At 73.1% G+C, this 57,671-nt stretch carries 34 protein-coding genes and 1 pseudogene; 19 read left to right on the plus strand and 16 right to left on the minus strand.

The annotated features are described in order from the left end of the window. Nucleotides 1-27 precede the first annotated feature (27 nt). Nucleotides 28-4,281, minus strand: coding sequence for a carboxypeptidase regulatory-like domain-containing protein (locus ACFC09_RS21325; protein WP_376530569.1), 4,254 nt, complete (start codon nucleotides 4,279-4,281; stop codon nucleotides 28-30). A 475-nt stretch (nucleotides 4,282-4,756) separates the two neighbouring features. Here ACFC09_RS21325 and ACFC09_RS21330 point away from each other — a divergent pair, with 475 nt between their 5' ends. Beyond that, the gene (locus tag ACFC09_RS21330; RefSeq protein ID WP_376530571.1) at nucleotides 4,757-8,914 is read left to right on the plus strand and encodes a carboxypeptidase regulatory-like domain-containing protein; all 4,158 of its coding nucleotides are present in this window, start codon (nucleotides 4,757-4,759) and stop codon (nucleotides 8,912-8,914) included. Nucleotides 8,915-9,059: 145 nt separating this feature from the next. Beyond that, on the plus strand, nucleotides 9,060-9,755 hold the full coding sequence (locus ACFC09_RS21335; RefSeq protein WP_376530574.1) for a GntR family transcriptional regulator: 696 nt from the start codon (nucleotides 9,060-9,062) through the stop codon (nucleotides 9,753-9,755). A 32-nt stretch (nucleotides 9,756-9,787) separates the two neighbouring features. Here the strand turns inward: ACFC09_RS21335 and ACFC09_RS21340 are convergent. From ACFC09_RS21340 to ACFC09_RS21350, 3 genes and pseudogenes are all read right to left on the minus strand, one after another. Continuing rightward, nucleotides 9,788-10,925 (minus strand): annotated as a pseudogene (locus ACFC09_RS21340) (SDR family oxidoreductase). Between the two features lie 136 nt (nucleotides 10,926-11,061). Continuing rightward, nucleotides 11,062-12,150: a mandelate racemase/muconate lactonizing enzyme family protein gene (locus ACFC09_RS21345; protein WP_376530576.1), complete on the minus strand. Its 1,089-nt coding sequence runs from the start codon at nucleotides 12,148-12,150 to the stop codon at nucleotides 11,062-11,064. 88 nt (nucleotides 12,151-12,238) lie between these two features. Further along, the gene (locus ACFC09_RS21350; protein WP_376530579.1) at nucleotides 12,239-12,718 is read right to left on the minus strand and encodes a ketopantoate reductase C-terminal domain-containing protein; all 480 of its coding nucleotides are present in this window, start codon (nucleotides 12,716-12,718) and stop codon (nucleotides 12,239-12,241) included. A 795-nt stretch (nucleotides 12,719-13,513) separates the two neighbouring features. On the opposite strand from ACFC09_RS21350, the gene ACFC09_RS21355 reads away from it, so the two are divergent. The 5 genes from ACFC09_RS21355 (at nucleotide 13,514) to uppS (ending at nucleotide 19,204) form a co-directional block, all read left to right on the plus strand. Beyond that, entirely contained in the window at nucleotides 13,514-14,803 is a 1,290-nt protein-coding gene (locus tag ACFC09_RS21355) for an amidohydrolase family protein (protein WP_376530581.1), read from the plus strand. Continuing rightward, nucleotides 14,796-15,374, plus strand: a complete 579-nt coding sequence (locus tag ACFC09_RS21360; protein WP_376530584.1) for a DUF1097 domain-containing protein — start codon at nucleotides 14,796-14,798, stop codon at nucleotides 15,372-15,374. Before ACFC09_RS21355 ends, ACFC09_RS21360 begins: the two co-directional genes overlap by 8 nt. Before the next feature lie 457 nt (nucleotides 15,375-15,831). After that, a complete protein-coding gene (locus ACFC09_RS21365; RefSeq protein WP_376530587.1) occupies nucleotides 15,832-16,434 on the plus strand; it encodes an ABC transporter ATP-binding protein in 603 nt (200 codons plus the stop codon). Then, nucleotides 16,431-17,273, plus strand: coding sequence for an ABC transporter permease (locus ACFC09_RS21370; RefSeq protein WP_376530589.1), 843 nt, complete (start codon nucleotides 16,431-16,433; stop codon nucleotides 17,271-17,273). The genes ACFC09_RS21365 and ACFC09_RS21370 overlap by 4 nt, the downstream gene beginning before the upstream one ends. Before the next feature lie 62 nt (nucleotides 17,274-17,335). Then, nucleotides 17,336-19,204 (plus strand): polyprenyl diphosphate synthase, encoded by a 1,869-nt coding sequence (gene uppS / locus ACFC09_RS21375; protein WP_376530592.1) that lies wholly within the window; start codon nucleotides 17,336-17,338, stop codon nucleotides 19,202-19,204. Nucleotides 19,205-19,329: 125 nt separating this feature from the next. Here the strand turns inward: uppS and ACFC09_RS21380 are convergent, their stop codons facing one another. From ACFC09_RS21380 to ACFC09_RS21400, 5 genes are all read right to left on the minus strand, one after another. Then, nucleotides 19,330-20,550 carry an SGNH/GDSL hydrolase family protein gene (locus ACFC09_RS21380; RefSeq protein WP_376530595.1) on the minus strand — a complete coding sequence of 407 codons (1,221 nt, stop codon included), beginning with the start codon at nucleotides 20,548-20,550 and terminating at the stop codon, nucleotides 19,330-19,332. A 403-nt stretch (nucleotides 20,551-20,953) separates the two neighbouring features. Continuing rightward, on the minus strand, nucleotides 20,954-23,371 hold the full coding sequence (locus ACFC09_RS21385) for a glycoside hydrolase N-terminal domain-containing protein (protein ID WP_376530597.1): 2,418 nt from the start codon (nucleotides 23,369-23,371) through the stop codon (nucleotides 20,954-20,956). A 181-nt stretch (nucleotides 23,372-23,552) separates the two neighbouring features. Then, nucleotides 23,553-25,430 (minus strand): carbohydrate-binding protein, encoded by a 1,878-nt coding sequence (locus tag ACFC09_RS21390; RefSeq protein WP_376530599.1) that lies wholly within the window; start codon nucleotides 25,428-25,430, stop codon nucleotides 23,553-23,555. Nucleotides 25,431-25,582: 152 nt separating this feature from the next. Further along, nucleotides 25,583-25,786 (minus strand): hypothetical protein, encoded by a 204-nt coding sequence (locus ACFC09_RS21395; protein WP_376530602.1) that lies wholly within the window; start codon nucleotides 25,784-25,786, stop codon nucleotides 25,583-25,585. Continuing rightward, a complete protein-coding gene (locus ACFC09_RS21400) occupies nucleotides 25,783-26,970 on the minus strand; it encodes an ROK family protein (protein WP_376530604.1) in 1,188 nt (395 codons plus the stop codon). The genes ACFC09_RS21395 and ACFC09_RS21400 overlap by 4 nt, the downstream gene beginning before the upstream one ends. 182 nt (nucleotides 26,971-27,152) lie before the next feature. Between ACFC09_RS21400 and ACFC09_RS21405 the strand changes: the two genes are divergently transcribed. Both ACFC09_RS21405 and ACFC09_RS21410 read left to right on the plus strand, forming a co-directional pair. After that, entirely contained in the window at nucleotides 27,153-29,324 is a 2,172-nt protein-coding gene (locus ACFC09_RS21405) for an alpha-galactosidase (protein WP_376530606.1), read from the plus strand. A gap of 143 nt (nucleotides 29,325-29,467) precedes the next feature. Continuing rightward, a complete protein-coding gene (locus ACFC09_RS21410) occupies nucleotides 29,468-30,064 on the plus strand; it encodes an HD domain-containing protein (RefSeq protein ID WP_376530608.1) in 597 nt (198 codons plus the stop codon). Between the two features lie 16 nt (nucleotides 30,065-30,080). On the opposite strand, the gene ACFC09_RS21415 is transcribed toward ACFC09_RS21410, so the two are convergent. After that, the gene (locus ACFC09_RS21415; protein ID WP_376530610.1) at nucleotides 30,081-31,595 is read right to left on the minus strand and encodes a M81 family metallopeptidase; all 1,515 of its coding nucleotides are present in this window, start codon (nucleotides 31,593-31,595) and stop codon (nucleotides 30,081-30,083) included. A 211-nt stretch (nucleotides 31,596-31,806) separates the two neighbouring features. After that, on the minus strand, nucleotides 31,807-33,000 hold the full coding sequence (locus ACFC09_RS21420) for an ROK family protein (RefSeq protein ID WP_376530612.1): 1,194 nt from the start codon (nucleotides 32,998-33,000) through the stop codon (nucleotides 31,807-31,809). 181 nt (nucleotides 33,001-33,181) lie between these two features. Between ACFC09_RS21420 and ACFC09_RS21425 the strand changes: the two genes are divergently transcribed. The 7 genes from ACFC09_RS21425 (at nucleotide 33,182) to ACFC09_RS21455 (ending at nucleotide 41,738) form a co-directional block, all read left to right on the plus strand. Then, nucleotides 33,182-34,963 carry a peptide ABC transporter substrate-binding protein gene (locus tag ACFC09_RS21425; protein ID WP_376530615.1) on the plus strand — a complete coding sequence of 594 codons (1,782 nt, stop codon included), beginning with the start codon at nucleotides 33,182-33,184 and terminating at the stop codon, nucleotides 34,961-34,963. Then, the gene (locus tag ACFC09_RS21430; RefSeq protein WP_376530617.1) at nucleotides 34,964-35,923 is read left to right on the plus strand and encodes an ABC transporter permease; all 960 of its coding nucleotides are present in this window, start codon (nucleotides 34,964-34,966) and stop codon (nucleotides 35,921-35,923) included. Next, complete coding sequence (locus tag ACFC09_RS21435; RefSeq protein ID WP_376530619.1) at nucleotides 35,920-36,798, plus strand: ABC transporter permease; 879 nt, start codon at nucleotides 35,920-35,922, stop codon at nucleotides 36,796-36,798. The genes ACFC09_RS21430 and ACFC09_RS21435 overlap by 4 nt, the downstream gene beginning before the upstream one ends. Continuing rightward, the gene (locus ACFC09_RS21440) at nucleotides 36,795-38,516 is read left to right on the plus strand and encodes a dipeptide ABC transporter ATP-binding protein (RefSeq protein ID WP_376530621.1); all 1,722 of its coding nucleotides are present in this window, start codon (nucleotides 36,795-36,797) and stop codon (nucleotides 38,514-38,516) included. The genes ACFC09_RS21435 and ACFC09_RS21440 overlap by 4 nt, the downstream gene beginning before the upstream one ends. Further along, nucleotides 38,513-39,442, plus strand: a complete 930-nt coding sequence (locus ACFC09_RS21445) for an ROK family protein (RefSeq protein WP_376530624.1) — start codon at nucleotides 38,513-38,515, stop codon at nucleotides 39,440-39,442. The genes ACFC09_RS21440 and ACFC09_RS21445 overlap by 4 nt, the downstream gene beginning before the upstream one ends. A 548-nt stretch (nucleotides 39,443-39,990) precedes the next feature. Then, the gene (locus ACFC09_RS21450; RefSeq protein ID WP_376530626.1) at nucleotides 39,991-40,971 is read left to right on the plus strand and encodes a hypothetical protein; all 981 of its coding nucleotides are present in this window, start codon (nucleotides 39,991-39,993) and stop codon (nucleotides 40,969-40,971) included. A gap of 56 nt (nucleotides 40,972-41,027) precedes the next feature. Then, nucleotides 41,028-41,738: an alpha/beta hydrolase gene (locus ACFC09_RS21455; RefSeq protein WP_376530629.1), complete on the plus strand. Its 711-nt coding sequence runs from the start codon at nucleotides 41,028-41,030 to the stop codon at nucleotides 41,736-41,738. Nucleotides 41,739-41,744: 6 nt separating this feature from the next. Here ACFC09_RS21455 and ACFC09_RS21460 read toward each other — a convergent pair whose 3' ends face one another. After that, nucleotides 41,745-46,400, minus strand: coding sequence for a CHAT domain-containing protein (locus ACFC09_RS21460; RefSeq protein ID WP_376530631.1), 4,656 nt, complete (start codon nucleotides 46,398-46,400; stop codon nucleotides 41,745-41,747). Between the two features lie 63 nt (nucleotides 46,401-46,463). Between ACFC09_RS21460 and ACFC09_RS21465 the strand changes: the two genes are divergently transcribed. Next, a complete protein-coding gene (locus tag ACFC09_RS21465; RefSeq protein ID WP_376530634.1) occupies nucleotides 46,464-46,871 on the plus strand; it encodes a hypothetical protein in 408 nt (135 codons plus the stop codon). A gap of 686 nt (nucleotides 46,872-47,557) precedes the next feature. Continuing rightward, nucleotides 47,558-50,275, plus strand: coding sequence for an FUSC family protein (locus ACFC09_RS21470; protein ID WP_376530637.1), 2,718 nt, complete (start codon nucleotides 47,558-47,560; stop codon nucleotides 50,273-50,275). A 333-nt stretch (nucleotides 50,276-50,608) separates the two neighbouring features. Here ACFC09_RS21470 and ACFC09_RS21475 read toward each other — a convergent pair whose 3' ends face one another. The 3 genes from ACFC09_RS21475 to ACFC09_RS21485 form a co-directional block, all read right to left on the minus strand. Next, nucleotides 50,609-51,511: a hypothetical protein gene (locus ACFC09_RS21475; RefSeq protein ID WP_376530640.1), complete on the minus strand. Its 903-nt coding sequence runs from the start codon at nucleotides 51,509-51,511 to the stop codon at nucleotides 50,609-50,611. A gap of 315 nt (nucleotides 51,512-51,826) precedes the next feature. Next, on the minus strand, nucleotides 51,827-53,083 hold the full coding sequence (locus ACFC09_RS21480; protein ID WP_376530643.1) for an MFS transporter: 1,257 nt from the start codon (nucleotides 53,081-53,083) through the stop codon (nucleotides 51,827-51,829). 263 nt (nucleotides 53,084-53,346) lie between these two features. Beyond that, nucleotides 53,347-54,669: a glycoside hydrolase family 3 N-terminal domain-containing protein gene (locus ACFC09_RS21485; RefSeq protein ID WP_376530646.1), complete on the minus strand. Its 1,323-nt coding sequence runs from the start codon at nucleotides 54,667-54,669 to the stop codon at nucleotides 53,347-53,349. Nucleotides 54,670-55,366: 697 nt separating this feature from the next. On the opposite strand from ACFC09_RS21485, the gene ACFC09_RS21490 reads away from it, so the two are divergent. Then, nucleotides 55,367-56,167 (plus strand): DUF4157 domain-containing protein, encoded by an 801-nt coding sequence (locus ACFC09_RS21490; RefSeq protein WP_376530649.1) that lies wholly within the window; start codon nucleotides 55,367-55,369, stop codon nucleotides 56,165-56,167. Nucleotides 56,168-56,270: 103 nt separating this feature from the next. Here the strand turns inward: ACFC09_RS21490 and ACFC09_RS21495 are convergent, their stop codons facing one another. Then, on the minus strand, nucleotides 56,271-57,626 hold the full coding sequence (locus ACFC09_RS21495) for a hypothetical protein (protein WP_376530651.1): 1,356 nt from the start codon (nucleotides 57,624-57,626) through the stop codon (nucleotides 56,271-56,273). Nucleotides 57,627-57,671: the final 45 nt, after the last annotated feature.

A 57,671-nucleotide genomic window follows, 5' to 3' on the forward strand; every position in this document is an offset into this window, starting at 1 on the left:
GGTACGCCCCGGCCGGCCCCGCGCCCGTCACCGCGACCGCAGGCGGAAGTCCGCGGTGACCGCCCCCTCCTTCACCAGCCGCACCGATCTGGTCGCGGACCGGTGGCCGTCGGCCGACGCGGTCACCGTCACCGCGCCGCCCTTGGCCGGCAGCCACACGGCGTACGTGCCGTCCGGCCCCGTGCTCACGGTGGGGCCGCCGTTCGGGCCGTCGATGTCGACCAGCGCGTCGGCGAGCGGCGCCTGGGTGCCGTCGGCCGAAGTCCCGGTGACGGTTCCGGTCAGCCGGCCCCAGTCGGACGGCGGCACCACCGTCATGGTGACCGGCAGCGACACCGCGCCGTACGGGGTGTCGCTGTCGACGACGAGCGCGGCCCGGTGGGCGCCGGCGTCGGCGGCGGTCATCGTCCCGGCGTCCAGACTCAGCCGTACCCGGGCCGTCCCGTGCGCCTTGACCGTCAGTTTCCCGGCCGACTCCGCGAGCCACGGCACGTCGCCGTGCGCCTGGTCCCAGCCCGGCAGTTCACGCACGGACTGCTGGGGCACGCTGTAGGCGTCCAGGCCGCCGACCGCGAACCAGCCGGGCGCCGACTGGGCGCCGAGCACCGGCTCGGCCAGGTTGGGCAGCGCGGACCAGCTGTCCGTGGCCGGGTCGTAGGCGTGCGCCTCGTTGGTCAGCGCACCGACGCTCGTCCGGAAGCCCCCGGCGACCAGCAGTTCGCCGCCGGCCGCCGTTCCGGTGGCGCCCCAGACGTCGGCCGGGGCGTCGGCCACCCGGTGCCAGGCGCCGGTCGTCCGGTCCAGCTCGTAGGTGTGGTCGGTGTCCTGCTGGACCCGCCCGTTGGGCTCGTAGACGCCGCCCGTGCAGTAGGCCACGCCGTCCACGGCGCCGCACACCGGGTACGAGATCGGTTCCGGGTAGGGCGTGCCGGTCGACCAGGTGTCGGTCGCCGGGTCGTAGACCTCGACGTCGTCGAAGCCGCAGTTGCTCCGGTCGCAGCCGCCGATCACGTACAGCCGGTCGCCGACGACCACCGAGCCGGAGGCGCCGTACGCCTTGGGCGCGTCGGCGATCTGCGACCAGGTGTCGGTGGCCGGGTCGTAGACCTCGCCGCCCACGATGGGCGCGCCCGAGGCGTCACGGCCGCCGGTGACGTACAGCTTGCCGCGGATGAAGCCGTACGCCGGGCCGAGCCGTGCGGTGGCCGGGGCGGCGAGCGTACGCCAGCTCGCGGTGCCCGGGTCGTAGGCGTGGAAGGCGCGGCTCCACTGCCCGCCCGGTGCTTCCCCGAGCCCCGCGTACAGCGTGCCGCCGTCGACCGCGGCGACGCCTGCGAACGTCCCGGTCGGCAGGTCGGTCACCGCGGACCACTCCGGGGCGGCGGGGGCCGGGGCAGCGGGGTCGGCAGTCGCCGGGGCCGCGGTCCGCAGCAGGGTGTTCGGGGTGAGCGCGGCCCTGGTGTGCCGGGCGGGGGCGCCGGCGGACGTCGCCGGGGTGCCGCCGAGGCGCTGCTCGCCGAGCGAGACGGTGGCGGGCGAGCCACCGGTGTTGTGGACCGTCACCGTGACGTTCCGGCTGCCGCCCCACGGCACGTCGGCCGCCACGGCCGAGACGTCGTAGCGCAGTTGCGCGGGGTGCAGTGCGAAGTCGGCGGTGGTGACGGTGTCCGGCCGCACCCTGACCTTGCCGGTCACGGACGGGTAGCCGAAGCCGGGCAGTCCCGCGGTGAACTTCTGGGTGCCGGTGCGCGGGGAGAACAGCCAGTACAGGCCGTCACCGCGCGCCGGGTCGCCCGGCGCGGCCACCATGCGGCCGCTGTCGGCGGGCGATGCCAGGGGGGCGGCGCTCGCGCCGAGGACCCCGCGGCCGGTGTTGGCGTCGTGGATCTGTCCGACCACCAGTCCGCCGGGCCGGGTGACCAGTGCCGGGGTGCCGACGGCCACGTCGTCGATCTGCCAGATGCCGGTCAGGGAGCCCGTGAAGTGGAAGCGGACGCGCACGGACTTCCGGCCCGCGTAGTCGGTCAGGGGCACCGTCTCGTGCGTGGGCCCGGGGACGACGTCGGTGTGGTGCCACAGTGTGGTCCACGTCGCGCCGCCATCGGTGCTCGCGTCCACGTCGGCGGTGAGGTCGCCGAGCCGGTAGAGCGAGGGCAGCGCCGTGTCGAACCGCAGTTCCGGGGCGCGTTCGGCGCTGAAGTCGTAGGCGGGGCTGATGAGTTCGGTGTCGGCGGGGGCCCAGCCCAGGGCGTAGTCGTCCACCTCGGCGAACCGGCCGGTGCCACCGGTCTGGTTGCCCCGGTTGAGCGGGTCGTCGAACTGCCAGCCGCCGGCCGCGGTGTTGTTGCGGACCGTCCATCCCCCGGGCGTGGCCGTGGTCGCGAACGGCTGCGACTCGCCGCCGTGGTAGGTCATCTCGTAGCCGGGCGGGAGCGCGCCCGTGGCGTTCAGCGGCAGTCTCAGATCGGCGGTCTGTGCGGTGGAGCGCACCGTGACGGTGGTGTCGGCGGGCCGGTAGCCGGGGTAGAGCGCCGTGGCGTGCAGTGTGTACGTGCGGTCCTCGGGCACCTGGACCGTGTACCGGCCGGTCGCCGGGTCGGTGAAGAACGTGCCGGGCACGCCGTCGATGCTGAGCCGGGCGTAGACGCCCCAGCCGTGCTGCCCGCCGTCCCGGACGGTGCCGGACAGGGTCTGCGAGGGCACCGCGGTCAGTGCCGCGCTCCCGGTCAGCGTGGCGCCGTCGTCCACCCGTACCGTGCCGAGGTCGGCGTCCTGGTAGCCGAACGCGCTGATCGTCAGCCGGTACGAACCGGTCGCCACGTCGAGCCGGTACCCGCCCTGCGCGTCGGTGGTCGCCCGGTGGTCGCCGAGGGCGACCGTGGCGCCGGACACCGGGCGGTCGGTGCGGGCGTCGGTGACCGTGCCGGAGACGGTGCCGTGCGGCCCGGGGCGGAACGCGGTGGTGCCGTCGGGTGTGCCGAGCCCGCTCGGTCCGTCGTAGCCGGGCTGCGCGGCGCAGGTGAAGGCGGGGGTGCAGTCGGGTGTCGGGCCGTGGCCGCACACCGAGTTGTCGGCGCAACTGGCGTCGTCGCCGCGGGTCACGTCGTGGAGGGCGCCGGGCGCCTGGTACGGGTACGCGGCCGGGTAGGTACCGGAGACGGGGGTGCCGGCCAGCGCGTAGACGCCCGCGATGATCGGCGCGGAGGCGCTGGTGCCGCCGTAGACGTTCCAGCCGCCGTCCGAGAAGGAGTTGTAGACCGCCACGCCGGTGGCCGGGTCCGCGACGGCGCTGACGTCCGCGACCGACCGGCCCGCGCAGTCGACGGCCGACTGGAAGGCCGGCTTGGGCTCGGCCTGGGAGCAGCCGGAGCCGGGCGCGCCCCAGTGCGACCGGCCGTCGCCGTCGACGGTGGTGGCGTTCCACACCGACTCGTCCCAGCCGCGTGCGCTGGAGTCGCGGACCAGCGAGGTGCCGCCGACCGCGGTCACGTACGGCGAGGAGGCCGGGTAGCTGACGCCGTAGCCGTTGTCGCCGGAGCTGAAGACGACCGCGACCCCGGGGTGGTTGAAGTACGCCTCGTCGTAGGCGAGTTGACCGGCGTCGTCGCTGTAGGCGCCCCAGGAGTTGGAGACGTACCGCGCACCCAGGGACACCGCGGTGTTCTCGGCGGCGCCCAGGTCGTCGGAGGCCGCGGTGTCGGCCTCGACGAGCAGCAGGTGCGCCCGCGGGGCGATCGCCGAGACCATGTCGAGGTCGAGCGAGATCTCCCCGGCCCAGCCGTCGTCGGCGACCGGATGGGCGGTGCCGCCGCGCTGGTCCACCTTGCGGAAGCAGCCGTCGTCCGAGGTGCAGGCGGGCAGGCCGTACTGCTGCCGGTAGACGGCGAGGTCGGCCTCGGCGTTCGGGTTGTCGTAGGCGTCGACGATCGCGATCGTGGCCCCGGCGCCGCCGTCGGCCGGCAGCCCGTAGGCCGCGCGCAGTTCGGCCGGTGAGTAGCCGTCGGGCGCCGCCTGGCCGGCGGCGGCCCGGCGCAGGCCGAGCGCGGCGCGGATGTCGGTGCGGCGCAGGGCGAAACATGTGAAGGAGCCGGGTCCGGGCGTGCCGCAGGCGGGCTCGGCGGAGGCGGCGGTGGCCGCCGGGGCCGGTGCGGTCGCCGCGACGGCTTGGTGGGGCAGGAGCGTGATGAGGACGGCGAGGACGGCGACGGCCGCCGCGGCCACGGCACAGCGGGCGCGTGACGGTCTGCGCCGCCCGGGCCCGGCGAGCGAACTGTGGGACAAGGAGATCTCCTGAGTGTGCTGGGGCGGTCGGCCCGGCATCGTTCGGCACACGGACGTCCGGCGGCGTCCGCACGGTCACCGGATGCGGAGACGACTGGTGTTGACCAGCACAAAAGTCCAACCGGGCGCCCCGGCCGGTCAATGCGAGGACCTGGCGGTTTGGCGCCTTGTCGTGTTCACGCCTTCGACACATTTCGGCGGGCGGAGGGCCGGGGCGACGGCCATGTGTCCGCTCAGCGAACACATGGAGCTGTGCATTCCGGGTGAAACACCTATGAATGGCGCGCGGGAAGTGAAGGATCGGCGCCCCTGCGCTGACGGTGAGTCACAGCGACTGCGGAGGGCTACTGATTGACACACGTGGGACCGGTCTCGCTAATTGGCCACCGGTGAATACTCGGACATTCACCGTCGCCCGAGAGCCGCTTACGGGTCGACCCCTGCAACCACGCATGGGAGTCACACGTTGCGCACCATGGTGAGAACCGGAAACCCGATCCGACGAAGAATCTGCACCGGCCTGGCCGTCCTCGGCGCCGCCGCGACGGCGGTGCTCGGCCTCCAGGCACCGGTCTCGGCCGCGGGATCCGCGGCCGTCTCCAACTCCCCCGCCTCGTCCACCATCACCTCCACCTCCACCACCGACAGCCACCCCCGCTCCGAGTCCGCCTGCGACGTCCCCGAGCGCGATCACTTCACCTGCTTCGCCCAGCGCCGCACCGACGTCAAGTCGGTCAAGGGCCTGATACGTGCGGCCGACACACCGAACGGCTACGGCGCCGGCGACCTGCAGAGCGCCTACGACCTGCCCACCGACGGCGGCAGCGGACAGACCGTCGCCATCGTGGACGCCTTCGACGACCCCACCGCCGAGGCGGACCTCGCCGTCTACCGCGCGCAGTACGGGCTGCCGGCCTGCACCACGGCCAACGGCTGCTTCAGCAAGGTCGACCAGCGCGGCGGGACGAACTACCCCACCCCCGACCCGGGTTGGGCCGGGGAGATCTCGCTCGACCTCGACATGGTCTCCGCGATCGCGCCAGGCGCGCACATCCTGCTGGTCGAGGCCGACGACAACAGCTTCGAAAGCCTCTCCGCCGCGGTCGACGAGGCGGTCGCGCTCGGCGCGAAGTTCGTCTCCAACTCCTACGGCACCGACTACCGCGGCGGGGGTGGTGAGGATCCGTCCGAGACCACGACGCTGGACGCCCACTACAACCACCCGGGTGTCGCGATCACCGCGTCCACGGGCGACTACGGCTACGGCGTCGGTTACCCGGCGGCCTCGAAGTACGTGACCGCGGTCGGCGGCACCACGCTGACCCGGGACGCGTCCACGCCGCGCGGCTGGACCGAGTCCGCCTGGAGCCTCGCCGGCTCCGGCTGCTCGCTGTACGAGCCCAAGCCGGCCTTCCAGCACGACACCGGCTGTGCCAACCGGGCACTCGCCGACGTCTCCGCCCTCGCGGAGGACGTGGCGGTCTACCAGACCTACGGCAACGGCGGCTGGGCGGTGTACGGCGGCACCAGCGTCTCCGCGCCCATCATCGCGTCCGTGTACGCCGTCGCCGGCACCCCGGTCGCCGGCACCTACCCGAACTCCTACCCGTACGCGGCGAGCACCGGGATCAACGACATCACCACCGGCAGCAACGGCAGTTGCTCCCCGGCGTACCTGTGCAACGGCACCACCGGCTACGACGGTCCGACCGGCCTCGGCACGCCCACCGGCCTGTCCGCGTTCCGCAGCGGCCCGCACGGCGTGCTCTCCGGCAGCGTGACCGACGGCGCCACCGGCAAACCGGTCGGCGGGGCGACCATCACCGCGGGCACCAACGTGGCGCACACCGACGCCTCGGGCGCGTACTCCCTGACGCTGCCCACCGGGACCTACGACCTCTCCGTCGAGGCGTTCGGCTACGCCACCGGCTCGGCCGACGGCGTCGTGGTCGACGACGGCGCCACCCTGACCAAGAGCTTCTCCCTCACCGCCGTGCCCAGCCGGACCGTCGCCGGCAAGGTCACCGACGGCTCCGGCCACGGCTGGCCGCTCTACGCCAAGATCACCGCGGACGGCGTCCCCGGCTCGGTGTGGACCGACCCGGCCACCGGCTCCTACAGCCTCGACCTGCCCGAGGGGCACACCTACACCCTGCACGTCGCGACGGCCACCACCGGCTACCGGGCCGTCACCAAGAAGACCGACGTCGGTGACTCCGCGCAGACCGTGGGCTTCTCGGTTCCCGTCGACTCGTGGGCGAGCAGCACGCCCGGGTACCAGGTCGACGAGAGCGGCAGCACCGAACCCTTCGACGCCACCGACGCCGCGCCCGAGGGCTGGCAGGTGGTCAACGCCGACGGGACCACCGGCGGCTGGGAGTTCGACGATCCCGGCAACCGCGGCAACCACACCGGCGGTGACGGCGCGTTCGCCATCGCCGACAGCGACCACTTCGGCGGCGCCGCCACTCAGGACTCCTCGCTGGTGAGCCCGGTCTACGACTTCACCGGCAAGGACGACCCGGAGCTGGCGTTCAACACGCAGTACCAGCAATTCAGCAACCAGACCGCCGAGGTCGACGCGACCGCGGACGGCGGGGCGACCTGGACCAAGGTCTGGACCGCCGGGGCGTCCATCACCGGTCAGCGGATCACCGTCCCGCTCGCCGGTTTCGCCGACAGGTCCGCGGTGCAGCTGCGCTTCCGCTTCGCCTCGCACTTCGGCTGGTTCTGGGCCGTCGACGACGTCTTCGTCGGCGACCGCGCGGTCACACCCACCCCGGGTGCCCTGGTCGTCGGCACCGTGAGCGACGCCAACACCGACGCGGGCGTGGTCGGTGCCACCGTCACCAGCCAGGACAAGCCCGCCGAGCAGGTCACGACGGTGGCCACCCCGGACGACCCGAACCTCACCGACGGGTTCTACTCGCTGTTCTCCACCGCCTTCGGCCCGCACGCCTTCACCGCGGCCAAGGGCAAATACACCTCGCTGGACAAGACGGTGCAGGTCGGCGCCGACAGCACGGTCGAGGCCGACTTCACCCTCCAGGCCGGAAAGATCACCGTCACGCCCGCCTCCGTCGCCGCGACCGTCGCCTGGGGCGGCTCCAGGACGCAGAACCTGACCGTGAGGAACACCGGCGGCGCGCCCGCCACGGTCAAGCTCGGCGAGCAGGCCGGCGGCTTCACCCAGCAGGGCAAGGGCGCCGCGCCGCAGACCGTCAAGGGCGACTTCACCGCGCTGTCCAGCAAGGCCCACGCCACCGGCGGCACGGCCAAGCCGTCCGCCGCCCCGGGCGACGGCCCGTGGCAGGCGGCCCCGGACTTCCCGGCCGCCATCATGGACAACGCCGTCAGCGCCCAGGACGGCAAGATCTACTCGGCCTTCGGGTACACCGGATCGGCCGACAGCAAGGACATGTACGTCCTCGACCCGGTCGCCGGCAGCTGGACGAAGCTGGCGAGCGCGTCCGACACCCGCGAGGACCCCGCGCACGGCTTCATCGGCGGCAAGTTCTACGCCGCCGGCGGCTGGGGCCCGACCGGCAGCCCGGACCCGAAGCTGGAGATCTACGACCCCGACTCGGACAGCTGGACCACCGGCGCGTCCGCGCCCAAGCCGTACGCCGCCTCCGGCACCGCCGTCCTCGACGGCAAGCTCTACATGGTCGGCGGCTGCGCCGCCACGTCCTGCGGCACCACCGACGCCAGTGCCTACGACCCGGCGACCGACAGCTGGTCCGTGATCGCCGCCTATCCGGAGCCGATCTCCTGGCAGGCGTGCGGCGCCATCGACGGCCTGCTCTACTGCGCCGGCGGTCTGGGCTCGAACAACAACGACATCGCCCACACCTACGTCTACGACCCGGCCGCCGACAGCTGGTCCCAGCTCGCGGACCTGCCTGCCACGCAGTGGGGTTCGTCCTACACCGCGGCCAACGGACGGCTGCTGCTGGCCAGCGGTGTCAGCAACAACGCGCTGACCAACCGGAGCCAGGCGTTCGACCCCCAGTCCGGCACCTGGAGCGCGCTTCCCAACCCCACCGTCGCCACGTACCGCGGCGGCGGCGCCCCCGGCTTCTACAAGGTCGGCGGGGGCAGCGCTCCCGGCACCCCGACGCCCAGGGTCGAGCTGCTGCCCGGCTACGACCAGACCGGATCGGGCGACGTCACCTGGCTGGGCGAGAGCACCCAGCAGCTCACCCTGAAGCCCGGCGCGAGCGCGACCGTCACCGTCCTGCTGGACGCCTCGGTCCCCGAGGTGACCCAGCCCGGTGACCTGACCGCCTACCTGGGTGTGGGCACCGACACGCCCTACTCCGTGCCGCGCGTCCCGGTCAGCCTGCACGTCAACCCGCCCAAGACCTGGGGCAAGATCACCGGCAAGGTCCTGGGGGCCACGGCCACCGGCACCACCGCGCCGCTGGCCGGGGCGACGGTGCAGATCGACAGCTGGGCCTCGGCGTACACGCTGACCACGGCGTCCGACGGCACGTACGCCCTGTGGCTCGACGTCCGCAACAACCCCCTCACCGTCATCGTCGCCAAGGACGGCTACCAGCCGACCGTGACGACGGTGAAGCTCACGAAGGGAGCGACGGTCACCAGCAACTTCACCCTGAAGCGCAAGTAGCGCGGTAGCGAAGGGACGAAGGCGGGCCGGTCCGCGAGGACCGGCCCGCCCGCCGTTCACCGGCTCCCGCCGGGTGCCCTCGGGCGCCGCCCGCCGGGCAGCCTCCGGTCACTGTGTGAGCAGCAGATTCTCTATGATCCATGGCATGACGGACAGGAACCGACAGGATGTGCTGACCGACCGGGTGTACGAAGCCGTCAAGGCCATGGTCATGGACCACGAGATCGCACCCGGAGCCCGCGTGAGCATCGAGGGCCTGGCCCGTCAGCTCGACGTGTCGGCGACCCCGGTGCGCGAGGCGCTGGCCCGGCTGGAGCCGGACGGCCTGGTCGTCAAGCGCCCGAACGCCGGTTACCGCGCCACGGACCTGCTCGACCCCGAGGCGCTGACGGACCTGTTCGAGATGCGGCTGCTGCTCGAACCCCGCGCCGCGTCGCTCGCCGCGGAGAACGCGAGCGAGGACGACCTGCGGCTGCTGGCGTCCGTCGTCGAGCGGATGCGCCGCCATCCCGACACCGGGGAGAACTACTCGGTCTACCGTCGCTTCGCGCTGCTGGACCAGGAGTTCCACGACGCGCTGGCACGGGCGGCCGGCCGGCCCCTGCTCGCCGACGCGGTGAGCCGTCTCCACGCCCACCTGCACATGTTCCGGCTCAACAGCGCTCCCGGAGCGGCCGGCCCCACCATCGACGAGCACCAGCGGATCCTGGACGCGGTGGTGCGGCGCAGTCCGGAGCGGGCCGCGGAGGCGATGGCGGCACACCTGCGCTCCAGCCGGGTGCGACACCGCCCGCACACCTCGCCCCCGCGCCCGTCGGACCGACGGGGCGGTACTCGCTGAGGAGGGCCGCACTCGCGGTTCCCGCACACGTGTCACCGGGGGCGCAGTCGCAGCCCTTGCATGCCGCCGTCCACCGCGAGGTCGGTGCCGGTGGTGGCACCGGAGCGGGGGCCGGCCAAATAGCCGACGGCGTGGGCGACTTCGACGACACTGACCAGGCGCCCGCTCCTCGTCGGGGTGGTCGGCGGCGGCGAGCAGGCGCTGGATCCACGGGGTGTCCGCCGTGCCCGGGTTCACGCAGGTCACACGGATGCCCTCCCGCAGGTGGTCGGCGGCCATGGCCCTCGTGAGCGCCAGCACGGCTCCCTTGCTGGCCGAGTAGAGGGCACGCTGGGGCAGTCCCGCGGTCGCGGCGATGGAACACATGTTGACGATCGCCGCGTGCCCCGAGCCGCCCGCCGCGGCCCTGCGCAGCGCGGGCAGGGCCGCGGCGGAGACCCGCGCCATGCTGAGGACGTCGCGCACCGGGGAGGCCACTTCCTCCCGGGTGCGCTCCTGGGCCTCGACGAAGGCCGGGCTCTCGGCGAGCCGCATCCGGATGAACAGGGCCACACCGATCACCACCGCGCTGGCCGCGAAGGGGATGCGCCACCCCCAGGCCAGGAACTGGTCCTCCGGGAGCTGGGTGACGAGCGCGAAGGCACCGGACGCCATGAGGATGCCGATGTAGACGCCGACGCTCGGCGCAGACCCGTACAGACCGCGTCGCCGGGGTGCGGAGAACTCGCTGGCCAGGATCGCGGCGCCACCGTACTCGGCACCGGCGCCCAGGCCCTCGACGGCGCGCAGGACGACGAGGACGATCGGGGCCCACACACCCGCGGTGGCGTACGTCGGCACGAACGCCATGGCGAAGGTCGAGCCACCCATGATCAGCAGAGTGAGGACGAGCACCGTCTTGCGGCCGACCAGGTCGCCGAGGCGGCCGAAGACGAGGCCGCCGAGCGGACGGACGAGATAGCCGATGGCGAGGGTGCCGAACGAGGCCAGCAGCGAGGCCGTCGCGTCGAAGGAAGGGAAAATGACCTTGCCGAAGACCAGGGCCGCGGCTGTGCCGTACAGGTAGAAGTCGTACCACTCCAGGGCGGAGCCGACGAGTGAGGCCAGCAGAACTCTGCGGCGGTGCGTCGAGGCCGCTGCTGCGGATTCCTTGACGAGGCTGGTGGACATCGTCGTCCTCCTGACTGCGGGGGCAAGGGCTGGGAGCGGGGCCTGGGAACGGGGGCGGGCGGGGAGCCGCCGCGGGCGGGCGGCAGGTGGGACGTCGCGTCGGCGAGCGGGACGTCCCGTCGGCGGGCGGGGGGGCTCAGGCGACGCGCCGGTCGTCGATGGCGTCGCGGTCCCAGGCGATGCCGAGTCCGGGCTCGGCGGGGGCCTGGGCGAGCCCGTCGGTGATCCGCAGTTGGCGGGTGGTGACGGCGCGCAGCTGGGGGATGTACTCGACGAAGCGGCCGTTGGGCACGGCGGCGGCGAGGCTCACGTGGATCTCCATCAGGAAGTGCGGGCAGACCTCGGCGCCGAACGCCTCCGCGAGGTGGGCCACCTTCAGCCAGGGCGTGATGCCGCCGATGCGGGAGACGTCGGGCTGCACGATTCCCGCGGCCCCGCGTTGCAGGTATTCACGGAAGTGCGCGAGCGAGTAGACGGACTCGCCGACGGCCACCGGCACCGCGGTCGACGCGGCCAGGCGCTCGTGGCCCGCGACGTCGTCGGCGGGCAGCGGTTCCTCGAACCAGCTCACGTCGTACGGTTCGAGGCGGGCGGCCCGGCGCACGGCCTCGGCCGGGGTGAAGACCTGGTTCGCGTCCACCATGATCTCCAGGCCGGGCCCGACGGCTTCACGGACGGTACGGATACGGGCCGCGTCCTCCCCCGCGGTGGGCCTGCCGATCTTGATCTTCACGCCGGAGAACCCCTGTTCACGCGCTTCCAGCGCACCGGCCGCCAGTTCGGCCTCGTCGAGCTGGAGCCAGCCGCGCTCGGTGTCGTACACCGGGACCGCCGGGCGATGGCCGCCGGCGACCCGCCACAGCGGTTCGTCCGCCCGCAGGCAGCGCAGGTCCCACAGCGCGAGGTCGACCGCGGCGAGCCCCAGTGCGGTGATGGGACCGACCATGGTGGCGCGCGTGCTGTCGTACATCTTCCGCCACGCGGCTTCGACCTCGCGGGAGTCGTGTCCGACGAGTGTGGGCAGCAGGTGTTCCCGCAGCATCGACAGCACCGCCCTGCCACCCGTGCCGATCGTGTACGAGTAGCCGGTGCCGGTCAGTCCGTCGTCCGCCGTGAGTTCGACGAAGAGGGTCTCCTGCTTGAGGAACGCCTGAGCCGCGTCCGTACGCACGGTCTCCACCTCGATGTCCGCGAGGTACGCCTCCGCCTTGATCACTTTCGCCATGCGCTGTCCGCTTCTTCCTGCCTCGTCGCCGCGGTGTCCGCGGCTTGTTCCGGTATCCGTTCGGCCGGGGCCCTCCGGCCGGGGCGCTTCAGTCGCTGTCGGCCCTGCCCGTCGCCTCGTCGGCCGCCGACACGAGCGCCAGCACCGCCGTGCACACCGGCACCGCGAGCCCGTGCGTCTGCGCGCGGCGCACCACGGCACCGAGCAGCCCGTCGTACTCCATCGGGCGGCCGGCGAGCCGGTCGCTGAGCATTGACGAACCGGCGCCGGCCGGACGGGCGTCGATCCAGGCGAGGACGTCGTCGACGGCGTCGTCCGGGAGGCGGGCCCCCTCGGCCCGGCCCACCGCGCACACCTCGCCGAGCATGGTGCGCGCGAGTTCCCGGACGGAGGGCTCGCCGAACACCTCGACCCGTCGGCAGGTCAGGGCCGTGACCGGGTTGGCGACGGCGTTGACCATCAGCTTGTGCCAGGCCGCCGTGGTGAAGTCCGTGGCGGTCTCCACCCCGAGTCCCGTCGGTTCGAGCAGCAGGCGGGCCCGGCGTCCCGGCGGGTCGTCCCCCACCACCAGACCCAGGCCGTCCTGCTCGGACTGTCACCCACACCGCACCCATTTCCTATAGGAATCACACCTGAATCGGCATGATGCTATAGAGATAAGAGGAAGACAACCCTCCGTATGACATCGGGGAGCACCGGTCGGCCGCACGGCGCAGACCGGTTCCGGCGACCGACCCGCCCCGACCCGACCGACGCGGAGCGGCGAGAGGCGGCGGCCCGGACCAGCCCCGCCCCCCAACTCCACGCCGAGCGAAGCGACTTGTCGCCGTGGACCGGAGCCCGCGGCGGGCGGCACGGGGACCTTCGGCGGGCGGCTCACCCCGTCGCGGCCTCACTCACACGTGGTCACCGCCCGCGTTCACTGTTTCCGTCAAGTGAAACGCCCGTAACCATCGCCGTCGTCCGTTTACTCCCGTGACGACGCGCCCGTAGGGTGCTTGAGGTCGGGCCCTGGTCCGACCATCCGGCCTTTGCAGTGTCGCGCAGGCATCAGACACATCGACCTACTCGTTCAGCTGAACACCCCCTGGCCGCAGAGGCGTTGGGCCCGTCGTCGACGTCGGGTCGCTCCCATGCGGCACGCAGTGCCGCAGCACGTCGCCGGAGAGGGACGACGACCGGCTCCCCGCGAGGCGATCGGGGCACCGCCGTACCCGGCGCCACGCCGACCGCCGACCGCCGTACCCAACTCTCCACGCCGACCGCTGCGCACGGCACCACACCGCCCCCGCACGCGGCACCCCCGCGGACGCGCCCCCGCCGTTTTCGCGCATCCGCAGGACACCACCCCAGGAGACGAAGGATGCCCGACCTCATCGTGCGCCGCGCGCGCCTCGCGGACGACGAACCCACCTGCGACATCCTCATCGAGGACGGTCTGATCACCGCCGTCGGGCCAGGGCTCGCCGTGCCCGCGGCACCGGCCGAGGAACTGGACTGTCAGGGACGCGTGGTCATCCCCGGTCTGATCGAATCGCACGTGCACCTCGACAAGGCCCTGCTGGACCGGGAGAGGCCGGACACCGAGGGCACACTCGCCGGGGCCATCGCCGTCACCGGGGCGCTCAAACGCGGCTTCACACCGCGGACCGTCCGTGACCGGGCCCGGACCGTGCTCGACAGCGCGATCGCCAACGGCACCACGCTGCTGCGGGCACACCCCGACGTCGATCCCGTCGTCGGACTGCTGGGCGTGCAGGTGCTGCTGGAGTTGCGGGACGAATACGCCGACGCCGTCGAGATCCAGGTCGTCGCCTTCCCGCAGGAGGGCATCCTCCAGGCTCCGGGCACCCTCGATCTGCTGCGGGAGGCGCTACAGGCGGGCGCGGACGTCGTGGGCGGCTGTACGTACAACGAGGCCACCGTGGACGACTGCCGGCGGCATGTCGACCTCGTCTTCGACCTGGCCCGGGAGTTCGGTGTCCCCGCCGACCTGCACGCGGACTTCGCCGACGACACCCGGGACCCCCGCTTCGCGCTCGCCGAGTACATAGCCGAGGTGACCGTCAGGTCCGGGATGCGGGGCCGGGTGGCGCTCGGCCACATGACGTCCCTGGCCGGCCGTGAACCCGCCGACCGGCGTGCCGTGCTCGGCGAACTCGCCGCTGCGGGCGTCGCGGTGGTACCACTTCCCGCCACCGACATGCACCTGGGCGGACGGGCCGACGCGCACAACGTCCGGCGCGGGATCGCGCCGGTGCGTGACCTGTGGGAGGCGGGTGTCACCTGCGCCTACTCCTCCAACAACATCCGCAACGCGTTCACCCCCTACGGCAACGCCGACATGCTCGACATCGGTCTGTTCCTGGCACAGACGAGCCACCTGTCCAGCCCTCGGGATCTGGCGCGGGTGCTCGCGATGGCCACCACCGAGGCGGCCGAGGTCGTCGGCATCGCCGACCGCTACGGACTGCGCGCCGGAGCACGCGCCGATCTGGTCGTCCTGGACACCCGGCGCGTCGCCGACGCCCTGCTGGACCGGCCCGCCCGCACCGCCGTCATCAAGTCGGGCCGTGTCGTGGCCCGCACCGTCCGCCACACCGATCTGCTGTTTCCCCGGAACAGCCGCACTACGGAGCCGAGCCATGCGTGAACGGATACCCCACGAGATCGCGGCCTCCGTCCTCGCCGCGACCACGGCGTTCATCGGCGGAACCGCGCTCGACCTGCCGCCCTGGGCGATCTTCATCTCCTGGGCCGGCACCTTCCTGGCGGGCGGCCCGAGCCTCGCCGTGGCACGGCGGATGTGGGCCGCGATGCCGGCCGGATCGGCCTTCGCCCTGGTGATCGTGGTGCTCGACCAGCACCTCGGCAGCAGCCTCGGCGGCGGCCGGGTCGCCCAGGACGCGGTGCTGGCACTGATCATCCTGGTGGTCAACAGCGTCCTGATGTACGCGGGCCGGCTGCGGGTCCTCGCTCTGGTGCCGGCCATGTTCCTCGGCTTCGCCTCCTACTTCGCCACCTTCTTCGGCGGGTTCGGCTTCCACGCGGGCAACCCCTACGCGGCGTGGGCGTCGGTGGTGGCGATGAACGCGCTCGGCCCGGTCTTCGCCCACCTCGCGGGCTGGCTCACCTTTCCCGTTCCGGCCACCGCGCCGGAGCGCGCCACCGCACCGGAGCGCACCGGGGCACCGGCCGCCCGCCCGGTCGACTCGGAGGTCTGACCGCCCCGGGCTCCGCGAGGACGGGGGCGGGGCCGCGTTCGCGGCCGACTTGAGCACGAGCGGGAACTGAGTGGAAAACGGGGACTGAGTGGAAACACCGCACCAGGCATGAGGCAGGTGTGACCGCGGTCGACAGGAGGCGGCAGCGGCCGTCCACAGCCACACGTGGGCGGCCCTGGGCCGGGGCTGGAACATGTCGAACACGTATCGTCACCCGATCGGGGGGATTAGCCGACCGGCACACCACAATGACATTTAGCCGACTGTACGGTCATTGCGGCGCCCGGATGGAGTGGCACCAACTCGCCCACCACATCGCGCCGTTCGCGCACGCGTGGCGGTGCCGGGCCACCCACGACCGACCTGCTGGAGGGGCTATGAGGTGTCCTGGGCGCCGGGCTGTCCGGGCCGCGACCGCCGTACGGACCGGTCTGGACGTCTCCGGTGGAGCGACCGGGTGAAGGTCAGGGAAGTGCATCACGCCTACCGCCGCAGTCCGGTACTGCGCGGGGTCGACTTCGATCTGCGTCCCGGTGCGGTGGTGGGGATCGTCGGCGAGAACGGGGCGGGCAAGTCCACGCTGCTCAGGATCCTCTCGGGTGAGCTGCGCCCCACCCGAGGCAGCGTCCGCCACCACGGCCGCTTCGGATACTGCCCGCAGCACACCGTGCTCAACGACGCCTTCACCGTCCGGCAGCACCTGGAGTTCTTCCGGACCGCCTTCGGCCTGGCCGACCTGCGCCACGCCGAGGAGGCGATGGACGTCCTGGGCTTCACCGAGTACGCGGATGTACGCGCCGGGGTGCTCAGCGGCGGGACCCGGCAGAAACTGAACCTGACCCTGGCACTGATGCACGACCCGCGGGTGCTGCTGCTGGACGAGCCCTATCAGGGCTTCGACTGGGACACCTACCAGCGGTTCTGGGCGCTCGCCGCCCGGCTGCGCGACGCCGGGCGTTCGGTCCTGGTCGTCTCGCATCTCGCCTACGACGCCGAACGGCTGGACGAACTCTGGCACCTGAAGGACGGACAGCTCCGGCTCGCGGTGGGCGCGGCATGAGGCGGCAGCCGGCGCTGTTCGCCACCGCGACGCGGTACGCGCTGACCGAGCACGTACGCAATCGGTTCGCGATGGCGCTGGTCGCCGTGTTCATCCCGCTGTGGACCATGCTGGCGTACCTGATCATGCCCGACTCCCCGGCCCGGATGCGGCTGCGGGCCACCGGGGAGATGCTGGCCCCGCGCGGCAACGAGATCACCGAGATCAGCGGCGCGCTCAACGCCGTCACCCTGATCACCGGGTTCATGATGTTCGCCGCCACCTTCGCCGGCCACGACTTCGACCGCCGCCTGGCCATGGCCGGCTATCCCCGCACCCAGCTCGTCCTCGCGAAGGTCGCCGCTCTCGCCCTGGCCTCCGCCGCCGTGTCCGCCTACGCCACCGCCATCACCTGCCTGATCTGGACGCCACGCCAGCCCTTCCTGCTCGCCCTCGCCCTGTTCAGCGCCGCCATGACCTACGGCGTCCTCGGGGTCGGCTTCGGCGCCGTGATGCGCCGGGAGGTCGAGGGCATGTTCGCCATCCTGATGACGAGCATCATCGATCTCGGCCTGCAGAACCCCATCACCAGTTCCGGAAGCGAAAGCCCGGTCATCCGCCTCCTGCCCTCCTACGGCGCCATGCAGGCCGGCACCGCCGCGGGTTTCTCCACCAGCGGCGTACCCGACCACATCGCCATCCAGGCCGGCTGGTTCGCCGCCGCCGCACTGACCGGCCTCCTCGCCTTCCACCGCCGCACCCGCAACGCCCTGCCCCCGGCGGCCCGGCCGTCCCTGCCGGGACCACGCCGGGCGAGCGGGGACCAGACGGCCGATGCCGGTACTGCGGCCGCCGGCTGACGCGTTCGCGGCACCCACACCTGTCGGCCGGCACATGTCGTCAGCTGGAGTCATACATGGGCATGCCCCGAGTTCGAGAACGCCTCCGTCGGAACCGGCGTCCGCTACGGCCGGCAACAGGTACGTCGGCAGGTACGGCGGCTGACCCTGCGGGGGCGGGTGCCGACGGGCCCGCACCCCCGCCCGCGGGCCACACCGACGCCTCCGTGCGGGCCGCTTATCGCGCCTGCCGCCGTGTAACCCGCGGGGAGGATCCCGGAGCGTACGCCCTCATCCGTCTACTGCCCCGCGCGTTGCGCCCGGCGTGCTGGGCCGTCTGGGCGGCGGTGTCGAACCTCGACGATCTCATCGACGACCGGGATGCCACCGATGCCGAGCGGGCCGTCCGGGCGGAGAGCTGGATCACCGCGCTGGAGGCCGATCTGGTCTCCGGGACGAGTACCGACCCGGTGCGTCTCGCCCTGGTGGACGCCGCCACCCGGTGGCATCTGGATCTGTCCGGCCTCCGGGACGGCATGGTGGTGTCCCTCGGGGACGTGCACCGCCGGCACTTCGACGACTGGGCCCAGTGGCGGGCCTGGAGCCGCGGCCATGTCGCCCCCGTGTACGACCTGTTCCGGGACCTCTTCGACCGGGCGGGCGCACCGGTGCTCCTGCGGCTGGACCGGCAGGCGGGCTACGAGCAGTTCATCCACGGCGCCCGGCTCACCGACACCCTCACCGACCTGGCCGCCGACCTGGCCGAGAACCGGGTCCTGCTCCCCCGCGAGATCCTGGAACAGTTCCCCGGGGCCGAGGACGACCTCGGGCACGGCCGGTGGAGCACCGCCACCGCGGCCCTGGTCGCCGAACTGACCGGCCTCGCCCGCCGATGGGTGACCCAGCCCGGCCTGACCCACGGCATGCACCCGGGCCCCGCCGTCACCGTCACCACGTTGACCGGTCTGCTGCTCGCCCAGCTCGACGCCGTCGAGGCGGCGGGCCCCGCCCTGCTCCGCTCCCAGGCCCGTCCCTCACCGGTGGCGCGAGCCCGCGTCCTGCTCCCCGCCCGTATCCGGTCGTCCCTGGCATGGAGCCTGACCCCGGTGACCGTGCCCGCCACGCCACGACGGCCCACGGCGACCGGACCCAGGACGGCGGGGGGCCCGCCTCCAGGGGCGACGGAATTCCGGCAGCCGCCGAGGCACCCCAGCGGCTGCCGGCCCCCGCGGATCGGGGTCGAGGCGATGCCGGCCCACGTGGCCATCGTCATGGACGGCAACGGCCGCTGGGCCGAACACCGCGGTCTGCCCCGGTCCGAGGGCCATCGCGCCGGCGCCGACGCCCTGCACGAGATGGTCTACGGCGCCCTGGAGATCGGCCTGTCCCATCTGACCGTGTACGGGTTCTCCACCGAGAACTGGCGGCGCGACACGGAGGAAGTCGAAGGCATCATGGGTCTCCTGCGGCACGAGTTGGATGACGACCCCTTCCGCTCCCTGGATGTGCATCTGCGCTGGTCGGGCCGATCGGAGAAACTGCCGGTGGATCTCGTCGAGTCCCTGCGGCGCAAGGAGACCACCACCCGCACCCGCACCGGCCTGACCTGCACCCTCTGCTTCAACTACGGCGGCCGGGACGAAATCACCCGCGCCGCCGCGGCCCTCGCCCGCGCGGCACAGGCAGGCGACCTGGATCCCGGCGCCATCGGCGAGGAGGACTTCGCCCGGCATCTGGCCCTCACCGACCTGCCGGACGTCGACCTGCTGTGGCGCACCGGAGGAGAGCAGCGCACCTCCAACTTCCTGCCCTGGCACGCCACGTACGCCGAACTGCACTTCACGCCCGACTACTGGCCGGACGTCGACCGCCGCGACCTGTGGAAGGCCATCACCGAATACGGGCACCGGCAACGCAGGCACGGTGCGGCGCGGACGGCTCAGCGGCGCTGACCGGCGGGGGCGGGTCGTCCCCGAGGCGGCGGCCCGCCGCGCTGCCCCGGAACGGAACGGTGGCGCCCACGAGTCCCGTTCCGACTCGTGGGCGCCACCTCCCGACGGGCCGGCGCCTGCCTGTGTCAGGTACGCAGGAGCCGCAGGTCGATGGCGTCGGCCATCGCCTTCATGCCCGCGTCATTGGGGTGGATGTGATCACCCGAGTCGTAGGCCGGGTTCAGCGCGGTCGGGTGCGCGGGATCGCGCATGGTCTTGTCGAAGTCGATGACGCCGTCGAAGGCGCCGCTGGTGCGGATCCACCGGTTGACGCTCTGCCGGATCGCCTCGGCGGCGGGCGTGTGGTAGCCGTTGCCCTCGTCGGGCATCAGGGTCGCGCCGATGACGTCGACGTCGGCCGCGTGCGCCTCGTCGATCAGGGTGCGGTAGCCGTCGATGAGGTCCTCGGCCGTCAGCGCCCCGCCGCCCGGGCCTGCGTTGTTGCCGATGTCGTTGATGCCTTCGAAGAGGATCACGTCCCGCACGCCCGGCCGGCCGAGGGCGTCGTGCCGGAAGCGCTTGAGGGCGCTGACCCCCTGCCACAGGTTGGGGACGTCGGTGAGGACCCGGTTGCCGCCGATGCCGGCGTCGACGACGCTCAGCCTCTGCGGGCCGGCCTGGTCCTCCAGCCGGCGTCCGAGGAAGTCGGGCCACCGGGTGTAGGTGCCCGTGGAGGAGTGGTAGCCGTCGGTGATGGAGTCACCGAAGGCGACGACGGTGCCCTTCGCAGTCGGTGACACGACGTCGAGACCGGCCAGGTAGTACCACGAGGTCGTGGTGGTCCCGAACGCGTCGGCGGTGTCGTCGCCGGTGTGGTTGCCCGAGGCGATGTACGTCGTGTCGAACGCGTCGGAGTGCCAGGTCGACATGCCCGTGGTGCCGGGCACGTAGAGGCTGACGAGCAGGTTCTCGCCGGCGCTGACCGAGATCGGGACGATGTCGCTGACCGCCTCTTCGCCCGGCGGGACCGTGACGTGCCGGGAACCGCCGAAGGTGACGTTCCGGAAGGTGCCGCGCACCGCCGACCCGCCGCTCGCCTGGACGGCCACGTCCACGGCGGTGGCGTCGAGCGGGGTGGCGCTGTACCGGTTGGACAAGGTGATCCGGGCGCCGGAACCCGCGACGCTGCTGTGCACCACCATCCGGACGGTCTGGTCACTGAAGGAGGGACCGCCGGTGGTCATGCTCGGTGACCAGGCGCTGACCCGGGTGCCCTTGCCGTTCGGCGCAGGGGTCGCGGCGGTCGCCACGTGCGCGGTGCTCAGGGGGACGACCGTGAGGGCCATGGCGGTCAGCGCGCCGGCCACGGCCGGCAGGGACCTGTGGCGGGACCGGAGACCCGCTGGCGTTCTTTCCTTGTCGGGGGACATCGTCGATCTCCACTCTTCTCGTCGTCCGCGGCGGGCTGGGCTCGTCGGCTCTGGCTGAGGTGCGATGGAGGCAGTTGGGGCGGCATCACGGATCCCGTCGGCCCGGTGCGGTGGCGCCGCCGGCCGCGGGCAGCGGGCCGATCCCTCCGGGCGGGGACTTCGCCCCGGTCCGGCCCCGGGCGGGGCGGGACCGCTGACATGTCGTACGGGGCGGGCACCGGGGCGGCTCGTGTGCCGCCGCGGTGCCGGTCAGAGGGCCCTGACCGGCGCGAACGGCGCCGTCGCGCCGCCGCCCCTCCTGACCGGCCGAACCGGCCGGTCAGGAGGGGTGCCGTCCACATCAGCCCAGGTTGCGCAGGGTGACGGACTGTCCGGGCTTGAGGCTGATCTTCCGTGTGGAGCCGCCCGCGACGACGGTCGTGTCACGGCCGCCGACGCTCCTCAGCGTCGCCCGGGTGACCTTGCCGTTCTTCCAGCTGAGGTCGGCGACGAAGCCGCCGCGGACACCCACGCCGGACACCGAGCCCGCTGCCGCCCACGCGGCGGGCAGCGCGGGCAGCAACTCGACGTGCCCCGGCCGCGAGTAGAGCAGCATCTCGACCACCGCGGAGGGGGTGCCGAAGTTGGCGTCGATCTGGAAGATGCCGCGGCCCTCCCCCATGTCCATGATGTCGAAGAGGTTCGGCGCGGTGCCGTTGCTGCCGCCCGCCGACGGCTTCAGGTTGTTGATGACGAGCTGGTAGGCGTTCTCCGCGTTCTTCAGCCGTGACCAGCACAGGCTGCGCCAGGCGTTGGACCAGCCGTAGCTGTTCATGCCCCGGGCGGTCAGCAGGGCCGTCGTGCCGGCGAGGATGTCCTTCGGCGTGGAGTCGTCCGGGCGGATCCGGTCACCGGGGAAGAGGCCGACGAGCGGGGAGAGGTGGCGGTGGGTGGTCTCACCGAGGTTGTCCGGCGACATCCACTCCTCCAGCCAGCCGGTCTTGGGGCTGACCACCGGCAGGTACAGGCGCCGGCGCAGGGCGTCGACGGTCGCGCCGTGGGAGGTGTCCTTGCCGAGCACCTGCGTGGCGGTGCGGTAGTTGCTGAAGAGGTTCCACACCAGTTCCTGGGCGTAGGTGATGCCCTTGGCGTCGAGCGGACCCTGCTCGGGCGACCAGTCGCTGTCGGCGATGAGGACCTCGCGGGAGGCGCCGGACGCGTCGGTGACGGTCGTGGTGACGAGGCGCGCCTGCCAGAACTCCACGGCGCCCTTGACCAGGGGGTAGATCTTTTCGAGGTACGCGGTGTCCTGCGTGTACTCGTAGTGCTCGAACAGGCTCTGGCAGATCCACGCGTTGCCGGCCGGGTGCCACCACCAGCCGCCTCCGCCGTAGGGGTTGGTGGAGATGGCGACGGTCCAGCCGGCGATCTCGCCGCTGGAGTTGCGGTACCGGTTGGTGGGGCTGTTGAACAGCCGCTGGGTGACCTCCGTCCAGCAGGGCAGTTGCGCGACGCAGTAGTCCGCGAAGGCGTCGAAGCAGTCGGACAGGCCGGCCCGGTCGGCCATCCAGTAGTTCATCTGGATGTTGATGTCGGTGTGGTAGTCGCCCATCCAGTCCGGGTCGTTGCCGTCCAGCCACGGTCCCTGGAGGCCCATCGGCAGGCTGCCCCGCGACCCGGAGATCATCAGGTAGCGGCCGTACTGGAGGTAGGCGGCCTCCAGTTCCGGGTCGGGGACGTCGTCCCGGTAGCGCGCCTGGATCCGGCCCCAGGTGTCCAGCTTGCGCTGGGCGGCGGACGAGGTGCCCAGGTCGATGTCCAGCTGCTCGAACACCGGGCGGAAGTCGGCGACATGTGTGTACAGCAGGGTCGTCGCGGAGTGCCGTGCCGCGTCCAGGACCTTGGTGCGCGCCAGGCTCTCGGGCTCCACGGACGGGTTGCGGAACCCGGCGGCCGCGTCGGGCGCGTAGTCGGTGCCGCCGCCGACCACGACGGTGAGGTCCTTGCAGCGGCTGAAGGTGATCGACGTACCGTTGACGGCGACCGTACCGCTGCTGCTGTAGGCGGTGACGGCCGCGCCGTACTTCAGCCCGTTGGCGAAGGAGGCGCCGAACGAGGCGTGGTGCCCGGCACCGTCGGCGGTGGTGGATTCGCCGTGGGTGCCGGCGAGGGAGACGGTACCGGTGTAGGTGCCGCCGCCGCGCTGGGAGAAGTACAGGACGATGACGTCGTCGGGGCGGCTGGCGAAGATCTGCCGCTGGTAGGTGACGCCGGACAGGTCGTACGAGGCGCTGACGAGGCCCTGGGCCAGGTCGAGGGTGCGCCGGTAGTTGTCGACGGTGCCCAGGTCGTGCCCCGGTATGTCGACGGTGAGTTCGGCGAGCAGGGTCAGGGAGCCGAAGTCCGCGCGGCCGTAGGGGAACTGGCCGTCGCTCTGCAGGGTGTCGTTCAGACCGCCGGTCCACAGGGTGGCGTCGGTGATCGTCAGCAGTTCGCCGGCGGGGTCGTTGCTGACGAGGGCTCCGAGGCGCCCGTTCCCGACCGGCAGACCCTGCTGGATCATCGAGTCGGGGGAGCCGGGGGCCTGCCACCACAACTGGTTCTTCGCGGCGGCGGCCGCGGGCAGCAGGGGCGAGGAGGTGGGGCGGAGGGGGGCCGCGGAAGCGGTGAAGGCGGGCAGACCGGCGAGGGCGGCGGTCACACCCGCGGTGGCGGCGAGGGTGAGGAAGCCTCTGCGGCTCGGGTGATCGTCGCGCGATTCGGTGTGCTGGATGTCCACGTTGTGCACTCCATGTCCGGGGAACGGCGCTGCGGGAACGACGGGAACGGGCCGTCGGGTGTGGTGCGGGGCGCATCCGGCGGCCGTGGGCACGCCGGGATGCTGCGGGACCGTGCGGGGGCGGGGGACGGTACCGGGGTGCGGGGCCCGGTCGTGTCGCCACCGGGCCCCGCGGGAGGGGTCAGACGGACTTGGGTACGTCGATCCTGTCGATGTCGGGTGCGTAGTCGCCACCGCTGTCGAAGGTGATCGTGTTGGAACCCGCTTTCAGCGCCAGTTGGACGCTGACGGTCTCGGCCGTGCCCCAGTCGCCGGTGGACGGGAACTTCAGGCTGGTGCCGTGGCCGCTGTTGGAGTAGACGGTCACCGAGCGCGGGTCACCGCTGACGTAGGCGACGTTGACGGTGTAGATGCCGGCCTTCTTCACCGTGACGTCGTTGAACTGCAGCTTGCTGTCGAGGTAGAGGTTGCCGACCTTCTTGCCGCCGGAGCAGGAGTCGCAGCCGGCGACGGAGGCGTTGCCGGTCAGGGTGTTGGCCGGGGACTCGGCCTCGTAGCCGGTGGTCGCCGGGCGGGCGCCACCGGGTGTGACGGTGAACAGCCGTGAGCCGTGGGCGGGCAGCGTCGCGGTGATCTCGTTCTTGTACCGTCCGAGGTTCTGGTGGCTCCACAGGTCGCGCACGGACGCCGCGCCGGTGAATCCGAAGGAAGCCCAGTCGGCCGTGACGGAGGCCGGCGAGTTGCCGAGGTTGAAGAGGGCCACGGTGTAGCTGCCGTCGGAGTTCCTGGTCCCCCAGACCTGCTGGTCGCCCATCGGGGTGACGGGACGCGCGACGGGCGAGTCGTTCTGGTCGACGGCGATGACCTCCTCGTTGGTCAGCAGCGAGAGGCCGTAGCTGTCCAGCTCGGTGAGGTCGTCACCGGTGTACAGCGGCGACTTGTTGATGGCCCACAGGGTCATGTAGCTCTGCCGCTCTGCCTTGGTGAGGCCGTCCATCTCCCCGTTGCCGACGTCGAGCGCGTCCAGGTCGTTCCAGCCCCCCGGGCCCGCCTTGCGGCTCCACGCCGGGGCGTCGTTCCACCGGTCGTTGACCGAGTTCTCCCAGGTGACGAGGGTGTTGCAGTAGCACTCGACATCGGTGTCGATGCGCCATCCGTTGGAGTACTTCTTCCAGTCGGCGGCGTGCGCGATGTCGAGCGACCAGGAGATTTCGAGGTGGATGGGGCGCTTGGTGTCGGCGATGGCCTGGTGCCAGGCGGCGACGTCCGCGACGTTGTTGTAGTTGTCACCGGACTTGAAGGAGCCCGGCCCGACCCCGTCCAGCTTCAGGAAGTCGTAACCCCAGTCCGCCAGCATCTGCGCCTGCGAGTCGATGTACTTCTGCGCGCAGGGATTGCCGAAGTCCAGCTTGTAGGCGCTGTCCCAGCCGTTGGTGGTGCGCAGGTCCGGGTAGACGATGTCGGCGGTGGTGCAGCCGGGGGCGTTCCAGATCGGCAGCTTGCCGTCGCCGTATCCCCCCTTCTCCAGACCGACGGGCAGGTAGATACCGGCCTTGAGGCCCTTGGCGTGGATGTGGTCGGCGACCGCCTTCATGCCGCGGGGGAAGCGGACCGGATCGGGTGTCTGGCGGCCGTACTGGTCGTACCCGGGTGTCCAGTTGTTGTCCATCCACCAGCCGGCGTCGATGTTGACGTGGTCGTACCCGTACTTCTTCAGCGTGGTGGCGAGGGCGTCGGTCTGCTTCAGGACGTTCGCCTCGGTGAGGTAGCTGTAGTTGCCGTCCGGATTCAGGCCGGGATAGCTGGAGGTCTGCATGCTCCAACTGGACCAGCCCATGTAGGGCTTGGCGGCGAGGCCGGCGGAGGCGTCCGCCGAGGTGGCCGCCGAGGTGACGGCCGCGGTCGTGGGCCGGGCCGGGGCGGCGGTGGCCTGGGTGGCGGCGACCGGGACCGCCGCGGCGAGTCCGGCCGTCACCGCCAGGACCAGCGTGGCTCTGAGGGTACGGCGCGGGGAGCCGGCGAGGGCTCCGCGCAGGGCTCTGAACGAGGATGACCGCATGGGTCGGGCCTCCCTGGAGGTGGGTGAGCGGGATCGCGCGGTGGTACCCGGTGGGGGACGGGCGGTGTTCCGGGCAGAGGCCGGCGGTGGTCCGGCCGGGACGCCGGGCGTGGCTGTCGGGTGACCGACCGCCGGGGCGCCGCGGCGGCGGCTCAGCCCTTGCCCGAGCCGGGGGTGAGTCCGCTGCTGGGCTTCCGTCGCGGCGTGCGGCGTGCCGGCGGTGCGGGGATCGCGGTCGCGGGAGCGGGTGCCGCGGTGAGGTCGGGGCGGGTGCGGGGGGCGGGCCGGGGACCGGTCGGCGCGGAGGTGGCCGGGGGTCCCTGTGGTGGTCCGAGGCTGCGGCTCGGCGGCGTCATCGCTCCTCCTCGTACGTGTCTGATCCGATGAAGGACTGGATCGCGGTGGCCGCTGCCCCGCGCGCCCACTCGGCGAAGGGCAGGGGGCGGGTCATCACGTCGCAGTGCGAGGCGGTGCCGAAGGCCGACGCGGCGAACGCGTCCCGGATGCCGTCGGCGAAGAGGTCGTAGGCGGCCAGTCCCTCCCCGGAGATGATCACTCGCTCGGGACCGAGGAGGTTCACCAGGGAGCCGATGGCCTTGCCGATCGCCTCACCGGCCCGTGCGTAGACCTCGCGGACACCGGGGTCGCCGCCGCGCGCCAGGTCCAGTGCCTCGGCCGCGGACGTCACCTGCTTGTCGGTGGCCTCGCGCACCCCGCGGAGCAGTGCGGGGTCCGCGGCGATCGCCTCCACGCACCCCCGGTTTCCGCAGTGGCAGAGCGGGCCGAGCGGGTCGAGGGACAGGTGCCCGATCTCGCCGGCCACGCCGTGCGCGCCCGACACGACCCGTCCGTGCACCACCAGGCCACAGCCGATGCCGGCGCCGACGGTCACCAGGGCGAAGTCCGACAGCCCGACTCCGGCCCCGAACCAGTGCTCGGCGACGGTGAGCGCCCGCACGTCGTTGTCGACCGTGACCGGCAGCCCGGTCGCGGTCTGGACGATGTCGGCGAGCGGTACGTCCCGCCATTCCAGGAAGGGCGAGTAGCGGACCACACCGGCCGCGCGGTCCACGTCGCCGGAGATCGCGATGCCCAGCCCCCGCACCGGCACCCCGAATCCGTCGGCCTCCGTGAGGAGTTCCTGCACCAGGGCGGTGACGGCAGGAAGCACCGCCTCCGGCTCGCGGTCCGTGAGCCGTACGTGCCGGGGGATGCGGATCCGGCAGCACAAATCGGCCAGTACGGCGATGATCTCGTCGCCCGTCACCTTGATCCCGATGAACAGGGCCCTCCCCGCGTCCACCCAGACCAGGCTGGCCGGACGTCCCACAGCGGGCCGCGCCCCCTCGTGCGCGCCCTCGACCAGATAGCCGAGTTCCATCAGCGGACGGACCGCCTTGGTGATGGCGGCCGCGGAGAGCCCGGTCCGCCGCGCCGTCTCGGCCCGGGTGAGCGGGCCGTGCGAGAGCAAGGTGGTGAAGACCAGGGAAGCGGCCGGCGTCATCGCCGGGACCGCCTCGGAGGAGGGGGTCGAGCGCATGGCCGGAAACCTAGGTTGGTTCTTTTTCACTGTCAATAAAAAAAGCCAAGTCCTTTCGAAGACGGCGACTTGCCCATGCTCCTCCTGGAAAACGCAGAAGCAGCCTGGGCGTTGACACTTGATCAAAGGCACGGTTGGCTGCGGACTGCTCCTTGTGTGGCACTCTCCGAACGTGAGGACCCATGTCTGAGATCTCCTTCGACCCGGCCTCCGGTGTCTGGCTGCTCTCCACCGTGCGCACGTCGTACGCGCTGCGGATCGATGACACGGGAGCGCCCTGCCACCTCGCCTGGGGACCTCGGCTGCCCCTCGCGGCGACCGGCGGGCTGGTCCCTCCCCCGACCGGGGAGATCAGCAGCTTCGAGGGCCGCTCCCCGGCCGGCGAGGAGTTGCCGGTGGACGGCGGGGCCCGGTACGGAGCGCCGTCCCTGCGGGTGCGGTTCGCCGACGGCACCCGGGCCTTCGAGTGGGCGCCGCTCGGCCACTCGGTCGGCGAACCGGCGCCCGGCACGAGCGAACTCACCCTGGAGTTCCGCGACCGCCACTACCCCCTGGCGGTCACCCTCCACTACCGGGTCCACGACGACAGCGACGTCATCGAGCGGTGGACCGTGCTGCGCAACACCGGACGGGAGCCGATCGCCGTGCTGCGCGCCGACTCCGCCGCCTGGACGCTGCCGCCGCGCGACGACTACCGGTTCAGCCATGTCACCGGCCAGTGGTCGGCGGAGAGTCTGCTGCACCGGGAGCGGGTTCCGCACGGCGAGACCGTGCTCACCAGTCGGCGCGGCATCACCAGCCACCACGCGAACCCGTGGCTGATGCTGGACGCCGGCGACGCCACCGAGGACCGGGGCGAGGTGTGGAGCGCGGCCCTGGCCTGGAGCGGCAGCTGGCACCTCGTCGTGCAGCGCACGACCGACGGGCGTACGTGCTGCACCGGCGGCGCGGGGCAGGACGGGACGGAGCTGCCGCTCGGCCCCGGCCAGGAGTACGCGACCCCGCGGTTCGCGGCCCTGTACACCGACGGCGGTTTCGGCGCGGCGAGCCGTTCCTGGCACGCGTACGTCCTGGCCCATGTGCTGCCGCACCCGCACGAGACGCGCCCCGTGCTGTTCAACTCCTGGGAGGCCACCGGCTTCGACGTCGACGAGGCCGGCCAGAAGGCGCTCGCGGCCCGAGCGGCGGAGCTGGGGGTGGAACTCTACGTCGTCGACGACGGCTGGTACCGGGGCCGCCGTGACGACACCGCCGGACTCGGCGACTGGACGCCCGACCCCGAGCGGTTCCCCGGTGGTCTGGGCCCGCTGGCCGCGGAGGTCCACCGGCTCGGGATGCGGTTCGGCCTGTGGGTGGAGCCCGAGATGACCAACCCGGACAGCGACCTGTACCGCGCGCACCCCGACTGGGTGCTGCACTTCCCGCACCGCACCCGCACCGAACTGCGCAACCAGCTCGTGCTCAACTTCGCGCGTGACGACGTCGCCGAGTGGGCGTACGGCTGGCTGACCCGGCTGGTCGCGGACCACGGGATCGACTTCCTGAAGTGGGACATGAACCGCGCCTTCAGCGAGGCCGGCTGGCCTGCCGTTCAGGACGGCCACGACCTGCTGTGGACGCGGTACGTCCACAACCTCTACGGCGTCATCGACCGGCTGCGCGCGGACCACCCCGGGCTGCGGATCGAGACGTGCAGCGGTGGCGGCGGCCGTGTCGACCTCGGCATCCTCTCCCGTACGGACCAGGCGTGGCCGTCCGACAACACCGACGGGGCGGACCGGGTCTCCATCCAGCACGGCTTCGGCCAGCTCTACCCGGCGCGGGTGATGGCGGCCTGGGTGACGGACGTGCCCAACCAGCTCACCCACCGCTCGGTGCCGCTGCGTTACCGCTTCCACGTCGCGATGGCGGGGGTGCTGGCCGTGGGGGGCGACCTCACCCGGTGGACGCCCGGGGAACTCGCCGAGGGCGCGGCGCTGGTGGCGCAGTACAAGAAGGTCCGTCACATCGTGCAGCACGGCGTCCAGTACCGGCTGCGCGGTCCTGTCGACGACGGGCCGACCGCCGTGCAGTACGTCACCCGGGACCGCCGGGAGGTGTTCGTGCTGGTGTGGCAGCGGGGTCCCCGTCACGGCACGCCGCGGCCCGTCCTCAGGCCGGCCGGCCTGGATCCGGCCGCCCGCTACCGGGACACGGCGACCGGCGCCGTGCATCACGCGGCCGTACTGACCGGGTACGGATTCACCCCCGACCTGCCGGCCGGCGACTGGTCCAGCACGTCCGTGCACCTGGTCAGGGTGGACGACACGGTGGACGAGATGCCGGACGACGGCGTCGGCGCACCGATGTCGTGACGCACCCGCCCGGACCGCGGCCCGGTGGACCGCGTGACCAGGCCGGGCGACCAGGCCGGCTGACGCACCGGCCACCGCGGACCGCCGCCGTGCCGACGATCCGCGTACACCCGCCGTTGGGCCGGATGCGGCAGCCTGGCCGCATGAACCTGAATCGGACCCAGTCCGTCGAGTCCGTGGACGGGCTCATGTCCTTGCTGGCCGACTGCGAGGACGCCTGGGACACCCCGGACCGCACCGGCGACCCGGTGGACATCCTCAGCCACGGCCTCCAGGTCGCCGCCGTCCTCGCCGAGCGGTACCCGGACGACGAGGAACTCCAGATCGCCGGGCTCGTCCACGACCTCGGGCACCGCCTGTGCCCCGGTGACGAGGCCGGCCACGGCGAGCACGGGGCCGCGGCCGTCGCCGGTCTGCTGGGGCGGCGGGTGGCCCGCCTCGTCGCCCTGCACATCCCCGCCAAGCGCTATCTCGCGGCCACCGACCCCGGCCTCGCGCTCTCGCCGGAGAGCGCCCGCACCCTCGGCTGCCAGGGCGGAGCCATGACGCCCGAGGAGGCGGCCGACTTCGAGGCCGACCCGGACTTCGGCGCGGCGGTGGCGCTCCGCCGTGCCGACGACGCGGGCAAGGTCGTCGGCCTGCGCGTGCCGGGCCTGGACCGCTGGCGGCCGGTGGTGGGCGCGGTGGCCGCCGCGAGTGCGGCCCGAACGCGTCGCACGGCGCGCTCCGCTCGTCCCTGACCGGGCGGGCGGGGCGTCACGCCTCCTGGGCCGCGTCGGCGGGCGGGATCAGACGGGCCGTGAGGTCGGGGTCGGGCATGGCCGGGTCGAAGGGGTACATCGGGCGGTGGATCCGGCGGTGGCCGAGCCGGGTGAGGTCCTGGTCGACGCCGCCCGGGGTGAGGGCCATCTTCCAGTCGGCGGCCATGGCGTACAGCTCCGGTTCCAGATAGCCGATCTTGACGATGACGACGGCCGCCTCCCGCGGCGCCAGCCGCAGCCGGGTGAAGTCGTGTTCGTGGTGGTACGGCTTGCGCAGCCGGGTGAGGATCACGAGAACGCTGCCCACGCGCAGCACGACCTCCGTCTCCGCGTCCCGGTCGCCGTGCCGCACCGCGTGGACCACGCCCGTCAGGGTCAGCGGCCCGGCGTGCCGGTCGTCCACCTCGGCGCCCGCGGTCACCGTGACGGTCGCGCCGACCCCGGCCCGCGCCGCCGTCTCGACCGCCGCGGGTCCCGGCAGGGACGCGTAGATGACGACCGGCCCGGACGGATCCGTGAACTCCGGCCGGGCCAGTACCTGCTCCAGTCCCCAGGTGACGTCCCCGGCGCCGCCCGCCGTCGGATTGTCCCCGGTGTCGCTGATGAAGTAGGGGCGCGCGGTGGCCGCCAGCGCCGTGTCCAGGCAGGCGTCGAGGGTGCCGGTCGGCGCGACGAACGCGAAGTCGCGCCGGGCCGCCCAGAAGCCGCGGGCCAGCCGCTCCGCGCCGTCCGCGACCGCCCGCGGATCCGGTCCGGTGACGACCACGGCGGCCCGGTTGCGCGGCTCGTCCGCCCAGGCGTACCCCACCCACAGCGCGGCGTCGACGACACCGGGCAGCGCGGCCACCTCCTCGACCGCCGCGTACACGCTCCGCGCCGGTTCGACCCGGGTGGAGGTCTGCTCCCCGGCGAGCAGCACCGGCACCGGCACCCATGCCTTGACCGGGCGGGGCGCCCCGCTCACCAGCAGGTCGACGAGGTTGCGCGCCGCGCGCTCCTTCGTCTCCATGGCGTCCTCGTGCGGGGCGGTGCGGTAGCAGGTGATCAGGTCGCTGCGGTGCACCAGGTCGCGCGAGACGTTGCCGTGCAGGTCCATCGACGTCGACACGAGCACGTCCGGGCCCACCACCTCACGGACGCGGGCGAGCAGCACCGCCTCGGCGTCGTCCAGGCCGGCCACGGTCATCGCGCCGTGGATGTCGAACCAGAGGCCGTCGACCGGCCCCAACTCCCCCAATATTGCGAGCAGTTCGGCCGAGAGTTCGGCGAACGCGGCGGCCGTGACGGTACCGCCCGGCAGCGCCTTGCCGACCAGCGCACCACGCCAGTCGGCGGCCTCCCGCAGCGGCTCGCCGGGCGCGAGGAAGGGATAGCGGTCCAGTACGTCGGCACCGCGCTGCGGGTGGAAGGCGGGGGCCTCGGTCACGGCCGGGGAGAACGTGGACGACTCGATGCCGAGACCGGCCACGGCGATCACGGGACGGGCGACTGCGGTACGGGGCTGGGACATGGCTCCTCATACGGTCGTCGGAACGGGAGGGAAGCGGCAGAGAAACAGGAGGGAGACGGGAGGGAGAGGCACGGGACCGACTGGGACACGGGACCAACCGGGACACCCAGCAGGACCGGCGGGAACACGGGAACACGGGAACACGGGGGTGCGGGAACACAGGGGTACAGGAACCCGGGGATGCAGGAACGCAGCAGCACGTGGACGGGGGTCACGGCGGGGCGCCGGTCGCCGTGCGCAGGGCGTGCGCCAGCGCCCGTTGCAGGGCGAACTGGCCCGCGCCGACCAGACCCGCGTCGGCGCCGAGGCTGGCCCGTTCGATGGCCAGGTGCTTCGTGACCAGCGGGTGGCAGCCCTCGTAGAGCTGGCTGCGCACGGCGGCGACGAACGGTTCCAGGGTCGAGAGGATGCCGCCGAGGTAGACCGCGTCCGGGTTGAAGAAGTTCACGTTGGCGGCCAGTACCTGCCCGAGGTAGCGGCCGGCCTGCCGGACCGCGCGGGTCGCCTCGGGGTCGGCGTCCAGGGCGCGGCCCACCACGTCCTCGGTGGAGGTCACCTCCTGGCCCCGCCCGCGCAGGATCCGGACCAGCGCCGCGCCCGAGGCGACCGTCTCCAGACAGCCGGTGTTGCCGCAGGAGCAGGGGATGTCGTGGGCGGCCTCCACCCGGACGTGGGTGATCTCGCCCGCGGCGCCGGTGGCGCCCCGGTAGAGCCGCCCGTCCGCGATGACGCCCGTGCCGATCGCCGTGCCGGTCTTGACCATGATCGACTGCTGGCGTCCGGGGGGCTGGACGGTGTGTTCGCCGACGGCCATGCAGTTGGCGTCGTTCTCGATCACGGCCGGCGTGCCGAACCTGTCCTCCAGCCAGGCGCGCACGGGGAAGCGGTTCCAGCCCGGCATCCGGGACGGCAGCGTGACCACTCCGGAAGTGACGTCGACCGGGCCGGGCATCGAGAGGCCGACGCCCCTCAACCGGTCGCGCCCGTGCTGCTCGGTGAGCGCCTCCAGGACGGCGGCGAGGCCGGGCAGCGCGGCTTCGGGACCGTCGGCGGTCGCGAACGGCACCGTCGAGACATCGGTGAGGCCACCACCGGGCAGGACGACGCCCACCCGTGCGTGCCGGCCCCCGAGTTCGGCCGCCACCGCGAATCCGTCGCTCCCGCCGATCCGCAGCACCTTGCGCGGCCGGCCGCCGGCGGAGGACACCGTGCCCTCCTCGGCGACCAGACCGTGGGCCATCAGCTGGCCCACCGTCAGCGACACCGTCGACGGCGCGGCGCCGAGCAGTTCGGCCAGTTCCGTGCGGGTCGCCGCCCGTCCGGAGGCGAGGAGTTCGAGGACGCGTTCGGAGAGCAGGGAGAAGCCGGCGGTGTGCTTCCGCCGCGGAGCACTTTTTTCGGTCATGGAGGACGTTACTTCCGACTTCGGCGATCGAGGTGCCGAGCCTAAGCCCCACGACGCCACAGAAGGCTTTTTCCAGAACAGCAGTAACCGGCTTTTTACAGCAGCACGCCTGTTTCTGCGGGCAGTTGGGTCGTTGACTGTCCTCGCCCCGCCCCTGCCCGACCTTTTTCCAAGGAGAGCCATGTCCCCCAGGGGAATCATGATCGCCGCGTTCGCGGGCACGCTGCTGCTCGCGGGCTGCTCCGGGACGAGCGGCACGTCGTCCGCGTCCCACGACTCCATCGACTACGCGCTGCCCGCGAACTTCACCCCGAACTGGATCCTGCCGATCGGCACCGCCGCCCACCTCAACACCAACAACGCCTCCATCTCGCACACCCTCTGGGAACCGCTCGTCGCCTACGACGGCTCGACCGGCCGGGTCGCCTGGAACAAGGCCGGATCCCTCGCGACGGCCGCGGACTTCGCCGCCGACGGCAAGAGCGTCGACATCACCCTCGGTGACCGGCACTGGAGCGACGGCGAGCCCGTCACCTCCCGGGACGTCGAGTTCTGGTTCAACCTCGTCAAGGCGGACAAGGCGCAGTGGGCGGGCTACAGTCCCGGCAAGGCGCCCGACAACTGGACGTCCTTCAAGACCGTCGACGACCGCCACTTCACCATCGCCTTCGACCGCGCCTACAACTCCCAGTGGATGCTGGCCAATCAGCTGACCCTGGTCATGCCGCTGCCGCAGCACGCCTGGGACCGCACCGCCGCCTCCGCGCGGGTCTCCGACGCCGACCGCACGCGTGCCGGCGCCCGCCAGGTGTGGACCTACCTCAACGACGCGGCGAAGAACATCGCCGGTTACGAGAAGGACCCCCTCTGGAAGACCATCAGCGGCCCGTACGGCGTCACCTCGTTCTCCACCGCCGGCAAGGTGGTCCTCACCGCCAACAAGAAGTACGACGGCGGCGAGCGGGCCGCCATACCGACGGTGAACCTGCTGCCCTTCACCACCGCGGACGCCGAGAAGAACGCGCTGCGTTCGGGCGGCGTCGACTACGGCTACATCGAGGCGACCGACCTCGACCAGAAGGACCAGTTCACCGCCCGGGGCTACACCGTGAAGCCGTGGACGGGCTGGGCGATCACCTACATGCCGTACAACTTCAACAACCCGGCCATGGGCGCCGTGTTCAAGCAGCTCTACGCCCGTCAGGCGGTCCAGCGCTCCATCGACCAGACCAGCCTCGCGAAGGTCATCTTCAACGGCACCGCCGTACCGGGGTACGGCCCCGTCCCGCAGGGACAGGCGTCGTCGTTCCTGTCGCCGGAGCAGAAGGACAACCCGTACCCGTTCTCGACCTCCGCCGCCCGGGAACTGCTGACCGGCCACGGCTGGAGCGAGCGGGACGGCGTGATGACGTGCACGTCTCCCGGCACCGGTGCCGGCCGGTGCGGCGCCGGGGTCGCCCAGGGCACCAGGTTCGAGATGCAGGTGCTGTCGCAGTCCGGCTCCACCGTCACCGACAACATGATGAGCGCGATCCAGTCCTCCCTGGCGCGGACCGGGATCAAGTTCTCGATCAAGACCGCGCCCGTCAACTCCGTGCTGGCGCAGACCCCGCAGTGCACCCCCGAACAGGCCGCCTGCAAGTGGCAACTGTCCTTCTTCGGCACGGCGGGCAGCTGGTACTTCCCCGCCTTCCCGACCGGCGACACCCTCTTCCAGAGCAAGGGCGGCTCCAACTTCGGCACCTACTCCGACCCCGAGACGGACCGGCTCGTCGCCGCCTCCACCACCACCGGTTCGGACCAGGCCGTCCTGGACTACAGCGCCGCCCTCGCCAAGGACCTCCCGGTGATCTGGCTCCCGGAGCCCGTCTACCAGATCTCCGTCATCAGGAACGGACTCGGCGGCTTCGCCCAGGACTCGCTCGCCAACTTCCATCCGGCGCAGTGGAAGTGGACCAGCTGAGTGGACACCGTTCTCTACCTCGCCCGGCGGCTGCTGCAAGCCCTGGCCGTGATCCTGATCGTCACCGTCGTGGTGTTCTGCCTGCTGCACGCCCTGCCCGGCGGCCCCGCGCGCGGCATCCTCGGCCCCCAGGCCACCGCCCAGCAGATCGCCGCGTTCAACCACGAACAGGGCCTCGACCGGCCGCTGCCCGTCCAGTACCTCACCTATCTGGGCACGCTGCTCCACGGCGACCTCGGCACCTCGTACACCCTCAACGAGGCGGTGTCCCGGCTGATCGCCGAACGGCTGCCCAAGACCCTCGTGCTCACCGTCCTGTCGGCGCTCCTCGGCCTGCTGCTCGCGATCCCGCTCGGCATGTGGCAGGCGGCACGGCACAACAAGGCCGTCGACCACACCGTCACCGCGGTGAGTTTCGTCGCCTACTCGACGCCGGTGTACGTCCTCGGTCTCGTCCTGGTGCTGGTCTTCACCCAGACGCTGCGCTGGTTCCCCTCCCAGGCCCCCCAGGGGGAGACCCTGGCCCAGGTGTTCGCCGACCCGGCCGCGCTCGTGCTGCCCGTCGTCACCGGGGCCGCCTCCATGGTCGCCGTGTTCAGCCGGTACATGCGGGCCGCCACCCTGGACAACCTCGCCGAGGACTACGTGCGCACCGCCCGCGCCGGCGGCGCCCGGACCCGCGCGATCCTGTGGCGGCACGTGTTCCGCAACTCCCTGACCCCGGTGGTCGCCATGCTCGGCTACTACGTACCGGTGCTGTTCGGCGGCGCACTCGTCGTCGAGCAACTCTTCAACTACCCGGGGATGGGACTGCTGTTCTGGAACGCCGCGCAGTCCTCCGACTATCCGGTGCTGCTCGGCAGCGTCCTCGTCATCTCCGTCGCGACCGTCGTCGGCACCCTGCTGGCCGACGTCGTCCAGCGCATCATCGATCCGCGAGTGGAGGCGGGCCGGACATGAGCACCTTGGTACGCACCCCCTCCCCGGACGCGGCCACCGGCCGCCGCCGCCCGCGGGGCCGGTTCGCCCGCAACCGGACCGCGGTCGCCGGGCTCGTCGTCCTCGTCCTCTTCCTGCTGTTCTGCTTCGTGGGCCCGCTGCTCCACCCGACGGACCAGACCCACACGGACCTCGCCCAGGTCAACCTCGCCCCGAGCGGCGCGCACTGGCTGGGCACGGACGCCGTCGGCCATGACGAACTCGGCCGGCTCATGTACGGCGGCCGGACCTCGCTGCTGGTCGGCCTCGCGGCCGGGATCCTCGCGACCGTCGTCGGCACCCTGTGGGGCGCCGTGGCCGGGTACGCGGGCGGCTGGCTCGACGCGGTGATGATGCGGGTGGTCGACGCGGGCATCGCCGTACCCGCACTGTTCGTGCTGCTGGTCGTCTCCGCCATCACCACACCGGGCACCCTCGGGCTGATCCTCGTCCTCGGTCTGGTGTCCTGGCTGGTGCCGTCCCGGCTGGTGCGCGCGGAGACACTCACCCTGAAGAACCGGGACCACGTCCTGACCCTGCGGGCGATCGGCGGCACCCACGGCCGGGCCGTCGTCCGGCACATCCTGCCGGGCTCGGTGTCGACGATCGTGGTCGCCGCGACGTTCCAGATCGCCGACGCGATCCTGCTCGTCGCCTACGTGTCGTATCTCGGCCTCGGCGTCCAGCCGCCGTCGACGGACTGGGGCGGCATGCTGTCCGCCGGCCTGACGGCCGCTTACTCCGGGCGCTGGTGGCTGATCGTGCCGCCGGGCCTCGCGATCATCCTCGCCGTGTGCGCGTTCAACGCGATCGGCGACGGGCTGCGGGACGCCTTCGACGTGAAGGGACGCGGATGAACACGCTGGAGATGACCGACCTGTCGGTGACCTTCGCCACCGACGCCGGCGATGTGACCGCCGTACGCGACGTGTCCTTGCGGGTCCGGCCCGGGGAGACGCTGGCGCTGGTGGGCGAGTCCGGGTCCGGCAAGTCGACGGTGGCGCTGGCCGCGCTGGGACTGCTGCCCGGCACCGCCCGGACGTCGGGCCGGATCTCGGTCGACGGGACCCCGGTCGTCGGCGCCGCCGAGGCGGAACTGGCCCGGCTGCGCGGCCGTACCGCCTCCATGGTCTTCCAGGAGCCCGCCACGGCCCTGGACCCGCTCACCCGGGTCGGCCGGCAGATCGCGGAGGTCATCCGCAACCACCGCGCCTGTAACGCGCGGGAGGCCGCGGCCGAGGCCGTCGCGCTGCTGCGCCGCGTCGGCATCCCGGAGCCGGAACGACGGGCGTCCGCCTTCCCCTTCCAGTTGTCGGGCGGCCAGCGGCAGCGGGTGGTCATCGCCATGGCCATCGCCAACTCGCCCCGCCTGCTCGTCGCCGACGAGCCCACCACGGCCCTCGACGTCACCGTGCAGGCCGACATCCTCGACCTGCTGCGCGGGCTGGCGGCCGACTCCGCCACCGGAGTGCTGCTGGTCACCCACAACATGGGCGTCGTCGCCGACTTCGCCGACCGGGTCGCCGTCATGCTGCGCGGCGAGATCGTGGAGACCGGCCCGGTGACCGAGGTGCTGCTGCGGCCCGCCCACGAGTACACCCGGCGGCTGCTGGGTGCGGTGCCGCGGCTCGCGGTGGCCGGTGCGGAAGGCGCGGGGCGGCCGGGTGCGACCGCGGTGGTCGCCCGAGGGGCCGCGGCCGACCGGGCGCGGTCCGCCGGCGAGCCGGAGGGCGACACGCCGGTGGTCCGGCTCCAGGACGTCCACGTGCGGTTCGGCCGCGGACGGCGTGCCGTCACCGCCCTGCACGAGGTGTCCCTGACGGTCCACCCGGGCGAGACCGTGGGGCTGGTCGGCGAGTCGGGGTCCGGCAAGTCGACCGCCGCCAGGGTGGCGCTCGGCCTGGTACGGCCGGACGCCGGCTCGGTCTCCCTCTTCGGCACCGACCTGCGCCGGACCCACGGCCGCGCCCGCCGCGCCCTGCTGGCCGGCGTGGGCGTCGTGCTCCAGGACCCCGTGGCCTCCCTGGACGCGCGGATGAGCGTCGCCGAGTGCGTGGCCGAGCCGCTGCGCGTGCACCGGCGCGGCATGACGGCGGCCCAGCGCCGCGCCCGGGTCGCCGAGGCACTGGAACTCGTACGGCTCCCGAAGGAGTTGGCGGCGCGGGGTCCGCGCGAGCTGTCCGGCGGACAGCGCCAGCGGGTCAGCCTGGCCCGGGCCCTGGTGCTCGAACCGCGGCTGCTCGTGGCGGACGAGCCGACCAGCGCGCTCGACGTGAGCGTGCAACGCACCGTGCTCGACGTGATCGCTGCCTTGCAGCAGGAGCTGGGTTTCGCCTGCCTGTTCGTCTCCCACGACCTGGCCGTCGTGCAGCGCCACGCCCAGCGGGTGGTCGTCCTGCGCGCCGGACGCATCGAGGAACAGGGCCCGACCGCGACCACCCTGGTGCGCCCGGAGACCGACTACACCCGGCGGCTGATCGCCGCGGTGCCGGTACCCGATCCGGTGCTCCAGCGGCGGCGCCGCGCGGAGCGCGGGGCCCTCAGGACCGCCGGCGAACGGGAGGCGACCGCGTGACGCACGGACCGGAGGCGGTGGCCGGAATCGACATCGGCGGCACCACCACACAGGTGATCCTGTGCGCACCGGATCTGGACGTCGTCGACCGGGCGGAGGTGGCGACCCCGGCGGCCGAGGGCGGGGCCGCCATGGTCGGCGCCGCCCTGGACGCGCTGCGCCGGCTGCTGCGCCGCACCCCCGCCCGGCTGCTCGGCGTCGGGGTGGGCGCGGCGGGCGTGGTGGACTCACAGGCGGGACGCGTGCTGGTGGCGAGCGATTCGTTCACGGGCTGGGCCGGATTCCCGGTGACGTCGACCGTCGAACGCGCCCTGGGTGTACCGGCGTTCCTGGACAACGACGTCAACGCGTTCCTGCGCGGCGAGGTGACCGGGGGTGCCGTCGCGGGCGAGACCCATGTGCTCGGTATGACGCTCGGCACCGGCGTCGGCGGTGCGCTGTGGCTGGACGGCGCACTGTACGCCGGGCCGCGCGGCGCGGCCGGCGAGATCGGCCATGTGCCCGGTTTCGGCGACCTGCCGTGCACCTGCGGGGGCCAGGGCCACCTGGAGACCCTGGCGTCGGGCCGCTCGCTCGCCGCCCGCTACGCCGAGCGCACCGGCCGCGCGGCCACCGCCCGGGAGATCGCCGGCGCGGCACGGCGCGGCGACCCGCACGCACATGCGGTGTACGAGGCGGCGGGCGCCGGTGTGGCCCGCGCGATCCTGCTCGTTGCGGGCCTGCTGGACATCGACACCTTTGTGCTCGGCGGCGGCGTCAGCGGGGCCTGGCCCCTGCTCGAACCCGTGCTCCGCAAGACCCTGGCCGCCGAACCTCCCGTCACCGGCCGCCCGGTGCGCGCTCTGCCGTCCCGGCTGGGCGGGGACGCGGTGGCCCTGGGCGCGGCGGCACTGGCCCGTACCCGGCTGACCGCCGCCGCCCGTTGACCGGGGCGTGCGGACCGCCGCCCGACCGGCGCCGGCCCGAACGGGCCGACCCGCGTCCGGACCGGGTACCGCCAGGTCCGGCTCGGCGGCCTCGCGCTGAGCCTGTGCACGGGCGGCGCGATCGGCGGTGTGCTGACCTGCCACGTGGAGGACGCCCGCGGGCCCGGGTCCCGCCCACGTCCGCAACCCGGAGAAACCGACCCGAGTCGGGTCCAAGACCCCGCAGTCCCTGCGCTGATCCCGCGCTGATCCTGCGCTGACCGGCCACGCGAACACGCGGTCGGCGATCGACCGCGGCGCTATCGTTCCAGGGTCGCAACGACCCGGCTCGCGCCTCGTGTCGGCCTCGCGCCGCACCGGGCGGCGCCCGTCCGTCTGGAGGAAGCACATGGCCGACGAGCCCGAGGCGGCATCCGGGCACAGCGGCGACTCGGCGCGTGTGTGCGGCCGTCCGGTCGGCGCAGGGTCCCCGTGGCGGCCGGCGCGAGCGGTGGACGCCACCGTGGGCGCACGCGGTGGCCGGCTGCCGTGCGGGGGGCGGTGCTGAGATGGGCGGCCTGCTGTCCGAGATCGGAAGGAAGCTGGCCGAACGGTGGTTCTCGCTGCTGGTCCTGCCGGGCGCCCTCTACCTGGCGGTGCTGGCCACGGCGCACGCGCTCGGCCATACGCACCCCTTCGATCCCGCTCGCCTCGCCGACCGGATCGGTGCCTGGGCCCGTACCCCGGTCGTCGGTGACGCCGGTGGACAGGCCGTCGTACTGGCCGCCGTGCTGGCGGGCGCCGCCGCCGCGGGACTGGCCGCCCAGGCGATCGGGGCCCTCGCGGAACGGCTGTGGCTCGCCGCCGACTGGCGTGCCTGGCCCCTCCCGCTGCGCCGGGCGGCCGAGTGGCGGGTCAGGCGCAGGCGGGACCGCTGGGAGACGGCCGCACGCCACTACGACCGGCAGCGTGAGGAAGCGGCCCGCGCCCTGGCCCTGGGCCGGCGGTCCGATCCGGCGGACCGCCATGCCGCCCATCGCGGCATGGCCTCGGTCTCCGTCGAACGTCCGGACCGGCCCACCTGGTGCGGTGACCGCGTCCAGGCGGTCGCCGTCCGGCTGGACCGGCAGTACCGCCTCGATCTCGCCGCCGTCTGGCCCCACCTGTGGCTGGTCCTGCCCGACGCACCCCGTACGGAGATCACCGCCGCCCGCGAGGCCCTCACCCGGGCCACCGCCCTGGCCGCGTGGTCGCTGCTCTATCTGCCCGTGGCGGTGCTCTGGTGGCCGGCCGCGCTGATCAGCGTGGCCCTCGTCGTCAGCGCCCGGTCGCGGACCCGGGCGGCGACCGAGACCTACGCCACGCTCCTGGAGGCCGCCGTCCGCCTGCACGGCACCGACCTCGCCGACCAGTTGGGGATCGACCGCACCGGACCGCTGACCAAGGAACTCGGCACGGAGCTGGCCCGGCACCTGCGTACCGACCCGCCGGCCTTGTCCGTCCGAACTCCGCGCCGGTTAGGGGAAGTTGCCGGTGTCCGGGAGCCATGACCGGCTCCGGCGGGGCGCCTTGTGTTTCCGACGGCCCTTCGGCAGACTCCGGGGGCATGGCACGGGCAGAACACTCAGCGGCGGCGGACGACTCAGCCGGCCAGGACCGGATCCTTCTCCTCGGGTTCTCCCCCGACGGACGGATGATCGTCGCGCGGAACGATCCGGACCAGGCGCGCTGTGTCGTCGTCCTGATCCCCGGTGTCGGCGCGACGGCGCCCGACTCGCTGCTGCTGCGTGCCGAGTCCTTCTACCGGCAGATCGCGTCGGCACCGGACGACGACACGGTGTCGGTCATCACCTGGGCCGACTACCTGGCGCCCCGGCTGCCCGACGAGGCCCGTGATCCGGCACCGGCCGCGGGCGCCGCGGCCCGGCTGGCCGGGTTCGTCGCCGGACTCCGGGTGACGTCACGGTTCCAGGACCCGGGCAACCGGGCGCGGATCACGGTCGTCGGGCACGGTTACGGCGGCCTGGTCGTGGGGTTCGCGGCCCGGGACGTACCCCTGGACGTCGATGCGACGGTATTTCTCGGCAGTGCGTCCGCGGGCACGGACACGGCGGGCGGGCTGCGGGGCGCCGGTCAGGTGTATGCCACGTCCCCCGACGTCAACGGCGACGGCACCCCCTACGGGGTGCACGGTCCACGGCCGGACTCCGCGGACTTCGGCGCGCGGGTGCTCCAGCCCGGCCCGCTGTCGTACGGCAACGATCCGGCCGTACGGTATCTGTCCTCGATCCGGCGGATCGTCCTCGGGACGGACTGATCCGCCTCACGCGCCGGTGTACAGGTGCGCGGCCCACAGGGACGGCGTGCCGGGATACCGGTCGCGTTGCCCGCGGGTGGCGCGGTGCAGGGCGTGGGCGGCGCGAGTGAGGTCGAGATGCCCGGTCCGCGGGTCGCGCAGCGCGGAGTAGAAATCCTCGGCGATCTCGACGGCGACCTCGTCGTCCACCATCCACAGGGTGCCGACCACCCGCGGGAAGCCCGCGAGTTGGAAGGCGCCCGCCAGGTGCATCGACTCGTCCATGAGGTGGTCGGCGACGTTCAGGGCGGTGTGGCAGGCCGACAGGTAGGCGAGTTGGGCGCCTTCGAGGTCGACGGCGGCGAGGTCGCCGACGGTCAGCGGAGCGCGGGCGTGGTCGTGCAGCAGGAGCCGGCTGGCCGACGGGTCGTCGAGGGCGTACTCGCCGTGGCAGGCGAAGTGCACGACGGGCCGTCCGGGGAGTTCCGCCCGGACCCGGTCGTGCGTGGGAAGCGCCGGGTCGCCCTGGCCGGCGGCGGAGCCCGGGTCCGGTTCGATCAGGGTGAGGGGCTCGGGCAGCAGCCCGGCGACCGACTCGGCCTCGGCCGCCACGTGCTGGAGCCGCCCGTGCTGCGGCAGCCCCGGGGTGGTGGGCATGGCGACGACGAGCGAACGGTGCGGACCGGCGGCGGTCTGGCGTTGCCGCGCGTGTCGCAGGGCCCGGACGGTGGGCGTGTAGGCGGACACGACGCGGTCCATGACGGTGCGTCCGGTGCCGGGCCGGTCATGGTGTCCGGCGGCGTGCAGCGGGAGCAGGCCCAGGCGCCCGCTCGGCGCCCACCACACCCGTGGCCAGTCGGTCCCCTCGGGCGGGGCCGTACGGTGGCCGAGCGCGTCGAGGACCGGTCCGGCGGCGTTGTCCCAGAGCCAGGCCAGCACCTCGGTGAGCGTTCGCTGGGCCGCGATGCGGTCGGCGGCGGGATCGGTGGCATCGCGCAGTGCCAGGTGGAAGGTGTTGGCCTTGTCGATGACCATGAGCGGGGTCAGGGCGGGCAGCGGCAGCACGGTGACGTCGTCCGCGGTGAGCAGCAGGGCATGGCTGTGCACGTCGTGGACGTTGAAGCTGACGATGGGGCCTTGTCGGGCCTCGGAGCGCAACTCGTCGAGGGAGGGCGGCAGGGCGAAGGCGGTGAATCCGTCCAAGGTGCGGATGTGCTGGAGCAGTTCGGTCATCCGCGCGGCCGGGTCGGCACGCGCGTCGGGCGCGTCGGCCGCGGTGTCCGCGGCCCGCAGGGGATCGTCGACCCGGTCGACCCGGTCGACCCGGTCGCGCAGTTGGGCGTAGCGGCTCGCGAGCGCCGGGTGGACGCGGTGGAGTTCGGCAAGGTCGCCGCGGGTGTCCAGGGTCTGGCTCAACAGGACCGCGCGTCCTGCCTCCAGCAGGGACAGGGCGCGTCGGGCCCGCTGCGGCGGCGGGCGGGTCGGGTCGGCCAGCGCGAGGGCGGCAGCGGTGTCCGCCAGACCGCCGGCGGACTCGATGGCATGCTCCTGGTCGTGGCGGCGCAGGCGGTGCGAGGCGAGTTCGGGCAGCAGGAGAACGGCGGTCTCCAGCAGGTCGGCCGACCGGGCCAGGTCCGAGGCGGCCGCCAGTCCGGCGGCGAGCCGCGCGGCCTCGATGCGGAGTCCCGGCGGCGCCGACTCGGAGCGGACCAGTTCTCCGAGGACCCGCAGCGCCTCGTCGCTGTCGGCGGCTCTCCTCGTGTGCTGGGCCCGTGCGTGCAGCGCCGTTCCCACCAGCAGCAGCGCCTTCGGGCGGCTGCGGTTCCCGGGGCCGATCGCTTCGAGCGCCCGGCGCCCCCAGTCCACCGCCTCGTCCATCGCCTGCCGGTCCTTGAGGTACTGGAAACGGGACTGAAGCACGTCGCAGAGGTTCATGAGGCTCTGCGCGCTGTCCGGTTCGTCCGCCGTGTGGTATGCGACGGAGCGGCGGCCGAACCCGACCGCCTCGTCCAGATCCGCCGCGTCCCGGTACCGCGTGAACCGCATGTGCAGGGCGTTGCTCAGCGATCCGAGGCACACGCCGTGCTCCGGGCTGTCGGCCGGGGCCGTGTCGAGGGCGGTCCGCGCGATCTCGACCGCCTGGTCGAGGTCCGCTCGTTCCCCGGACCGCCCGGAGCGCAGCCTCAGCGCGATGCTCAGGGACATCAGGCAGCGCACCCGCTCCGCGGGGTCGACGGCGGAGGTTTCCAGATGCCGGCGCAGCACCCGGATGCCGTCGTCCGCGTCGGCCGTCGAACCGGTCCGTTCGAACCGCTCGATGAGGCAACTGGCGAGGTGCTGCGGCAGGCCGTCGCCGCCGGTGCTTCCCAGGGCGAGCCGACCGCGCCCGCCGGGGCGGGGACCGAGGACGAGGATGCTCCCGTCCCGGCCGTCGCCGGTCCCGGGCGGCCCCGAGGACGCTTCGGCGGCGCGGCGGGCCAGGCTGACCGACTCGTCCAGGTCCGGCAGCGATCCGGTCCGCCGCGAACGGGTCAGCAGCATCTTCGACAGGTTCTGCAGCGCCATCGGTCCTTCCGCCCGGGTGTCGTCCTGTCCCTCGACTGCCAGGCGGCCCAGGGCCATGGCCTCGTCCCCGTCGCCGCTCGCACCGCTGCGCAGGAAGCGGATGTACAGCGCGCTGGAGAGGCTCGCCAGACCGGCCGTGCGCTCGTGGTCGTCCGCCGCGGCTTCCACGGCCGCCCGGTCGGCGGTGATGGCGTCGTCCAGGTCGGCCGGCCGTCCCTGGCGCATGAAGCGGACGAGCAGCGCGGCGGAGAGGTCCCGCATCCGTGTGCTCCGCTCGGCGTGGCCCACGGGCGTCCGGTCGGTGACGGCCCGTCTGGTGGCCACCGTCTCGTCGAGGTCGTCGGCCGTGCCGGACAGCGAGAACCGCGTCCACAGCACCTGGTCGAGGACGGTCAGGTGGAGTTCGCCCAGGGCGTCGCCGCCGTCGGCGGTCTCGACGGCGCGGCGGCAGGACGCGACGGCCTCGTCCAGATCCGTGGCCGAGCCGGTCCGCTCGTGGCGGACCAGCAGCGCGGAGCCGAGGTTGACGAGCATCAGTGCCAGCCGGTCGGGCTCGGTGTCCCCGACCGCCGCGACGGCCGCACGGGCCAGGTCCACCGCCTCGTCGCCCTCCGCCGCCGCCCGGGTGCGCAGGAAGCGCAGGCGCACCGCCATGCTGAGATCCAGCAGGCGGGACGCGTACTCGCGGCGCTGCGGGGGTGTCGCGGCGACCGCCTGGCGCAGCACGGCCACCGCCCGGTCCAGGTCCGCGAGGGTGCCGGTCCGTTCGAAACGGGTCTGCAGGGCCTTGCCTAGTGCCTCGGCAGGTAACGTTTGCCCGTCAAGGAGCGGCGTTCGGTGCGTGCTCTCGGTGTGCCGGCCGGAAGTCCTCGTACTGGACGTACTTGGGCTTTCGGCCGGTGCGGCGAGAGTGCGTGCCGGGCGTCGCGACGGGGCGAACGTTGCCTGTCGGGGCACTAGTTCGGCGTGGCGCGCGCCCCGTACGTCCGGGTGGGCCGCGGAGGCGGCGACGGCCTGCTCCAACCGGGCCACGGCCTCGTCCAGATCCGCGGCCGCTCCGCTCTGCCGGTACCGCCGCTGAAGCGCCTCGCCCAGGCTCGTCAGGTACAGTCCCCGGTCGGGATGGCCCGCGCCGGCTTCCACCGACCCGCGACCGACCCGCACGGCTTCGTCCAGGTCCCCGGGCTCGTGGGTGCGCTCGAACCGGCTGAGCAGCGCGGAGCAGAGGTTGTTGAGGCCGGCTGCCCGGTCGGGGCTGTCGGGGGGCATGGTGTCGAGAGCCCGCCGGGTCGCCGCCGTCGCCTCGTCCAGGTCGTCAACGGCGCCGGTGAGCCCGAAGCGGGTCTGCAGCATCGCGCCGAGATTCGTCAGGGCCGCGCCCCGGCCCGGATGGCCCTCGGCCGCGGCCACGGCCTGCCGCGCGACGGCCACGGCCTCGTCCAGGTCGGCCGGGACGTGCAGGAGCTCGTACCGGGCCTTGAGCACGGCGCTGAGATTCGACAGGCACATTCCCAGATCGCGGTGACCGGAGGCGATCTGCACCGCTCGCCTCCCCGTGGTCAGCGCGTCCTTGAGATCCTGCGGGTTCCCGGTCCGTACGAAGCGGGTGTGCAGCCCGCCGCAGAGGATCGTCAGGCGCTGCGGCCGGTCGGGATGCCCCTGCGGGGTGGCGTTCACCAGGTGGATCCAGTGATCGACGACATCGCAGAGCAGGCTCACGTCCGGGCCGGCCGCGGCGTGCTGGAGCAGGGCGGCCGACCTCGCCACGACCCGGTCCGCCAGCGCCGGCAGCAGCGGTCCGGGGAACTCCCGCACGCCGATGGTGATCGCGCCCGGCGTCAGCAGGTCCAGCGCCGCCACGGCCGCCGCCCTGCCCTGGCCCTGCGGCAAGGCTTCGAACTGGTACCACTTCAGCCAGCCGAGCAGATACCTGGCGTCGAGGTCCCACTGCTCCGACTCGTCGACGAGCCCGGTCAGTTCGGCCACCAGCGCGTCGACGGCCGGCAGCAGGGCGAGCGACGGGTCGCCCGAGTCGCTGATCCGTCGCAGGACATCGCTCAATGACGCCAGGCATTCGTCGCGACGCACCCGGTCCCCCTTGTCGCAGCGGTCCCCCATCGTACGATGGCGAGTCCCTGCGCCAGCGGCCCAGGAGAGCAACGACCGTCCGAGAGGCGACTCATGGGATCAGGCCGAAGCCGTACGCCGGAGCAGATCGCCGACGGGATCGCGTACGTCTGCGAGAACGTCGACCGGGTCCGCGCGGCGCTGGAACGCGGACCGGCCGACGGCCCGGCCCGGCTCGACGCGCTGCTGGCCGCGTTGCGCAGCGGTGCGGACCCGGCCGCTCCGCTCGAAGCCGTGCACCGCGCGCTGCGCGCGGCCCAGGACGCCCTCGGTGTCTTCGGCCGCACCCGCGACGTCTCGATGCTGACACCGGCGGGCCTCGCGACCGACCGTCCCTACGAGCCGGTCCTGCTCTGCCCGCGCGCCGAGAGTCCGTGCGCACGGTATGCCTGGCCCGAGCCGGACAGAGTCCCCGTCTGCCGGGTGCTGGAGACCGATCTGCGGCGCACCACGCTCGCGTGACCCGCCGGGCACCGCACGGGTCGAGGTCATGGATGTCCGCGAGGCGAGCCGCCACGTCCTGGACGCCGAGTCCGCGTGCGGCTGCGACGTCCCGCGGCCTGCCCGACCGTCACGGCGGTGCGGCTTCCCCGTTCGCGCCGCCGGACCGGAGGTCCGGCACCGGCGCCCGTTGAGGATCGAGCGGACCGCACCAAACGGACCGCGGCCCGGTGGGCTCCGCTTCCCGGCGCCGGACGGTCCCGCACTCCGCCCCCGGCGCCGGGGGCGGAACATCACCGAGATATAATTTCCATATGCATGTATTTTCCGGTGCCGGCGGCGGCTCCCCGACGGCCGCCGCGTCGACGGTGCGGCGGGCACGGCATGCGGTACGCGTTCACACGCCTTCACCGAACTCTGCCGTGTGCCGCCGCGCTCCGGAGTCTCGGACCGGCCGCGACGAGGTCACGACGAGGTCATCCCGCCGGATGCTCCGAAGTCCGCGCGCCGACGTCGTACGGCCGGCCGGAGCACGGCGGAGATCCCCCTCGCCCCCGCCCGGCCCCGGCCGCCCGGACCAGGGCGGCAGCGGAAGACCGCCGTCCCGCTGAACGCACCGCACACCACCACCGCCGACGCGGGAGAGCGCGCCGGGTACGCCGGCCGGCTGTCGCCGCGGTCGACGAAGCCATCGGATCGGAGCCCACTTGACCAGCCCAGGAACCGCCCGGCAGGTAGCCGATCCCGCCAAGGGGGCGCGACCTCCCCGGGCCGTGCGCGTCGGCCTGGCCCCCCGCCGGGTGGCAGGTCCGCACAGGTGGTGGGACTGGGTACTGGTCACCGACCCCGGACTCGGGCAGTTGCAGGCGGGCTGGCGAACGCTGGTCGCCATGGTCACCTCCCTGGCGGTCGGCTACGGCATGGCCCACGCCCTCGCCGTCCCGTCGATGATCGGCATGATGGTCGCCGGGATGATGGGCCTGATGAGCGCCTTCGCGGTGTCCGGCAACAGCTGGCAGCAACTCGCCAAGGCCATCCTGTGGATGCCGTTCCCGTTCGCCGCGGTGCTCTGGACGGCCGCGGTCCTGCACGGCGACCGCACCCTGGAGATCTCCCTCAACGTCGCCGCGCTCGCCCTGGCCTTCCTGCTGGCCCGGTTCGGCCCGCTGGGGCTGCTCACAGGCATGATGATGTTCAACGGTCTGCTGGTGGGCACCATGGCGGGAATCCCGACCGCCCTGGTGGGCAAGGCGTTCGCGGTCGCCCTGGTGTCCGCGGCGGCGGTGCTGGCCGGCCGGCTGCTGCTGTGCTACCCGATGCCGCGGGAGGATCTGCTGCGCACCCAGCGGACCTTCGTCGTGGAGGCCCGCCGCCTCGCCGACACCACCGTCGACGCGCTCGACCCCGACGCCGACCTGAAGCGGGTGGAGCGCCGCATGAACCGCTCCCTGCGCCGCCTGAACATCGTGACCGTCACCATCGACGCACGGCTCGCGCAGCCCGAGGCCGCCGCCGACCCCGTCGTGGCGGAACTGCTGCACCGCCATCTGTTCGACGCGGAACTCGCCCTGCGCGCAACCGGCAAGGCGGTCCTGGCGCTCGCCGCGCAGTCGCCGCCCGAAGAACTGCGCCGGGCGCTGGTGGTGGGCCTGCTGCTGGCCCGTGACACCCCGCCGGCCCAGGCCGACGGACTGCGGCCCGCCGTGGAGATGATCCGCGAGCAGGCCGACGCGATCCTGCGGAACCCGCGGGCCGACCCCCGGGACGCGGAGTGCGCCGCGCTCGCCCGCCGGGTCGCGGAGTCCCTCGGCTCCCTCACCGGCTCCCTGGTCAGCTGGCTGACGCTGGGCAGACGGACACCGAACACGCCCGCCGCCGTGCCGTTCCATTCCGCCGTCGCGCTGGAGAACAACCGGCTCCCCGGCTCGGCCGCGCCGATGCGGCGTGCGCTCACCGCCCGCACGCGCAGCGGCTGGCAGCGGGCGGTGCCCTTCGTGCGCGCCCCGCTGCACGCGGGCGTGGCCGCCGCGATCGTCTGTCCGATCGCCGACGCCATCGACCCGCAGCGTTTCTACTGGGGCCTGATCGGCGTGATGATCACGCTGTTCGGCACCAACACCACGCCCGAACGGCTGCGCAAGTTCGGCCACCGTATGGTCGGCACCGCCGCCGGCGCGGTGATCGGGGTGCTCCTGCTCCGCCTGATCGGCCACCACCACGTCTACTGGACGCTCGCCGTCATCGTCCTCGGACTCTCCTTCGGCTCCTGGGGCATGCAACGGGCCTACGCCCTGTGGACCACCGGTCTGGTCGTCGCGCTGGTGCAGCTCTACGGCCTGACCACGCCGGACGGCGGCATGGATCACCTGCTCGGCGAACGCCTCCTGGACAACGGCATCGGCATCCTGGTGGCCTCGGCGTGCGCCGCGCTGATCTTCCCCCTGTCCACCCGGACGATCGTCCGCGAGGCGGAACACGGGTACGTCCAGGCGGTCCAGAATCTCCTCGCCCAGATCTCGGCCCGCTGGGAGGAACCGGACAGCCCGGTGCGGCTGCGAGGTGCGGCGCGAGCCGTCGACGTCGCGCTGTTCCAGGTCACCGAGGTGTCCCGGCCGCTGGTGCGCATGCCGCTCGGGGTGCGCGGACGTCGGCCGCAGCACCGGCTGGCGCTGCTGGCCACGGCCGCCGGACACGCCAGGGCCCTCGCGGCCGCCGCGGACATCGACATCGACCTCTCCCCGCGGCTCTCCGAACGCGTCCGGCTCATCGCCCATGCCTTCACCGACTCGCTGCGCGCCCTCGACCACCACCTCGCCAACGGCACCGCCCAGGGCGTCTGGTGTCCCGTCGGCCCGCTCGTGCGGGAACTGCGGGCGGATGTCCGGCCCGCCTCCCCCGGTCCCCGCGCCCAGCGGTTGCAGACCGCCCTGCGCGAACTGGAGGCGCTCGACACGGCACTCGCCGGCTTCGCCGAGCAGAGCGGCCTGCCCCTGGCGTCCGGCACCGACCGGGAGCCGGGGCGACTCGGCCCGGTGCGGCGGCCCGCGCCCGCTCCGGCGGCGGACCGGGGCGGGCCACGCCCCGTGCGGTCCCCGGCCACCCGGGTCACCGGGGCCGTACACGCCACCAGGGCGCCCGCCGGGGCCGCCGCCACGGCCGGGACGGACAGCACGGCCACGGTGTCCGTCAGCGGCACGGTGCACTGCCGCGCCCACCCCGGCGGCTGCTCCGCCCGGATCACCGTGATCAACGCACGCGGGCAGCGGATCGCCCAGACCTACACCGGAGAAACGGGCCACTACCGGCTCGGCCTGCTACCGGGTTCCCACACCCTGGTCGTCTCGGCGGCCGACCACCCCCCGCGCGCCCGGTCCGTGCTGGTGCGACCGTCGCAGGCCGAACTGCGGGTGGACATCCGCTTGTAGGCGGCGGCGCCGGTGACACAGGGAGGGGGTGGCGTCCTCCGCCCGGCACTCGGCCCGCGCGCGGTGGCATCCTCCGCCCGGCCTCGGACCGAACGCGGTGGTCGTCGTCGCCCGTCGAGGCAGCGGTGCCGAACGGCTGTCCAGCCGACCCCGGTCCTCCCGGTGCGGCAGTCGTCCTCGCTCCGGCTTCGGACGTGGGGGCGGCTCAGGAGGCGGCTTCCGCAGGAGGGCCCGGCTGACCTCCGACCCGCACACCTCGCCGGCCCAAACGCATCGGTCGAGGATACGCAGCACCAGCCGGACAACGGCGGTACCGACCGTGGAGCGGCCGTCTCAGCGCGGGCTCAGCCGGGCCGTGATCGCATGTCCGGCGGCGACGGGTGAGGGCGCGGCCGGCCGGCCGAGGCGTGCGGACAGATCCGCGCTGTGCAGGTCCACGGCCGCCTCGATCAGGTCGGCCAGGTTCTCGGTCGTGGAACGGGCCCGGACCGTGGCGACGGCGAGGACGGCCACCCCGAGCGGGGCGGCGGGCCACCACCATGCCGAGATCACCAGGTAGAGCGCGCCCCAGCCGAACAGCCGCGCGGCATCGCTGGTGCCGTCCCGGGCGACGGTGATCTCGGCACGCAGGGAGTCCGGCAGCACGGTCCACAGTCTGGGCCAGACCAGGGCGAGGTCGTCGAAGCCGTTGACCTGCCGTACCCGCTCGGCGGTCCGCGCGTACCGGTCCCCGATCCGGCTGGGCCGCACCGGGCGGCCCGGACCCAGCCGGACGCGTTGCCGTTGACGCCGCAGGACCGAGGTGTCGGCACGCCGGGTGTCGGCCCCGTCCGCGCCGAGTTCGACGGCGCCCAGAACGGCGGTCCGCAGCCGCAGCGTCGCCCGGTCCCATCGGCGACGGCGCGCCTTGAGCAGCCAGGCGGCGGGCGGCAGGTCGCCGGGAAGGGCCCAGCAACGCTCGACCGGGCCGCCCAGGGCACCCACGATCAGCCCGACCGCCCCGCCGGCGAGCACGACGGCGACCGCCAGCAGCATGACCACCACGGGCGCGTGCACGGCCGGGTACCGGGCGAGCCGGTCCAGCCAGGCGCTCAGCCGCTCGAACGCGAAGGGCGCGTCCTGGCCCAGCCGCGTCGTCGCGACGAGCACGGCGACCCAGAGCATTCCGGGTGCCACCAGAGCGGTGAGCCAGCGGTCCATCAGCTTGGTGGCCATCTCCGCAAGGAACGCGTTCACGGTGTTCCCGGACGGGGCACGTACGGGGTCATGCCGTTCGCGTCGGGGCCGGCGGCGGCGCAGACCGGGGTGCCCGTGCTCTCGCCCGCGAGCACCACCCGTGAGCAGCGTCCCAGCGGGCAGGTCCAGCCCAGCGGTCCGGGGGCGGGGCGGATTCCCCCGGGCAGCGGAGGAACGGGGCCGCGGATTCCCAGGGGCAGCAGAGGAACGGGGCCGCGCACTCCGCTCGTCAGGCCCGCCAGACCGCGGGTGGGCGGTGTTCGCGGCGGGAACGGGCGGCGCCGGTGCGGCGGCCGGGCAGCGGAGCCTCGCCGGTCAGGTCTTGGCCCCCTCGGACACGGCCGTGGTTCTCTCGGACACGGTGCGTGCCGTGCGGGTGCCGGTCGTCGCGAAGGGGGAATAGCGCGGTACCCAGCGCAGCAGAGCCGCGGCGGCGAGGACCCCCACGCCGCCCATCGTGGCGATGCCCACCGCCAGACTGCCCAAGGACGCCGCGGCCGACACGATCAGGGGGCCGCCCGCGCTTCCGGAGTCGGCGCACAGCCGCCAGATGCCGAGGAACTGGGAGCGGCTTCGGGGCGGCGCCACGTCCGCGCCCAGCGTCATCAGGATGCCGCTGCCGATGCCGTTGCCGAACCCCATGAGCATCGCCACCACGGTCAGCGCGACAAGACCGTGGGTGAGCGGCAGAGCCGCCTGGGTCAGCCCCAGGACGAGCATCGAGGGCACGGCGATCCACAGCCGTCCGGCCCTGTCCATGATCTTTCCCGACGGGTAGAAGGTCAGGGTGTCGACCAGTCCGGCGATCCCGAAGATGACGCTCGTGGACGACGCGCTCTGGCCCAGGTGTTCCGCCCACAGCGGCAGGACGGTCTGTCGGGTGGCCCGGACGGATCCCACCAGCACGACGGCGACACCGAGGGTCAGGAAGACCTTGCGGTGAGCGCGTACCACCGAGCGCACCGGGAGCGGCGCGGAGCCGGCCGCCGGACCCGTCGGCGCCGGTTCGGCGACGTCGGGCACGACCAGCAGGACCACGGCGGTCACGGCCGTGCACAGGAGGGCCAGCCAGTACACGTCACGGACCGGGCGGGCCGTCAGTACGGCCGCGCCGATGAACGGGCCGATGAACGCGCCGACGCGCACCATGCCGCCGAGTGTGGAGAGCGCCCTGGCCCTCAGTTCGACGGGTATGACCTCGGTGAGGTGAGCCTGCCGGGCGAGGTTGAAGACCGCGTTGGTCGCGCCGGTGGCCGTCGCCGCGAGCGCGACCTGCCAGACGCTTCTGGACAGGGCGCCCGCGGCCAGCGTCACCGCGGCGATCCCGGCGGCGATGAGCATGGCCTTCCGGTCGCCGACCCGGGCCGCGAGAGCCCCGGCCGGGACATCGGCGAGGATCTGTCCCACACCGAGCAGCGCGAGCACGAGGCCCGCGGTGCCCACCGAGGCGCCGAGCGCTCTGGCGTTGAGCGCGAGCACCGGCGCGAGGGCGCCCACGCCGATCTCGAAGACGAGCGTCGGCAGGAAGACGGCCGGTATCAGGCTCCGCAGAGAGACGGAAGGGGCACTCATCGCCGTCCGCCCCCGCCGAGGGCCGCGGTCGCCGGGCACGAGGCGGGCCTGTCCGCGGCGACGACGGGTACGGCGGTCGTGGGTGCGGCGACGGGCGTGAGTGCGGTGGCGGACGCGGGCGCGGCGGCGGGCGGTGGCGGGGAAGAGAGCATGGGAAACGTATTACCAGGTCGTACACCGTCGAACGCACGGGGTGGCGCACGTCCGGGTCCGCCGTGGTGCGCGGCCTTTCTCGGTGCCGGGCCGGCGGCCCGGCGGCGCGCTCAGGAGCAGAGATTCACGTGCCGGACGGCCAGGACGTGCTGCGCCGCGTCGATGAGGCGGCTGCGGGCGAGGTGACCGTCGGCCACCGCGTTGGTGATCGCCGAGGCGATCGAGGACGTCCGGGAGCTGACATCGCCCCCCAGGTCGAACATGACCATGTCGGCGCCCGAGTGGAGGGCCTGCACGGCGGCGCCGGGGATGCTGAAGCCGGCGGCGGAGATCGCCTTGGCGCTGAGCGAGTCGGTGACGACCAGGCCCTTGAAGCCCAGCTTGCCGCGCAGCTCGGAAGTGATGGCGGTCGGGGAGAGACTTGCCGGGTTGGTGGTCAGACCCGGTACGACGTTGTTGGAGACCATGATCGCCGGGGCGCCGGCCTTGATGGCCGCCGTGAACGGCGGGAGGCCCACCTTCTGCAGGGTGGACCAGGGCAGGGTGCGGGCGGGGCCGAAGTCGGAGTTGTAGCTGGAGCCGCCGAGTCCCGGGAAGTGCTTGACGACGGGTATCACGCCGCCGTCGCGCAACCCGTTCATGTACGCGACACCGGCTTTGGAGACCACCGAGGTGTTGCCGCTGAAGGACCGCCATCCGTCGGGGTTGGTCCGGCTGGGGGCCACGTTCCTGCCGTCGACGTCGACCACCGGCGCGAGGTCCATGTTCACCTGGGCGGCCGCCATCTTGGTGGCGACCTTCTTGACGTTCTGCTGGATCTGGGCCGGGGTCCAGTGCGTGCCCATGTACGCGGGCCAGGGCAGCGATCCGACGAGGTTCGACATGCGCTGGATGCCGCCGCCCTCCTGGTCGGTCATCACCAACAGGCCACGGTTGCCGGGGACATGGGACTTCAGGGCCTTCAGCCGGGCGCCGAGGTCGGACGGTGCCTTGCTGCCGAACAGCAGCACACCGCCCGCACCCGCGCTCACCTCGGAGGTGATGTCGGACACCGAGGTCTCCGACACCGGGACGGCGATGGTCAGCATGGCCAGCCGGCGGTTCGACCACCCGGCCAGCTTCGTGCTGTTGGTGCACGTGGTGGCGGTGGCGGTGAGGTCCGGAGCGAGGGACGTGGCCGGGGCGGCGCCGGGCACGGGGGAGGCAGCGCGGGACGAGGACGACGGGGAGGCGGAAAGCGATGCGGGCGGGGCTGAGGACGCGCGGGAGCCGCTGGACTGCGGGGCCGCCATGGGGGTGCCCGTGCCACAGCCAGCCAGGAGCACCACCGCCACGGCGGCCGTGGTGCTCAGTCTGCGTGCGTGCCTGGCCCGCCCGGACAGTCGCGGCGCTACTGCCGCGCTGCTGCGGTCACGGTACGACGGGAGATTCATCGCCCGGCCTCCTTTCAGAAGACGCGACGGTACCCCGTCGCGGTCTGGGCCGTATCAGCATGGGGTGGGCTCGACGAAGCGTGAGATGCGCTCCGGCCCGCGTTTTGTTCGCCGGATCGAGGATCGGCGTCCCACCAGGATCTCGCGTTTCCGGGTCGGCCGGAAATCCAGCCGCCGTGGGCCGGGGCCACCCACGGGTCCGCTCCCTGCGTGCCGGCACGACTACAGGCGGCGACGATCACGCCGCCGTCCGCGCCCGCCGCTCCGTGATCGGGTTCACGGGCGGCTTCCGGGCCCCCGTAGCACGCCGAAAAACCTTCACCGGTGTCGATCTGGATGCTGTCCGTGGTCGGGCGTGATCCGTTCTCGTGCGCGTTCGGATGACCTGTCGGATGGCCCTGCGGGCCTTCGCGCGACTTGCCCTGCCCCGGCGTGCCGGTCGACCGTGCCGAGGCACGCCGAGATCCTCATCGGGCCAGGCGCCCGACTGCCTCGCCCGGTTCCTGGGCGTGTTCTGGCCCGCCACTGGGACCGGCGGGCCGCCGGCGCCGGGAAGCGCGGGGGTCCACGCGTGGACGGTGCCTTGCCCGAAGGGGCAATCCGGGCTGCCCTTCCCCACCACGTGCGCCCCTGGACGGGAACCGGACCGGCCCGCGACGCTGGGAGGGAACGTCCGGCATTCTCCGGGGAGCGGCAGATGCGCGCACACGATCAGGGACAGGAACACGAGCACGACGAGTCCGTCAGGGCGGCCCGGGAGACCCACGACCAGCCGTCGGCGGATCTTCCGCACCTCCTGGCGGCCGCCGCCACCGGGCGTACGGAGGTGATCGGCCGGTCCGGGATGAGCACCCTGCAACGGACGGTCGGCAACGCGGCCGTCGGCGCGGCGCTCCAGCGGGAGGCGGAACCGGAGCCGGAACGGCGCGAGTCCCGTTCCAGCGTCCACGACGTGGTCTCGTCCGGCGGCGGTCAGCCCCTGGACACCGACACCCGCGCGGACATGGAGGGCCGGCTCGGCGCCGACTTCTCCTCCGTGCGCGTGCACACCGGATCGGCGGCACACCAGTCGGCGCAGGACGTCGGCGCCCACGCCTACACGGTCGGCGACAACATCGTCTTCCAGCGGGACAGTTACGATCCCGCCTCGCACCAGGGCCGTACCACGCTCGCCCATGAGCTGACCCATGTCATCCAGCAGCGCAACGGCCCGGTGGACGGCACGGAGGCTCCGGGCGGGATCCGGGTGAGCGACCCGTCCGACCGCTTCGAGCAGGAGGCGTCGGCCAACGCGGACCGCGTGCTGGCCGCCCCCGCCCCGGAGTCCGTCGCGGCACCCGCCGAGGCCGCGCCGTCGGCCGCTCCCGCCGCCACCGCCCCGGTGCAGCGTCAGGCCGCCGACGAGGACGAGGAACCGGCGGACGTGCAGGGAGCGTTCGTGCAGCGGGCGGCGGAGGACGGGAACGAGGAAGAGGAGGAGTCCGCGCCCGAGGCATGACCGAAGGGCACGGGGTGGTGCGACGGCCCCCGGAATCCAGGCACTTCCCCGGCCCCTTGGGACCTCTTCCGCGTCCCGTCGGGGTTCCGCGAGCCCGCCTGGGTCAGCCGCCCGCCTGCGCCTTCGTCGAGATCTTGCCGCCGAGGAACAGGGATTCCGAACACTGGGACGGCGCCGGGGCCTTGACCGGCCTGCCCACCTCCCGGCAGCTGACGGCGATGGTGATCCGGCCTCCCGACTGCACCTCGACAGGGGTGACGAAGTGGTAGTCGGAGTCACGGAAGTTCTCCAGCGCCAGGTTGAGCAGTTGCCCGTCGTCGGTGGAGATGACCAGGGTGCCGGCGTCGCCCTGCGGGTTCTGGACCACGATGTCGGTCAGTTCGAAGGTACTGCCGTCCGGGACCGCGTACGCGGTCCGCCGGGTGGCGCTGCCCCCCACCGCGTCCCGCACCTGCACCCGGGCGCTCGACGGCACCGCGGCTCCACCGGGCTCGGACCCACCGGGCACACCGGGCGCGGCACTCGCGCTGCCGCCCGGGGACGCGGACGCGCCGCCGGAGCCGGCCGAGCCCGGCTGCCCGCCACCGCCGGACGCCTCCTGACCCTGTCCGTTGTCGCCGCCGCCGTTCGGGGCGGTGTTCCCCTGCCGCGCCGCGGACTCGACGACCTGCGGGGTGATCGCCTCACGGGCGGCCGAGCGTACGGTGGGCCGCAGCACCGAGTACCAGAGCCCCACCAGCGCTGCCGCCAGCAGCACCGCCACGACCAGGGCGCGGGGAAGCCAGCGGGGCAGGATGGCCTGCTGCTCGTAGGAACCGTCCAGCAGCACCGGCTGGTACGGGTCCTGTCCCTCCCGGGGCCGGGGCGTCACCGCCACCTGGAAGGGATGGGTGATCGGCGTTCCGCGCCACAGCCGCTTGGCGGGGCGCACGGACAGCACGGCGAACTTGGCCTGTCCGGGCGGGATCTCCACCTCGGCCGGATCGAGGGCGAGCCGCGACCGTTCGGTCGCGCCGCGCGCGCTCAACGCGATCGTGACGGGTGTGTTGCCCCTGCTGTCCACGGCCAGCTTGTGCCGCCCGCGCCACGCGCCGCTCGAACCGGGCGGCACCAGTTCCGAGGTGATCTCGGTGAACGGCAGTACGGTCACGTCCCGTTCGAGAACCGCCGTCTCGGCGCCGTCGCTCGTCGGCACCACCCGCACTCCGAGCGGTGTCTCGCCGGGCAGCACCTGCGAGGTGCGGGGCGGACGCAAGGTGACGGTGGCGCTGCCGGTCGCGCCCGGGTAGAGCGACAGACTCACCGGTTCCACCGTGGCCCAGTCGGCGCACGGCCCGACCACCTCGAACCGGCATTCCTCAACGGTGGTCCCCGAATTGAGCACCTGCACCGCAAGATCCGCCTGGCCGCCGGGCTCGACGGTGACGGAGGACTCGTCCAGGTTCGCCGAAACACTCATGCCGCGCACCGTATTGTCCGCCACGACCCGCGAAGACCGGCCGCG

Origin of the sequence: Streptomyces sp. NPDC056161 (assembly GCF_042268025.1) — a bacterium.
Lineage (GTDB): Bacteria > Actinomycetota > Actinomycetes > Streptomycetales > Streptomycetaceae > Streptomyces.

Coding starts and splice junctions, on each gene's coding strand:
- ACFC09_RS21330 (WP_376530571.1), top strand. CDS start 4,757: ATGGTGAGAACCGGAAACCCGATCCGACGAAGAATCTGCACCGGCCTG.
- ACFC09_RS21455 (WP_376530629.1), top strand. CDS start 41,028: ATGGCACGGGCAGAACACTCAGCGGCGGCGGACGACTCAGCCGGCCAG.
- ACFC09_RS21440 (WP_376530621.1), top strand. CDS start 36,795: ATGAACACGCTGGAGATGACCGACCTGTCGGTGACCTTCGCCACCGAC.
- ACFC09_RS21465 (WP_376530634.1), top strand. CDS start 46,464: ATGGGATCAGGCCGAAGCCGTACGCCGGAGCAGATCGCCGACGGGATC.
- ACFC09_RS21495 (WP_376530651.1), bottom strand. CDS start 57,626: ATGAGTGTTTCGGCGAACCTGGACGAGTCCTCCGTCACCGTCGAGCCC.
- ACFC09_RS21420 (WP_376530612.1), bottom strand. CDS start 33,000: ATGACCGAAAAAAGTGCTCCGCGGCGGAAGCACACCGCCGGCTTCTCC.
- ACFC09_RS21395 (WP_376530602.1), bottom strand. CDS start 25,786: ATGACGCCGCCGAGCCGCAGCCTCGGACCACCACAGGGACCCCCGGCC.
- ACFC09_RS21490 (WP_376530649.1), top strand. CDS start 55,367: ATGCGCGCACACGATCAGGGACAGGAACACGAGCACGACGAGTCCGTC.
- ACFC09_RS21415 (WP_376530610.1), bottom strand. CDS start 31,595: ATGTCCCAGCCCCGTACCGCAGTCGCCCGTCCCGTGATCGCCGTGGCC.
- ACFC09_RS21360 (WP_376530584.1), top strand. CDS start 14,796: ATGCGTGAACGGATACCCCACGAGATCGCGGCCTCCGTCCTCGCCGCG.
- ACFC09_RS21485 (WP_376530646.1), bottom strand. CDS start 54,669: ATGAATCTCCCGTCGTACCGTGACCGCAGCAGCGCGGCAGTAGCGCCG.
- ACFC09_RS21450 (WP_376530626.1), top strand. CDS start 39,991: ATGGGCGGCCTGCTGTCCGAGATCGGAAGGAAGCTGGCCGAACGGTGG.
- ACFC09_RS21480 (WP_376530643.1), bottom strand. CDS start 53,083: ATGAGTGCCCCTTCCGTCTCTCTGCGGAGCCTGATACCGGCCGTCTTC.
- ACFC09_RS21390 (WP_376530599.1), bottom strand. CDS start 25,430: ATGCGGTCATCCTCGTTCAGAGCCCTGCGCGGAGCCCTCGCCGGCTCC.
- uppS (WP_376530592.1), top strand. CDS start 17,336: ATGCCCCGAGTTCGAGAACGCCTCCGTCGGAACCGGCGTCCGCTACGG.
- ACFC09_RS21355 (WP_376530581.1), top strand. CDS start 13,514: ATGCCCGACCTCATCGTGCGCCGCGCGCGCCTCGCGGACGACGAACCC.
- ACFC09_RS21460 (WP_376530631.1), bottom strand. CDS start 46,400: ATGGGGGACCGCTGCGACAAGGGGGACCGGGTGCGTCGCGACGAATGC.
- ACFC09_RS21400 (WP_376530604.1), bottom strand. CDS start 26,970: ATGCGCTCGACCCCCTCCTCCGAGGCGGTCCCGGCGATGACGCCGGCC.
- ACFC09_RS21435 (WP_376530619.1), top strand. CDS start 35,920: ATGAGCACCTTGGTACGCACCCCCTCCCCGGACGCGGCCACCGGCCGC.
- ACFC09_RS21370 (WP_376530589.1), top strand. CDS start 16,431: ATGAGGCGGCAGCCGGCGCTGTTCGCCACCGCGACGCGGTACGCGCTG.
- ACFC09_RS21425 (WP_376530615.1), top strand. CDS start 33,182: ATGTCCCCCAGGGGAATCATGATCGCCGCGTTCGCGGGCACGCTGCTG.
- ACFC09_RS21410 (WP_376530608.1), top strand. CDS start 29,468: ATGAACCTGAATCGGACCCAGTCCGTCGAGTCCGTGGACGGGCTCATG.
- ACFC09_RS21335 (WP_376530574.1), top strand. CDS start 9,060: ATGACGGACAGGAACCGACAGGATGTGCTGACCGACCGGGTGTACGAA.
- ACFC09_RS21405 (WP_376530606.1), top strand. CDS start 27,153: ATGTCTGAGATCTCCTTCGACCCGGCCTCCGGTGTCTGGCTGCTCTCC.
- ACFC09_RS21345 (WP_376530576.1), bottom strand. CDS start 12,150: ATGGCGAAAGTGATCAAGGCGGAGGCGTACCTCGCGGACATCGAGGTG.